Below are 57,671 nucleotides of genomic sequence, written 5' to 3' on the forward strand. Positions count from 1 at the left end.
GGTGGGGTTGGTCGTGCAGTCGACCGGCTTCAAGCGCTTGATCGCCTCATAGTCGCCGGTATCGGCAACCACCACGGACAGATCACGCAGCTGGGAGAGTTTGGACAGCGACGTCATGGAGAGCTCCTGGGCATCAGTCATCAGAGCACGCGTCGAGCAGCGCGCTGACCGCCGCCGTGTCCTGGTCGAACACCGGCGCGGCGAACGGCTCCGGGCCGGGTGTGCGGCCGAACACGATCGGCCGGGTGATGCCGCGGTAGCTGCCCAACAGCGGGTGCGGCAGCGACGTGACCATCTGCTCGGCCTGCACCTGTGGATGGTCGAACATGTCCTCGACCTGGCGCGCGGCCGCGCACGGCACCTCTTCGCCGAACAAGGCCTCCCACGCCAGCGCACTGCGCGTGGCCAGCGCGGCGTGCAACTGCGGCAACAGTATCTCGGCCTCCGCAGCCCGCTTGCGCACCGTGTCGTAGCGCGCGTCGGCTGCCAGTTCCGGCCGCCCGATCCGCTCGCACAATGCCTGCCAGAAGCGCGGGGTATTGGCCGAGATGTACAGGTATCCATCCGCGGTGGGATGGATGCCGGTGACACCGCCTGAGCGCATATCGCGGCCCACTGCCGCCGGCTCGCCCTCCGCCCAGACCATCCGCGCCGACTGCATCGTCAGCGCACTGCGCAGCAGCGACACGCCCACGAACTGGCCTTCGCCGCTGCGTTCGCGCTCGTAAAGGGCCGATGACACACCGGCCGCCACCAGCGCGGCAGCGTAGTAATCGACCACCGAGCCGTACAGGATCTCCGGGGCGCCGCCCGCCTTGCCCTGCATCGTGCACATGCCGGTCATGGTCTGCAGCACCTGGTCGTACCCTGCCTTCTCCTTCAACGGCCCCTGCTCGCCGTAGCCGGTGACCGAGCAATACACCAGGCGCGGGTTGAGCTTGTGCAGGCTCTCGAAATCGATGCCCAGGCGTACCGGCACGCTCGGCCGGAAGTTGTGCACCAGCACGTCCGCCTCGCGCACCAGGCGCATCAGCACCGCACGCTGGTCAGGCTGTTTCAGGTCCAGCACCACGCCGCGCTTGGAGCGGTTCACGCCGAGGAATGCGCGGCTCTCGGCCTCCAGCGTGGAGGGATAGCGCCGCAGGTTGTCGCCGACCGGCGGCTCCACCTTGATCACCTCCGCGCCCTGGTCGGCCAGCAGCGTGCAGCCGTAGGGGCCGGCAATGTAGGCGCTCAGATCCAGCACCCGAATGCCGCTCAACGGCCCGGTGGCACCTTCCCGCTGTGCGATGGCGAATGGAGAACTGGGGTTGCTTCCGGTCATGGTCAATACACTCGATACCTTGATGGAAGTTTCCTCCTGGCCAACGGGAAGAAACAGATCGTGTGGGTATGTTCTGGGTGGACAAAAAGCACGCTGCGGTGTCGGCGGCGCCACCGCCGCCGAACACCGCCGGGACGTCAGCCCGACGGCGCCAGCGACAGCCAGCTCAACCGCCAGCTGCCGTGATCGCGCCCGCCACAGCGGTAGTAGGGCTCGAACGTCAGCGGGCCGCGGCACTCCAGCTGCACGGTGATCGACGCGCCCTCGCCCGTGTCCTCGCCCACCTGCAGCCACTGCGAGGGTGGCCGGTCCGGCAAGCGCACCGTCTCATCGGTTTTGTACCCGTCGATCAGGCCGGTGGCATACACCAGCGGCCCGTAGCTCAACCCCACGTACTCCCAGCGCAGGACCTCCTGCGCCACCGGCGCGCCATCCGGCGCGCGCGATTCCTGCACGTTGATGTTGGCCGCCCGGTGCAGGCGTGGCTGCATCGGCAGTTGCACGCAGATCGTGTCGCCGGACTGCCAGGTACGCTGCACGTGCACGAACCCGTCCGCGCCCGCCTCGGCCGCCTCGGGCTGTCCATTGACCTCGATCCGTGCGCCCGTCGCCCAGCCCGGTATCCGCACGCCGATGCTGAACTCGGCGACGCACTCGGGCAGCACGGTGAGGGTCACCGTACCCTCGAAGGGGAATCGGGTCGCCTGCAGCAGGGTCACCGCACCGGCCTGCGCGTGCAGCAACGTGGCCTCGCCCGGCCCGTACAGATTGACCCGCAGCCCACCATCGGCCGCGATTCCGTAGGCCACCTGTGGCAACTCTTCCACGGCCATCGCGCCGCTGGATTTGCAGCAGCGCCAGTACGTGGTGTGCACGCGCCGGCCGTTGGGATAGGTGTAGTAGCACCAGTCCTCGCCATTGGCGGCCATCGCCGCCAGCAGGTCGTTGTAGGCGGTGCGCTCCAGTTCATCGGCGTAGCGTGCTTCGCCGGTGATGGCCAGCAGCTCACGGTTGAGCTGCATCCACGCCAGTACCGAGCAGGTTTCCACATAGGCCTGCGGGAAGAAGGTGCGCGGCGCGTTGAATACCTCGCGCGACCGGTGCGCCACCCCACCCCACGGCCCGCCGCCCAGCGTGAGGTGCTGCTCGCGGATGTTGTGCCAGAGATGATCCAGCGCCTGGCGATGGTCGTCATGCCCGGTGGCCTTGTACAGCTTGGCCAACCCGACCAGGTTCCAGCTGAGCTGATAGGCCTTGCCGGTTGCGATGAAGGCCGCGTCCTCACCAGCCAGCGCCTTGTCCAGCAGCGCCAGCCGCGGGTTGGCGTTGGCCTGCGCCAGGATGCATTCGGCCAGTGCCAGATAGCGCGGCTCGCCGGTGACCAGATAGAGATCGGCGGCAGGATCCAGCAGTACCGTGGCGGACATGCCGTGGTGGTTGCCCAGCGTGGTGATGTCGATGCCCGATTGCAGGGCCTGCCAGCACAGGTCGGCGATCCGGCACGCGGCCTGCAGGTAGGCTGCGTTGCCGAGCGCGCGCCACGTTTCCAGGAACCCGAGGATCAGGTAGCTGTGCGTCCAGATGTCCCAGGTGCGCAGCGCCGGCTCGCCGTTCCAGCTCTCCGGCTTGGGCGGCTGCGGCACGGTGAAGCGACGCTCAGGCGCATAGTTGCCCAGGTAGCCGTCATCGTCCTGCTGGCTGATCAACCAGTCGGCGACGCGGCGCAACGAGGCCTCCAGCTGCGGCTGCCCGCCCTGCGCCACCGCCCGCGCGGTGGCCGAGAGCCACTTGCCGGCGTGCTCGCCATACCAGTCGCCCTCGTGGTTCTGGTGCTTGTGCGCCTGGCTGAAGATGCTGATCGGCGCGCTGTGCTCATCCACGACGAACGTGCTCAGGCGCCCGCTGCGGTTGGCTGCCAGGGCATCGCCCAGCACGCCCTGCAAGGTGACCTGTTGCGGCGGGACCAGCGTCATGCCGCGGGCGGCGGGATGCAGACGGTTCATGCCGCATCCACCACGCAACGGAAGCCGACCGTACCGGCGCGATCCTTGGACGGACCCATCAGCAGGTACTTGCCGTGCTGATCCAGGCGGTAGGCCTGCGGGAAGTACCAGTGCGAGGTCTGCGGCTGATAGCTGCTGCCGCCACGCAGTACGGCCGCGCGGGTGTGCGCATCGCTGAATTCATCGGTCCATTGCCACACATTGCCGACCAGGTCCTCCACCCCGAACGGGCTGGCCCCCTGCGGATGTGCATCCACATCCGCCGGCGGGGTGAGGCGACGGCCACGATTGACCCGCGGCACGCGTGCGGCATCCCACGCGTTGCCCCACGGGTACAGGCGCTCGTCGGTGCCCTGCGCGGCGTACTGCCATTCCCACGCATGCGGCAGCCGCTTGCCGGCCCACGCCGCGTACGCACGCGCGTCCTCGATCGAGACCCAGGTGACCGGCTTGTTGTCCCAGCCCGCACGCGGCGCGCCGTCCTTCCAGTCCGCCAGGAAGTTGTGGTCATCGGCCGGCCGGTAGCCGCTGTCATCGAGGAAGCGCTTGAACGCGGCGTTGGTGACCGGGTGGCGATCGATGTGGAACGCAGGCAGCGCCATGCGCCGGCGATGGTGGCGGCGCGCGCAGTCTTCCCACGGGTACTGCACATCCAGGCCCGCCCAGGTGAACCCTTCGATCTCGATACCGCCCACCTGGAACAGGAACTCGCCGGCCGGGATCGTGACCATGCCTGTCGGCGCCTCGGCCTGCGGGGGCGTGCTCGCGATCGCCAGCAGTTCCTGCGGAGCGGCCTTCCACGCGGCGGAGTAACTGTTGAGGGGCTGCTGTGCGCGCTCGGCGGTCGCCGCCAGGAATTCGTCCAGACCCTCGATCGCGGTACCTGCAGCCACACTCAGGATCGCCCCGAAGCCGCGCGCTTCCATCGGCAGCTCGATGTACGCCGCGCCGTCGATGATCCGCGGCGTCAACGCGCGGCCATGCCACGCATCGAAGTAACGCGTGCCTTGCGCATGCGCCAGCGCGATCTGCTCACCGTCCACGGCGTATTCGTTGCGGTTGATCAACGTGTGCAGCGCTACCCCCTCGCCCGGGAACCGGCTGGCGAAGATGCCGCCCTGCAGGCAGACCTGGTACGGCTCCCAGTCCATCGAGACCACCAGCTGCGGGAACTGCCGGTACAGCGTGGCAATCCGGCGCAGCGCTTCACCGTCGCGCGGGGTGAACTGGTTCCAGACGCCCCAGATGTTTTCCCAGGCGTTGTAGCCGATGCCGTTGAAGAAGCAGTACTGCAGGTCGTGATTGCGGTTGCGGCCCCAGCGGTTCTCGTAGTTCACCATGTGGCGTGGCTCCAGCCACTTCCATTTGGAGACGGGCGGCACCGGGCCATCGGGCGCCTTCTTGCCCCAGCTCTGCACGTTCCAGATCAACTGCTCTTCGGAACTGATGGTGGATTCGGGCTGCACCACCACTGGATTGCCGCGTGCATCACAGGCATCGAAGAACGCCCGCGGCACACCGTTGAAGGTATCGCCGTTGATGCCGTCGGCACCGACCGCCTTGACGATCTCGGCCAGCCCATCCCAGTGCGTCACGCCCGGGTCGCGGGTGCCGTGGTCCCACGGCTTGGCCGGCAGGAACACTTTGACGCCGCGCTTCTGGAAGGCCTGCACCGCGGCCTTCAATCCCGCCAGGCCGCCGGGCATGTCATGCGCCAGATCGAACTGGTTGCGGTCATCGATACCGATATTGGGGTAGATGTACCAGATCAGCACCGAATCCAGCCCGCCGAACCGTGCGGTCAGATCGTCCAGGTACCGATCGACGGTGTACTGCCCGGTGGCCGCATCGAAGAAATAGCGATCCTCGACCATCATCTGTGCATGCACGAAGTTGCGCTGCGCCCACTGCAGCTCCGGACGACGGTAGTTCACATCGGTGTAGCCGATCCGGACCAGGTGCTCGCGGCGCCAGTCCTTCAGTTCTTCCAGCCAATCGCCCGCGCTGGCATTGGCATCGATCATCCAACTGCCGATATCGGCGAAGGGCCACGCCGGCGCCTTGCCGGGCGTCGGCAGGTAACGCCCGGTGGTCACGTGCGAGAACTTGTACTCGGTGCGGATCGGCTCACGCCCGTAGTCGGCTGCATCGGTGTCGTAATCGGGGCTCTGATACGGCGTGGTCATGGGCAAGGCATCCAGCAGGAAACGGAAAGGAGGGACATCAGCGCGCGCACGCTGCCGCCAGCGCGGCATGGGCGGCGGCATCGGGAACGCGCGTGGGATCGCCCAGCAGCGCCTGCACCTCGGCGCGGGTGGGAATGCTCGCCTGTGCGCCCAGGCGGGTGCAGGCCAGCGCGGAAGCTGCGGTGGCGGCCAGCAACGCCTCGGCCATCGGTTGATGGTCGGCCAGCGCAGCGATCAGGGCGCCACAGAAAGTATCGCCGGCCGCGGTGGTGTCCATCGGGTCGATGCGGAACCCCGGCTGCAGCAGCACCTCGCCGTTCACCCGGGCCAGGCAGCCACGCGCACCCAGGGTCACGATCACGCAGGGCACCGGCACGCGCGCCAGCCCCGTGGCCAGGTCCGGGGGATGGCCGGCCACCACATCCAGCTCACCTTCGTTGACGATCAGCACATCCAGCAGCGCGAGCAGCGCATCGGACAGGACCTGTGCCGGCGCCGCGTTGAGCGCGACCTTGAGCCCGGCCGCACGGGCGCGGCGGGCATAGGCGGTGATGGTGGGCACGGGGGTTTCCAGCTGCAGCAGCAGCCAGCCCACGCCCTCCAGTGCCGGCAGGTGCTCCTCGCGGAGCCCGAGGTTGGCACCCGGCGCGACCGTGATCGCGTTCTCGGCGGTGTCGGCCAGGCAGATGAAGGCGGTACCGGTGGGCAGCGCAGGATCGCGCACGGTCGACAGGGCCACACCCGCATCGCGCAGGGACGCCTCGATCGGCGCGGCGAAATCATCCTCGCCCACGGCCAGCAGCATCCGTGTCGGCGCACCGCCGGCCCGCGCGCAGGCCACGGCCTGGTTGGCGCCTTTGCCACCGGGGAACGTGCTGAAGCCACGGCCCAGCACCGTCTCACCGGGCGCCGGCACATGCGTGGCGCGCACCACGAAATCGAGATTGGCCGAGCCGGCGACAAGGACGGTGGAACGTGTCGCACTACTCATGGGTCTATCGCCTCATCAACGCGGTTGTAGAACGTCGTACTGATGCGCGGCAGATCGTCATTGCCGCCCGGAAGATGCTGCAGCATCAGAATCGCGACCAGGCGGCGTGCCGGGTCGATCGTGTAGTAGGTCGAGGCCGCGCCCGACCAGCCGAACGCGCCGACCGAAGCGGTGCGTCCTTTCAGGGCCGGATCCAGCAACACCGAACCGCCCAGGCCGAAGCCCTCGGCATCGCTGAACTCGGTCACCGGCCGGGGCAAGGCGGTGTGCACCAGCTGGTTCTGCATCATCAGGGCCACGGTGGAGGGTCGAAGCAACTGCACCTCGCCGTAGCGGCCGCCGTCCAGCAGCATCTGCGCGAACCGGCCATAGTCGCCGGCCGTGGAATACAGACCACCGGCACCGCTTGGATACGGCCGGAGCGCACTGCCGGGCACCCGCGCATGCACCTCATCGGCGAGCACCAGATCACCGTGCTCGCCCATGGTGGTCAGCGCCACCACCCGTGCGCGATCGCGCACCGGCACCACGAACCCGGTGTCGCGCATGTCCAGCGGGCCGAACACACGCTGTTGCAGGAACTGCTCGAACGGCAGCCCACCCACCACTTCCACCACGCGCGACAGAACCTCGATCGACGTGCTGTCGTAACGGAAGCGCGTGCCCGGCTCGGTCGCCAGTGGCACGCGGGCCAAGCGCGTGGTGTAGGCGGCCAGGCTGTCCGCGGCCTGCACCTGCTGGTGTTCCAGCAATGCGGTTACCGCCTCGAATCCCTCGCCACCCGCTGCGAAGCCGGCGGTATGGGTGAGCAGATGCCGTACGGTCAGCGTCTGTGTCGCCGGCCGCAGCTGTGGCGCCGCGGCGGTGCCCCCGGCGAAGACCTGCAGACGCGAGAACTCAGGGAGATGGCGCGCCACCGGATCATCCAGATCCAGCCGACCCTCTTCCACCAGCATCAAGGCGGCCACCGAGGCCACCGTCTTGGTCATCGAGTAGATGCGAAAAATGCTGTCACGCTGCATGGGCGTGGCATGCGCCAGGTCCTGCCAACCGTAGGCGGCGTCATGCACGATGCGGCCATCGTGGATCACCAGCGCGACCGCGCCGGTATAGCCCTGGCGGCCCGTCGATTCGTGCAGGAAGGCATCGACTGCTGGCAAGCGCGCCGACGCAGCCGTCGTTTCCGTCTGGCTCGGCGGGTCCGGCAACGACGCCGCGGCCTGTCCCACCGCCAGCATCAGCAACGCGAACACGGCCAGGCGTGCCCGGGGGCGGCAATGACGGGCGTGGGCCGGTCCGTGCGATGGCCAGTACATCCGCTCTCCTGCTGTCGGTGGCGGTAACGTCATGACAGGGTAAGGCAATAAAAACGGACCGGCGCTGCAGTGCCTCGCAGCGCCGGTCCGCGGTGACGGTCAGAACGTGAAGGTATGGGTCAGCGACACCATGCGGCCACGGCCGGAGAAGAAGTTCTGCCAGCCCGGCAGCTGCGACCAGGTCAGCACGTACTGCTTGTCCAGCAGGTTCTCGATGCCCAGCGACAGCTTGCCGTAGGTGCCGGTGTCGTAGTTCATGCTGAGATCCCACAGCGCGTAGCCGTAGGTATCCTCGTCATTGCGATACACCGCACCGTTGGACGGATTGACGAAGGTCTCGCGCAGGTCACGGCTGAAGGTACGACTCACGCCCAGCGTCGCGTCGAAGCGATCGTTCGGCGTCCAGGTCAGCGAGGCATTGACCTTGTCCGGCGAGATATCGAGGATGCCCATCTCCTTGTTCAGGCCCGAGCCGTCGTAGTACTGGGTCTGGCCGCGGATCCGCGAGTACAGCAGCGTCGCCTTCCACTGGTCGTTGAAGGTCCAGGCGCTGTTCAGTTCAACGCCTTCGATCCGGGTCGGGGCGCGGGTGAGGATGAAGTCCTCGGTCACCTTGTCCACGGTCAGCGATGAGCCGAACTCGGACGTCGAGCGGTAAGCCGACATCCCGACCTGGGCCTGCTCGCCGCGCCAGTTGAAGCCCACTTCCTTGTTCTTGGTGATCAGCGGCTGCAGATCGGCGATGCATGCCACTGCCTTGCACGGGCTGTTGGCCTGGATGTTGCGCAACGGGATGCCCACGTTGGCGATACCGAAGCCTTCCGAGTAAGAGGCGAACACCGACCACGCATCGGTGATGCGCCAGATCGCACCGAAGTTGGGCAGGTTGGCCTTGTAGTCGAGCTTGCCGCCCTGCACCGGGGTGAAGTCGCGGTAGGCGGTGGTGGTGTAACCGTCGATTTCCAGCTCACCGTCTTCGCGGCGGATGCCGGCATCCAGCGTCACCGGGCCGATGTCCCAGCTCAGCTGCGCGTACGGCGCCAGGCTGGTGTACTTCATCGGCGGCACCCATACCCGGTCGGTCAACGCCAGGCGCTGTTCCGCCGTGTCTTCCACCAGGTCCAGGCCGGTGCGCAGGCGCAGGCCTTCCACCGCGAACAGGCCACTGTAGGCATACGCCGCGCGCAGCCCCTTTTTCTCGGAGTTGATCTCCGACTGGTCCCAGATGCGCTGGTCTTCCGGCGGGGCCGGCTTGACCAGCTGGCGGTCCGTACCGTTCTCCGGCACATAACGCATCGCCTGCTTGGCCCAGTACAGGTCCACGCTCAGGTCACCGCCGAAGAAATCGGCATGGGTGTACTTGGCAGCGAACTGTTCGAAATCGTTGAACTCGGCCAGCGAATCCTTGATCGAGCCCTTCTCGGCGGTATTGGTGCTCGGCACCGGGCACTCCACGGCGTCGTAGCGGCAGCCTTCGACCGGAATGTAGTTGTGCTTCCCACCGATATGGAAGTTGCTGTAACTGGCCTGGATGCGCTGCATCTGGCCCTCGCCGAAGTTGTAGCCGCCCTTCAGGAACAGGTTCTTGCTGTAGGAATCGGACAGCGAGCCGGAGGTGTTCAAGCCAACCCGGCGGCCGTCGCCGTCGTAGGCGATGCCGCGATCGATGTAGGCGCCGCTGATCAGGAAGTCGGCCGCATCGCCCTTGAAGGTGTGGGTGATGCCGATCTTGGACTGGCCGCTGTCATCCTTGAACTGGGTGCCGTAGCGCGTGCTCACCGTGGTCTGGTGGCCCTCCACTTCCGGATTCTTGGAGAGATAGTTGATGACGCCACCGGCACCGCCGATGCCTTCGGCGGCCGACGGGCCGTTGATGACCTCGATGCGGCCGATCACGCCCATGTCGGTGAACGTGCCGTTGCGGCTGCCTTCGCGCAGCGGGGAGCCCTGCGGCACACCATCGAACAGGCGCAGCGCGACGCGGCCGCGCAGGGTCTCGCCACTGTTGCTCATCGCCTGGGAGGATTCGGAGTAACCGGGCACCATGCGTGCCAGCACGGCCGTGGCGTCTTCGGTCAGGTTGAGGGTGCGCTGCACCTGTTCCTGGTTCACGACGGTCACTGCACCGGGAACCTTCTCGATCGAAATCGGGGTCCGGCTGCCGGTCACGATCACCTGGTCCAGATCGGTGGGCGTCGTGCTCTGCGCCATGGCAGGGCTGATGACACAGGCGAACAGTGCAGTGCTGATGGCCGCGGAAAGTGGCTTGATCATTCGTTTCTCCCCCCCAAAAAAAGGAAATGCGGGACAGCCGGCCGGGGAGCCGTCGCCACCGATGACGCGCGTGGGCTTTCGCCCTTCCGCCGGTCGATGCGGTTCCCTTGCGGGTCTCCACGTCCTGTCCGGCAACGAGGCGAGAGCCTAGGCGCGGCGTCATGGCGATAGAACTGCGCTCAGGTATGTTCAAAGCCTAGGATTTGTTTCGCTTCGCACCGCGCACCGCGCGAAAACCCGTGGTGTCAGCGTTGCGGCTCGGTCAATGCGACGCGCGCTTCCTCCAGCAACACGTTCACCAGGCGGATGCGCACCGACGAACGCGACCAGACCACGCCAATCCGGCGCGGTTCGCTGCACTGCGGCAAGGGAATGCGCACGACATTCAAGCCTTCCGGCCAGGGCTTGGCCCAATCCGGCACCAGTGACACGCCCAGCCCGCGGTCGACCATGACCGCGATGGCGTTGAGTGCATTGAGCTCGAACCGCTCGCGCGGCACGATCCCGGCCTGTCGCAGGTAGTCATCGGCGAGGCGACCGCCCCATTCGTGGCGGTCGTAGCGGATCAACGGCTGCTCGCGCAGCAGCTCGTGCGGGTCACGGCTGCCCAGATGGGCCGGCGCCAGCACCACCAGTGGTTCTTCGCGCAGCTGCTGCCACTTGCAGGTCTTGGGCAGCGCGAAGGGGGCCTGCAGCACCATCGCCGCATCCAGATCGCCAGCCTCCACCGCCCGGTACAGATCGGCCGAGTAGCCCGGCTTGATGAAGACGTTGATCTGCGGGAACGTCGCGACCATCCGCGACAGGATGTCCGGCAGCAGGCCGGCCAGCGCGGTCGGGCACGCGCCCAGCCGCAGCTCGCCGGCCAGGTCGTTTTCGTTGGCCACGCTGCGCAGGTCGGCCACCTGGCGCAGCAGGTCGCGCGCCCGCTGCAGGATGCGCGCGCCGTCCTCGGTGACGCTGACGGTGCGCCCGGCGCGGGCGATCAGCGGCGCGCCGAGTTCACGTTCCAGCGTGCGGATCTGCTGGGCGACCGCGGCCGGGGTGATATGCAGCGAGCGGGCCGCGGCAGCCATCGAGCCGCGGTCCACCACTGTTACGAACGTACTCAGGAACTGGGTTTCCACGGATTACCTCTCAGCGCGTGAGCAACCTACACGAGCCACTGGCGCAATGCGATTGGACCAATGGCCCGTGCGCCGGCGCCTCAACGGTGCTGGTCATGGGGCTGCCGCTTCGGCCGGGGTATCGCGGTAGATGGTCAGCCCCTTCAGCGAGCGGGTGGGCGCCGGGAAGAACAGGCTGGCCACGTAGCCGATCACGATGCACAGCAGGATCGAGATCGCCAGATAGAAGTACGGGTGCACCAGGTCCATGGTCCAGCAGACCAGCGTGATCAGGATCGAGCCGGCCACACCGATCGCCACGCCCGGCGCGTTGGCGCGGCGGGTGAACATCCCCAACGTGTAGGCACCGGCAAAACCACCGCCGAGCAGACCGGCCAGTTCGATGGAAACATCGAACAGCGAATGGATGTCATAGCGGCTCATCACCAGCGCGATGCCGATGCCGATCAGGCCCACGCCCACGCCGGACCATTCGGCCACGCGCACGGCGGTTTTCTCGTTCGGGTCCTTGACCAGTTTCTGGTAGAAATCCACCGAGACCAGGGTCGAGATCGAGTTGATGATGCTCGACAGGGTCGACATCGCCGCGGCGAAGATGCCGGCGATGATCAGCCCGGTGACCCCGGCCGGCAGCTCGGCGGCGATGAACAGCGGGAAGGTCGCATCGATCGGCAGCAGCGGATTCAGGCGCTCGGGATTGTTGCGGTAGTACATCCACAGGGCCGTACCGATGCCGTAGAACACGAAGCCGCCGGGAATCATGATGGCGGCGAATGCCCAGATCGATCGCCCGGCTTCCTTGTCCGAACGCGTGGACAAGGTGCGCTGCATCAGCACCTGGTCCTTCGGGAAGGTCAGCACCACATCGAACACGACCAGGAAGATGAAGCCCCACACCGTGGCCTTGGTCAGGTCGAAGCTGAAATCGAACAGCTTGGTCTTGTCTTCCGCCGCAGCCGCACTGAGCAGCTGCGGCATGTCGCCACCGGTCTGCAGGAAGATGAAGCCGATCGCGAACAGCGCGCCGCCGAACATCACGATCACCTGCACCACGTCGGTCCAGATCACCGCCTTGGAACCGCCGACGGTGGAGTAGATGATGGTGAACACGCCCATCAGCATGATCGACCAGACCACGTCCACGCCGGTAATGGTGGAGATCGCCAGCGCCGGCAGGAACAGGATCACGCTCATACGGCTACCGATCTGCATCACGATGCACAGTGCGCTGGACAGCATGCGGATCGCCGGGTGGAAGCGGGTTTCCAGGTAGGAGAACACGCTCATCAGGTCCAGCCGGCGCAGCAGCGGCACGATCCAGACCGCCACGAACATAAGGCCGACGACCGCGATCAGGTTGTTGGTCAGGTACTGCCAGTTGGTATCGAAGGCTTTGGCCGGGATGGCGATGAAGCTGATCGAACTGGTGTTGGTGGCATACAGGCTGATGCCGGCCGCCCAGAACGGAATCGAGCGCCCGCCGACGAAGAAGTCCGCCGTGGAAGCGTTCTGATCCTTGAGGTAGAAGTAGAAGCCCATGCCGAGCATGGCCAGCAGGTAGATGCCGATCACCGTCCAGTCCAGCCAGCGCAGCAGGTGCTTGCCGCCCTGCATTTCGGCGTACTGGAGCTGGCTGCCGGTGGCGCCCGCGCTGGCCCAGGCCAGTCCGTTACCCCACGCGGTGACGGCCTGCGGTGCTGCGGGAATCGGCGTGTCCAGTGTCGTCCATGCGTCGGTGATGGTGTGGAAGGTGCGCGCGTGGGTCACGCCGCTGCCGTCCTTCACCAGCATCAGCAGATGCGCCTGGCCCAGCGCGCGCATCGAGCCGGCCACGATCGTGCCGTCCGGCGACGCGACCTGCTGCCAGCTGGCGTCGACGTTGCGGCGCCACAGCTGATCGCTGCCCGCGCTGGTGGCCAGGCCCAGGTACAGCGCGCCTTTCTGCGCCTGCAATGCGCTGGCAACCCCCTGCTGCGGCAAGTCCTCCAGATGCTGCCAAGTGGCGGTGCCTGCCGCCGCGGGACGGCGGTAGAGCTGGGCGCTGCCAGCCGCATCGGTGCCCACCAGATATAGCGCGTCACCAAAGGTGGCCGCCCGCGCGTTGCGCAGCGGCTCAGGCAGCGCAATGGCCGCGCCGAAAACCAGCGCGCCGTTGTTCAGGACCACCGGCTGCAGGCGGTCGCCGAGCGCATCCCCGCCCTGCAGCAGATAGGTGCGCCCGGCCGCGCTGACACTGCCCTCAAGCCCGTCCAGCTGCCCGGCGGCCGGCGCCGGCAACGCATCCCACGCTTTGTTGTCGGCGCGCAGTTCCCAGGCACCGTCATGGCCGAGCGCCACCAGGCGCCCGTCCACATGCACCAGCCCGCCCGGTGCGATCTGCGTCGGCAATGCCGGCAGGTTGCCGGCCGCCACCGTAGTCAGGCTCTCGGCGGCCACGGCGCCACTGCCGGCAAGCAGGACAGCGGCGGCAACCAGCCGCACGCTGCGCGCGCAGCGCCGGAGCACAGTGGAAAGAAACGCGGACGGTGCAGGCTTGTGCATGAAATTACCCGGAAAAAGTGCGGCAACGCCGAAGCCGGCAAGAGCGCAGGTAAGAGACAGTGGTCGATGCATCCCGATACCGCAATCAGGTAACCGGGGGAGAAGACGCGGCAAGCAGGGCTTGAGCACGGCGCAGGTACGGCAGGTCGATCATCCGGCCTTCAAACAGGAACGCGCCGTGTCCCTGCCCTTCGGCACCGGCGGCGGCGGCAACAATCCGCTGCGCCTCCGCGAGCATCGCCGGCGGCACGCTGAAGGTGGCGTTGGCCAGGGCAACCTGGCGCGGGTGGATGCAGCTTTTGCCGATGAAGCCCAACTGCCGGGCCATCTGCGCCTCGGCCAGGAAGCCGTCGCTGTCAGCCACGTCCGGAAATGCGCCGTCGCAGGCGAACACCTGGGCTTCGGCGGCCGCCAACCGCAGCGCGAACAGCGTGGCATGCACATTGCTCGGCTCACGGTCGATGCCGTTGGGCGAAAACAGGTCGCCCAGTCCCAACTGCAATCCGGCCACGCGCGGGTGCGCGCCGGCCAGTTCGGCGGCGATGCGCAGGGCCTTGGGGGTTTCGATGTTGATCAGCAGCCCGATCGGGCGCGTCACGCCGTTGCGCTGCTCAGCCTGTTCCAGCCGTACGATGGCCGCCAGCAGCTGCGCCACCGATTCAATCTTGGGCAGGTTGAGCAAGTCCACACCGGGGAGCGCCACGGCATCCAGGTCCGCGCCGAAATGGGCGCTGTCGGTACCGTTGCTGCGCACGATCAACTGCTTGTCACCGGCGCCGCCCCGCACGCGGCGCAGGAAGCCGGCGACCTGGTCGCGGGCCTGGGCCTTGCCGGCCTCGGGCACCGAATCCTCCAGGTCGAAAGAGAGCGCATCGGCCTCGCCGGCCATGGCCTTGTCGAACAGTTCCGGTCGGGCGCCGGGGACGAACAGCTTGCTACGCATGGTTTTCCCTCATCAACCCGCGCAGTCTGCAGAATTGGAAGCCCTTTAAAAGTGCGGTCCCGGACATTCATTGGATAGCATTTGTTTTGACCGCCCACTGCGCTGCAGTGCACCACGAGCAGAACAGCGTCGAACATCACCGTGTTGCCCGCACAATCCATTGCCGGAACCTGCCGTGGTGACCGCCCACGTCGCGTCTCGGGCGGTCACCCACCAAACGCGTCACGAGGACTGCTGCCGATGCATGAACCCACCCTGCCGTCGACAACCATGGTCCGGTGCATGCAGCACCTGCACGCGCCGAGCTCGGCATGACCGGCCCCACCCTGGTGCTGGATGGAAGCGCCATCCACGACATCGCCGGCTTCTACGCCGAGATCAACCGCGTGTTCATGGCCAGCGAGGACTGGCAACTGGCCCCAAGCCTGGATGCGCTGGATGACCTGCTCTACGGCGGCTACGGCGCACTGGCCGGGCACGCATCCGCCACCGTGCACTGGACACACATCGCACACAGCCGCGCCGCGCTCGGGGTGGCGGCCACCCGCGCCTGGCTGCAGGAAAAACAGGCGCGGCCCGGCGTGTTCAATGCCGCGAGAATCGCCACCCAGCTGGACGCGCTGGAACGCGGCGTCGGCCAGACCTATTTCGACATCATCCTGGAGGTATTCGCCGCCCATCCCACCTTGCAGCTGCGCACGGACTGAGCGGCTGCGGGGCGCGCCCATCGAGCCGACGGGTAGTTGTGGCCCTGCTCGCCACCTTCTGGAGCCGGCTTGTCAGTCAAGTTGCTCGTAGCTACGATCATTCAAACGCGGGAAAGCACTCACCTTGGGTTGGCAGCCCCGTAGTGGATGGTCGGGCTGTGTTCTCATTGATGAGCCGTCGAGCTCTCCAATGCGAAGCCGATAGCGCTGGAAAGCCAGAATCCGTTCGGCAGGTGAAGGAGTATCTGCAATGAGTAAAGGAAACACGAGTGGCGGTGGCGCGAAGTCCGGGGGCGGTGGAAGCAAGGTAAGCGCCCCTGGTCCTGGTGGGCGCGGTCCGGGGAACGCCGGCGGCTGGCCCAGCACAACGGGAAAGCCTTCAGGCGGAAGCCGTAGCAACGCACCTCCCCGCGGCAAGTAACGGTGCTGAAGGGCGTCGACGCTGACGTCGACGCCCTTTCATTCGATCCCGCCTCCGGTTGCCGGCTGACAGGCGCGCCGGCCTATCAGGCGCGCGGCGCAAAAGGTTGCCAACGGTCTCCCAGTCCGATGTGAGGGTCAGGGGTCCGGATACTGGGACCGAAATGCCTTGAGACGTTCCCGGCACACGCCAAGCCGTCGGCATCGGCAAATCAGTCTTTTTCGACGACCATGGTCCAGAGAACGGTGACCATTCCGGGCTTGGCTGGATCCATGGTGCTCTGCGGGAACACCGACACAACCTTCCACCCTTTCGAATACAGCTGCGGAACGGTCACTTGGCCAACCGACTTGCATTGGAAGACGGTGCTGTCACTGAAGGGGGTCATGACCCCGGCCGGTGTGATTTGTTCAGTGGCGAGGCAAACCTCTCCTTGCGCGGCAGAAGCGGAGCCGGCCACGGCGAGCAGGGAGGCAAAAGCAAACGAAGTCCAGCGCATGAGCATTCCTTGGCGAGCCGACGTCGTGGCGGCGCTCAGACGATAGCGTATTGACACGGATGGGAGAAATGATTGGGCGCGGGCCCCCTCTCCCTTGACCACTGCCCACCAGCCCGCCCTCACGGGGCGCCTTGGCTCCCGATCAGCACGCCATAAGCCTTGCCTCCCTTGTCCACCGCACGTTCGACGACCCTGGCGCGCTTGGCTGTGCCCCATGGACAGGGATACGACGTACCGAAAGCTCCATCACCTGCTGGCGGGTCAGACTAAACTTGGTGACCTCGCGCCGTGTGGCGCGGCCCGTCGCACCATTTTTTGGCATGATCGTCCGCGTCCCGATTGGCGTCGCAACACGATCTTTGGCTCCCGACGAGCCGTCGCAGCACCATCGCAACAAAAAATCCCGTTACTTGCCGCTTTCGGCGGCAACCCGCGTTCACCGACCGAGACGCACTCCATTGCAAGCCACTGATTCAAAACAAAAGAACAGCAGCACCAAGGCCTCGGCCGAGCACACCCCGCTGATGAAGCAGTTCTTCGCCGCCAAGTCCGACTACCCGGACCTGCTGCTCTTCTTCCGGATGGGCGATTTCTACGAGCTGTTCTACGACGACGCCCGCAAGGCGGCGCGGCTGCTGGACATCACCCTGACCCAGCGCGGCAGCTCCGGCGGCGCGCCGATCCCGATGGCCGGTGTGCCCGTGCATGCCTACGAAGGCTATCTGGCGCGTCTGGTCGCCCTGGGCGAGTCCGTGGCGATCTGCGAGCAGATCGGCGACCCGGCGCTGGCCAAAGGCCTGGTCGAGCGCAAGGTGGTGCGCATCGTCACCCCCGGCACCGTCACTGACGAAGCGTTGCTGGACGAGCGCCGCGACACCCTGCTGATGGCCCTCTCGCGGGGCAAGAATGGCTACGGCCTGGCCTGGGCCGATCTGGCCGGTGGCCGCTTCCTGGTCAACGAAGTCGATTCGGACGATGCGCTGGAAGCCGAGCTCGCGCGCCTGGAACCGGCCGAGCTGCTGGTGCCCGATGAAGAGAACTGGCCCGCCTTCCTGCAGTACCGCAATGGCATCCGCCGGCGCGCGCCCTGGCTGTTCGATGCCGACAGCGGCCGCCGCCAGCTGCTGAATTTCTTCAAGCTGCATGACCTGACCGGCTTCGGCATCGACGACAAGCCGCGCGCCACCGCGGCCGCCGGTGCCCTGCTGGGCTATGTCGAAGAAACCCAGAAGCAACGCCTGCCGCACCTCACCGCGATCGCCACCGAAACCGCGAGCGAAGCCATCGCCATGAACGCGGCCACGCGCCGCCATCTGGAGCTGGATACGCGCGTCGATGGCGATACCCGCAACACCCTGCTCGGCGTGCTCGACACCACGGTGACGCCGATGGGCGGTCGCCTGCTGCGCCGCTGGCTGCACCGCCCGCTGCGCCTGCGCGAAGTGCTGGTGCACCGCCACGATGCGGTCGCTACGCTGATCGATCGCGGCGCCGAGGGCGACGTGCGCGATGCCTTCCGTGCACTGGGTGACCTCGAACGCATCCTCACCCGCGTGGCGCTGCGCTCGGCGCGCCCCCGCGATTTCTCCACGCTGCGCGATGGCCTGGGCCTGCTCCCCGAGGTGCGCGCGGTGCTGGCCCCGCTGGATTCGCCGCGGCTGATCGCGCTGCACGATGCGCTGGGCTCGCATGACGAATGCGCGCATCTGCTGGCCAGCGCGATCGCCCCGACCCCGCCGCTGAAGCTCAGCGATGGCGGCGTCATCGCCGAAGGCTACGACGCCGAGCTCGACGAGCTGCGTCGCCTCTCCACGCATGCGGACCAGTTCCTGATCGATCTGGAACAGCGCGAGCGCATCAGCAGCGGCATCGCCACGCTGAAGGTCGGCTACAACCGCGTGCACGGCTACTACATCGAAATCAGCAAGGGGCAGTCGGAGAAGGCGCCGGTGCATTACACGCGCCGCCAGACGCTGACCAATGCCGAGCGCTACATCACCGAAGAACTGAAGTCCTTCGAAGACAAGGTGCTGTCCGCGCGGGAACGCTCGCTGACCCGCGAGAAGTTCCTGTACGAACAACTGCTGGACATCCTCGCCAGCGGGCTGGAGCCGCTCAAGCAGTGCGCCGCCGCGCTGAGCGAGCTGGATGTGCTGGCCGGCTTCGCCGAACGCGCGCAGGCCCTGGACTGGGCGCGACCGGAACTGGAGACCGGGCCGTGCCTGAAGATCGAGCGCGGGCGTCATCCCGTGGTCGAAGCGGTACGCGAGCAGCCGTTCGAACCGAACGATCTGGACCTGCATCCCGACCGCCGCATGCTGGTCATCACCGGCCCGAACATGGGCGGTAAATCCACCTACATGCGCCAGAACGCGCTGATCGTGCTGCTGGCCCACATCGGCAGTTTCGTGCCGGCCAGCCGCGCGGTGATCGGCCCGATCGACCGCATCCTGACCCGTATCGGCGCCGGCGACGATCTGGCCCGTGGGCAGTCGACCTTCATGGTCGAAATGGCCGAGACCAGCTACATCCTGCACCACGCCAGCGCACAGTCGCTGGTGCTGATGGACGAGATCGGCCGCGGCACGTCCACCTACGACGGCCTGGCACTGGCCGATGCGGTCGCACGGCATCTGGCTTACCAGAACCGCTGCTACACGCTGTTCGCCACGCACTATTTCGAACTGACCGCGCTGGCCGACGAACAGCACGAAGGCGGCGCCAGCGGCATCGCCAACGTGCACCTGGATGCGGTGGAACACGGCGACGCACTGGTCTTCATGCACGCCGTGAAAGATGGCCCGGCCAACCGCAGCTTCGGCCTGCAGGTGGCCGCACTGGCCGGCCTGCCGAAATCGACCGTCGCCCAGGCGCGGCGCCGTTTGGCCGAGCTGGAGCAGCGCAGCCATGAGACGCAGTCCGCCGTGGTGGCCGCGCAGGCGCTGGATGCACCGCAGCAGTTCGGGCTGTTCAACGCACCCAATACCGCCGCACAGGATGCGCTGGCCGCGATCGATCCGGACGAGCTCACCCCGAAGCAGGCACTGGAAGCGCTGTACCGGTTGAAGACGCTGCTCTGAGGGAGCGTCCGGGCTGGCCACGACCAACGGTCGTGGCCTACCGCCACAGTGCGGTAGTGCCGGCCGCTGGCCGGCTCCCCGCAGCGCCGGTAGCATCCGACCGTTGGTCGGGTGTCCGCGCGGGCCCGCGTGAATTCTTCGCATTCCCGTAGTGAACGCAGCGCTATGCTCGGGCGGTTCCCATCCCTGCCCTGGAGTCCGCCGTGAATACCGAATCACTTGCCGCGTCCCTCTTCCAGCAACTGCAGCAGGGCCAAGGCCTGCAGCAGGTATCCCAGCAGCTGGGCATCGACCCCAACCAGGCCAGCACCGCGGTCGGCGCCGCCCTGCCCCTGCTGCTCGGCGCGATGGGCCGCAATGCGCAGGAACCTCAAGGCGCACAGGCACTGCTGGGCGCGCTGCAGCGTGATCATGCGCCGGCCGGTGCCGGGAGCGGCGTCGATCTGGGCGGGCTGCTCGGCAGCGTGCTGGGCGGCGGTGGCGGCAATGCCACCAACGGTGCCGGGATACTCGGCCACATCTTCGGCGGCAACACTGACCGTGCCACCCAGGGCCTGAGCCAGGCCACCGGGCTGGACAGCAGCAAGACCAGCCAGCTGCTCGCGATCCTTGCGCCGATCGTGATGTCCTATTTGGCCCAGCGCTTCGCCAGCGGCGGCAACGCCAGCCCCGGCCAGCTCAGCCAGGCCCTCGGCCAGGAAGCCCAGAGCGCCAACAGCGGTGGCCTGCTGACCTCCGTGCTGGACCAGGACGGAGATGGGCAGCTGGGCGTCGGCGATCTGCTCAAGCTCGGCGGCGGTCTGTTCGGCAAGCGCTGAAGGCAATCGCTCGAAATAGCCTGCGCCTATCGCATTGGTTGATTCATTCGAATGTACCGAATGAACGGCAGTGATTACCGTGTGGGCACGCCTTCACATCGCGGTGCTTTACGGCCAGGTGTGCGGGCAACCTTCCCGACGTCGCCATCGCCTCCCCACGCCGATGGTGGCCACGTTCGCCAGTACACAGGTAGATACCCATGAAAAGCGAAGCCAAGTGCCCGTTCAACCACGCCCTCGTCGGCGACGCCACCACCAACCGCGACTGGTGGCCCAAGCAGCTTCGGGTGGACCTGCTCAACCAGCACTCGACCCGCTCGCATCCGCTGGATGAGGCATTCGATTACGCCGAGGCCTTCAAGGGCCTGGATTACGCCGCACTCAAGGCCGACCTCAAGGCCTTGATGACCGATTCGCAGGATTGGTGGCCGGCCGACTTCGGCCACTACGGCGGCCTGTTCGTGCGCATGGCCTGGCACAGCGCCGGCACCTACCGCATCGGCGATGGCCGTGGCGGCGCCGGCCGTGGTCAGCAGCGCTTCGCCCCGCTCAACAGCTGGCCGGACAACGTCAGCCTGGACAAGGCACGCCGCCTGCTGTGGCCGATCAAGCAGAAGTACGGCCAGGCGATCTCCTGGGCGGACCTGCTGGTGCTCACCGGCAACGTCGCGCTCGAATCGATGGGCTTCAAGACCCTCGGCTTCGCGGGCGGCCGTCCGGATACCTGGGAACCCGACCAGGATGTGTACTGGGGCCGCGAAACCACCTGGCTCGGCGGCGATGTTCGCTATGCGCATGGCTCCGAAGGCGTGCAGGAAGACCACGGCGTGCTGGTCTCCGATGATGACGCGGATGGCGACATCCACTCGCGTGATCTGGAGAACCCGCTGGCCGCCGTCCAGATGGGCCTGATCTACGTCAATCCGGAAGGCCCGGACGGCAATCCCGATCCGCTCAAGGCGGCCTTCGACATCCGCGATACGTTCGGCCGGATGGCCATGGACGATGAGGAAACCGTCGCGCTGATCGCTGGTGGCCACAGCTTCGGCAAGACCCACGGCGCCGGCCCGGCCGACAACGTCGATGTGGAACCCGAAGCGGCGGGCCTGGAAAGCCAGGGCCTGGGCTGGGCCAACCGATTCGGCACCGGCAAGGGTGGCGACACCATCACCAGTGGCCTGGAAGTGACCTGGACGCGCACGCCGGCGCAGTGGAGCCATGACTTCTTCGAGATCCTGTTCGGCCACGAGTGGGAGCTGACCAAGAGCCCGGCCGGTGCGCACCAGTGGGTGGCCAAGGACAGCGAGGCGATCATTCCCGACGCGCACGATCCGTCGAAAAAGCACCGCCCGACCATGCTCACCACCGATCTGTCGCTGCGTGTGGACCCGGCCTACGAGAAGATCTCGCGCCGCTTCCTGGCCGATCCGCAGGCCTTCGCCGATGCCTTTGCCCGTGCGTGGTTCAAGCTGACCCATCGCGACATGGGCCCGCGTGCACGCTACCTCGGCCCGGAAATTCCCGCCGAAGAATTCGTCTGGCAGGACCCGGTGCCGACGGCTCCGCAGACCCCGCTCAGCGCGCAGGACATCGCCGCGCTGAAGCAGCAGATCGCCGCGACCGGCCTGGGCGCGGGCGAGCTGGTCTCCACCGCGTGGGCATCAGCCTCGACCTTCCGCGGCTCGGACAAGCGTGGCGGCGCCAACGGCGCGCGTGTGCGCCTGGCCCCGCAGAAAGACTGGGCCGTCAACCAGCCGCAGCAGCTGGGCAAGGTGCTGGCCGCACTGGAAAAGATCCAGGCCGGCTTCAAGGGCGACGGCGGTACGCCGGTCTCGCTGGCCGACCTGATCGTGCTGGCCGGCAATGTCGGCGTCGAGCAGGCGGCCAGGGCCGGTGGCCATGAGGTCAGCGTGCCGTTCAACCCCGGCCGTACCGATGCCAGCCAGGACCAGACCGATGTGGACTCGTTCGCGGTGCTGGAGCCGTATGCCGATGGTTTCCGCAACTACGTCAAGGGCCGCTACAGCGTGCCTGCCGAAGCACTGCTGATCGACCGTGCGCAGCTGCTCACGCTGACCGCGCCGGAGATGACCGCGCTGGTCGGCGGCCTGCGGGTGATCGGCACCAACGTCGGCGGCGGCCAGGAAGGCGTGTTCACTGATCGCGTCGGCACGTTGAGCAACGACTTCTTCGTCAACCTGCTCGACATGCGCACGCAATGGGTGGCCAATGGCGACAACTACAGCGGCCGTGACCGCGCGACCGGCGCGCAGCGCTGGAGCGGTAGCCGTGTGGACCTGGTGTTCGGCTCGAACTCGGTGCTGCGTGCACTGGCCGAGGTCTACGCCAGCGCGGACGGCGAGAAGAAGTTCGTCCGCGACTTCGTCGCCGCCTGGGCGCGGGTGATGGAGCTGGATCGTTACGACCTGCGTTGATTCACCACCGTAGCCATACACAACGACCGGGCCGCATGGCCCGGTCTTTTCATGCGTGCGGTGCGCGGCTCACAGCGCGTCCAGATCACCCAGCGCACGGATCAGCCGGCGCGCGCGTTTGTCCGGCTTGTGCTCCGGCGGCTGGTAACCGTTCTTCGCCGCGGCACGCTGCAGGCGCAGCTCCGCGCGGCGTGCAAGCGAGGCCTCGCTCTCGGCGTACAACTGCTGGGCCACCGGGGCCGGGCCGCGCATCTCGCTGAGCCCAAGCACCTGGATATCGAACACTTCATCGCCACGGCTGATCTGCAGCGCTTCGCCCACGCGCACCGCGCGCGAGGATTTCGGGCGTTGCCCGGCCACATCCACCTTGCCGGTCTCCACCGCCTGTTTGGCCAGGCTGCGGGTTCGATAGAACCGTGCGGCCCAGAGCCACACATCCAGCCGCACGGCGGCCAATGGGGTTGCTTCGATCATGCGGGTGATTCAACTCCCCGGCTCAGCCGGTCGTCGGTTCAGCGGTTGCGGTGCCGATGGATCGCCACGGCAGCCAGTGCCACCGATCAGTGTGGGAACCCCCGCATCCAGATCGCGTCGCTGGCTGCCGACCTGGCATTCCGGTCGGTCCATGGGCCGTACCTGTGCGTCGCGCAGGCGGTCGTCCATACTCGAACATGCGGCCAGCGAGGCGCCAATCAAGAGGGCCAGCGCGGTGGGGATGAACCGGTCATCCAGAAGGATCTGCAGCCGGCCAGCGGCCGGCACTACCGGGGCAGCCGCTGACGTGCGTTGAGACGCGGAAGTGCGCATCGCGATATCCCCTTGATGGGCTTGGTGCTAGTGTGCCGCTCTCTGAGCTCGATCTCCAGCGCACATGGCCAAAGCGCCGCTTGACCTGACCACGGGCCCGATCGGGCGCAATCTGTTCCTGTTCGCCCTGCCGATCCTGGCCGGCAACATCGCCCAGTCGATGAACGGCTCGGTGAACGCGATCTGGGTCGGCCGCTTCCTCGGCGAGGCGGCGCTGACCGCCACCGCGAACGCCAACAACATCATGTTCTTCCTGATCGGCTCGGTGTTCGGGATCGGCATGGCCGCCTCGATCCTGATCGGCCAGTCGATGGGTGCCCGCGACCTGCCCCAGGCCCGGCGCGTGATGGGCACCAGCGCCACCTTCTTCATCGGCCTGTCGGTGGTGATCGCGATCGCCGGCTGGTGGCTGTCGCATCCATTGCTGGCGGCGATGGGCACACCGGCCGAATCACTGCCGCTGGCCGAGGCCTACCTGCGCATCATCTTCCTGGCGATGCCGACGCTGTATGCCTTCGCCTTCCTGAGCTCTGCGCTGCGCGGCGTGGGCGACTCCCGCACGCCGTTCCGCTTCCTGCTGCTGTCGGTGGTGCTGGATATCGGCTTCAACCCGCTGCTGATCTTCGGCATCGGCCCGTTCCCACAGCTGGGCATCGCCGGCGCGGCGTGGGCCACGTTGATCGCGCAGACCCTCTCACTGCTCGGCCTGCTCTGGTACATGCGCAACAAGCGGCATGTGCTGTGGTTGGGGCGCAAGGACATGGCGCTGTTCAAGATCGATGGCGAGATCCTGCGCGCCTTGGTGGTCAAGGGCGTGCCGATGGGCCTGCAGATGGTGCTGATCTCGCTGTCGATGATCCTGATGATGACCATGGTCAACAGCTACGGCACCGACACTGCCGCCGCGTATGGCGCCTCGCTGCAGCTGTGGACCTACGTGCAGATGCCGGCGATGGCGATCGGCGCGGCGTGCTCGACCATGGCCGCGCAGAACGTCGGCGCGCAGCGCTGGGACCGCGTGCGCGGCACCGCCCGCAGCGGCGTGCTCTACAACTTCCTGCTGACCGGCGTGCTGATCCTGCCGCTGATCCTGCTCGACCGATACACGCTCGCCCTGTTCCTGCCCGAAGGCAGCCAGGCGCTGGAGGTGGCGCGCCACCTCAACCACATCGCGGTGTGGTCGTTCCTGTTCTTCGGGGTGAACTTCGTGATCTCCGGCGTGGTGCGTTCGACCGGCGCGGTGATCCCCCCGCTGCTGATCCTGGCCGCCTCGCTGTGGGGCATCCGCGTGCCCTTCGCCGAGCTGCTGCAGGACCGCTGGGGCGCCGACGCGGTGTGGTGGAGTTTCCCGGTCAGCTCGTTCTGCGCGATGCTGATGTCGCTGGCGTATTACCGCTGGGGCGGCTGGCGCAAGGCACGCATGCTGCCCAGCCATCACGAGGAACTGGCCGCGCCGGCCGAGGTCCCCGCGTCGCCGCCGTCGCCGGTGGCGGACCCGAATCCGACCACGCCGCTCCAGCCCGCCCGCGTGGGCACCGCACGGCCGGATTAAGCCATGCGCCCCTGCAGCAGCGTCTTCCAGGCAGGCAGTTGGTAGCGTCGCCGCTGGTACCGCATCAGCAGCGCCATCATCACGCCGAACAACAGCCCGGCCATGACAGCACTGCCAACGGTGATGCCGAGCGTGAGCGAGCCAAGGTCCAGGACCAGCCCCATCAAGCCGCGCCACAACACGCCCCACAACACGCCAAACAGCCCGCCCATCACGAACAGATTGGCACCGAAGCTGGCGAGCAGCGGTGGCGGCACGCGCAGCCCCATGCGCCACAGCAGCCGATGCAGCGGCGGTGCGCGCATGCCGGCAGGCACGTTGGCGTCGGCCATGGCCTGCAGCGCGTGACGAACATCAGCGGGATAACGGTCCATGTGTTTCTCCATCACGAGGCCACAAATGCAAACGGCCACCCGAAGGTGGCCGTTTGAGGCGACAACCGAAGTTGTCGGCCGGGAATTACTGGGCAGCCTTGGCAGCCAGGCGCGCGGCCTTGGCCTGCGCAGCAGCAGCCAGATCTTCCTTGATGCGGGCAGCTTTGCCTTCCAGACCACGCAGGTAGTACAGCTTGCCGGCGCGGACCTTACCACGACGCTTCACTTCGACCGAGTCGATGATGGCGCTGTGGGTCTGGAAGACGCGCTCGACGCCGTAGCCGTGCGAGATCTTGCGGACGGTGAACGCGGAGTTCAGGCCGGCGTTCTTGGTGCCGATGACGACGCCTTCGTAAGCCTGCACGCGCTCACGGTTGCCTTCCTTCACCTTCACGTTGACGACGACGGTGTCACCCTGGCTGAACTTCGGCAGCTCGCGGGTGATCTGGGCGGATTCGAAGTCCGAGAGGATGGATTTGTTCAGCTTGCTCATGGGTGCACCGATAATGTTCGGGTGATCGTGTCGTTCGACAACGTGGGCTCATGCAGTCACCGGACTGTGCTGCACGTTTTTTGTAGGGATTCCTGCCAACGGGCCAAAAAGGCCGATGGCAATCCCGAATTGTAAACAAGATCCCGCCCCCGCGCTAGGGGGTTGGATCCTTGGCAACGGCCTGCCGTGCCTGCTCCAGCAGGAGGCGGTCGGCCTTGGACAACTGGCCTTCGTCAAGCAGGTCCGGCCGCCGCAGCGCGGTGCGCAGCAGCGACTGCTGCCGGCGCCAGCGGGCGATGGCGGCATGGTTGCCCGAGCGCAGTACGTCCGGGACAGTGCCCCATTCATGCTGGGCCGGATGGCTGTAATGCGGGCAGTCCAGCAGCCCCTGCGGGCCTTCGAAACTGTCCTGGGCGGCCGATTCGGCATCGCCGAGGGCCCCCTCCTGCAGGCGGGTCACCGCATCGACGATCACCGCCGCGCCCAGCTCACCGCCGGACAGCACGTAATCGCCGAGGGAGATTTCCTCGGTGACCTCGGCCTCGAGGAAGCGCTCGTCGATGCCCTCATAGCGGCCGCAGAGCAGGATCATGCGCGGCAGTGCCGCCAGTTCCCGCACCTTGGCCTGGGTCAGCGGCTTGCCCTGCGGGCTGAGGTAGATCACCGGCGCGGGCGCCGGATCAGCGGCTTTCGCGGCCGCCAGACAGGCCCGCAGCGGCTCGATCAGCATGACCATGCCCGGGCCACCCCCGAATGGACGGTCGTCCACCCGGCGGTAGTTGCCTTCGGCATAGTCACGCGGATTCCAGCCGTGCAGTTCCAGCAGACCGCGCTCGGCAGCACGGCCGACCACGCCCAGCGCGGCCGACTGCGCCATGAACTCGGGGAACAACGTGACGACGTCGATACGCATCCGGCTTAGAACTCCGGATCCCAGTCGACCACGATCAGGTTGGCCTCGAAATCCACCGAGACGACGAATTCGGGCTGCACGAACGGAATCATCCGCTCACGATCCCCCTGCACCACGAGCACGTCGTTGGAGCCGGTCGAGAACAGGTGTGACGCCCGCCCAAGTTCGACACCCTCGACGGTACGCACCTGCAAGCCCTCCAGATCGACCCAGTAATACTCATCGGGCTTCGGGGGCGGCAGCGCGCTGCGCGCGACATAGACTTCGGTCCCGTACATCGCCTCGACCACATCGCGGTCGGTGATATCGGGAAACACGGCGACCAGATGCTTGCCGGACTGACGTCCGCGTGCACCGGTGAGCGTGCTCTCCTGGCCGGCGGGGGTCCGCAGGATCCAGGGCTGGTAATGGAAAATGGCGGTACGCGGCTCGGTCCAGGACTCGAGCTTGATCTCGCCTCGCACACCAAAAGCGCCGACAATCCTGCCCAGCAGGATGCGGCGCTCGGTATCTTTCATCTGTATAGACCGATGGGCCGCGGCAGGCGCGGCCCTTCAGGATCAGGCCGCGGAGGCCTGGGCCTTGGTCGCTTCCTTGTACAGGTTGCGAACCTTGTCGGTCATCTGGGCGCCGTTGGCGACCCACTTGTCGACCAGCGGCAGGTCCAGCACGATGCGGGACTCGGCACCCTGGGCAACCGGGTTGTAGTAACCGACGCGCTCGATGTTGCGGCCATCACGGGCGCTGCGCGAATCGGTCACGATGATGTGGTAGAAGGGACGCTTCTTGGCGCCGCCGCGGGTCAGTCGAATCTTGACCATGGTGTTGTTTCCTCAATTGCCCAGTCGCCAGGATGGCGCGGTAAGCCGGCGATTATAGCGGCGGCCTCCGGTCATTCCAAGCCTGTGAAGACCGGGAAAGCTGAACAGGGCCTGCAGACCGGGCTGCTCAGGCCACCAACGGCTTCCAGGGCACCGCCGCCAGCACCTGCCGGGCCTTGGCGCACAGCGCCGCCGAGTTCGCCAGTACACCCCCATCGATCACCGCGATCGGCCAGAGGCCGGCAGCGTTGCAGGCAATGGCCGCGTCGAACCCGGCCAGGTCCGCCAGCGCGACCGGCCGCACCTGCTGATCGCTGCCCCACCCCGCCTGTAGCAGGCGCTCATGGGTACCGCGCAGCGCGGGCGCCTGCGGCCAGATCAACGTGTCACCCGAGGCGAAGGCGATGTTCCAGGTGGTACCTTCGCTGACCAGGCCGTCGTCGCCGACGAACAGCGCGTCATCCACGCCTGCCAGCAAGGCCTCGCGGCGATGCTGGAACAGCGCGAACGTACCGACATGCTTCACCTGCGGCAGTTCGCGCTGGTAGCGCACCGTCCGCAGCCGCCGCGCTATCGCCGGCAGATCGACCGGTGGCGCGACGGCGACCAGCACGTCGACGGCGACGGGTTGCAGCGGCCGCCGGAAATCGAACTGCCGCGAAAACACGGTCACCCGCAGCGAGGCATCGACCGCACCTTCGGCCTGCAGCGCATCGTGCATCCAGGCGCGCACCTGCAGCGGCTCCAGCGCGGTGCCGAACAACGCCACCGTGCCCTCCAGCAGACGCTGCAGATGCAGATCCAGCCCCTGCACCGCGCCATTGCGCACCTGCAGCGAGGTGAAATGACCGTAGTTGGTCAGTGCGCCGGCAAGGTCATCGGCGCTGGCAACGCGGCCATTGCAGTACAGCGTCATCCGAGCAACGCCTTCGCATCGGTCCACATCTGCTGCAGCACCTCGGCCGCCGGGCGCGCCGGCGCCATCCACGCGGACTGCCCCGCCCAGGCCTGCATTGCATCGAGGCTGTTGTCGCGCCCGGCCTGCGCGCGCATCGGCGCGGTCAGCCCACGCTGCACCGGATACGGCCGCGGCGGTGGTGCATCAGCAGACGCCGCGGCGCGCACATACGCGGTGGCCAAGCCACGGCCGAGGCGACCACTGAAGGCGCGCGTCGGCCACGTGTCTTCCGGTTCGGCGTTCGCCAATGCCTGTGACCATGCCGGATTCAACTGGCACTCCGGGGTGCGCAGGAACGCGGTGCCCACCTGCACCGCACTGGCACCAAGCGTCAGGGCTGCCGCGAGGCCGCGCCCATCAGCGATGCCACCGGCCGCGATGACCGGGATATCCAGATGATCGGCCAGCCGCGGCAGCAGCGCGAATAATCCGACCAGTTGGCGCTCGGCCGCCTCCGGATCGAAGGCGCCACGATGGCCGCCCGCTTCGAACCCCTGCGCGACCACCGCGTCAGCGCCGGCCGCCTGCGCGGCACGCGCTTCGGCCAAGGTCGTCGCACACGCGATCCAGGCAATGCCCACGTCTTTCAGGCGCTGCACCTGTGCCGGAGAAAACACACCCATGATGGTGGAGGCCACCGCCGGGCGCGCCTCGATCAAGGCATCGAACTGCGCATCGAGATCGGCCGGCCCCGCATCGGCGGCACTGGCCGGCACCTCCGGGCCCCACTTCGCCAGAAAGCGGCGTGTCGCGGCTTCAGCATCGGCATCGCGCGATGGCAGCGGATCGGGTATCCAGACGTTGACCTGCGCCGGCCCGGCGGACTGCGCACGGAAATCGGTCATCCACGCCACGATGTCCTGCGGCTGCGACAACACCGCGCCCATCGCGCCCATGCTGCCGGCATTGGCCAGCGCGGCCGACAGCGGCACGGGGCAGGCGCCGGCCATCGGTGCGAGCAGGATCGGGGCCTGCAATGCAAAACGCCGACAGAAGTTGTCGGCGCGTTCGAGAAGCGGGGAACCATTCACGCGCGGCGCACCTGTGGAAGGAGACGGTGCCAGCATACGCCGCACCGCCCCTACCCGGAATGCGCCTGCGCAGGACTCAGCGGAACGGCATGCCGCCGCGGCCGCCCATGGCACCCATCATCCCCTTCATGCTGCGCATCATGCCTTTCATGCCGCCACCGGCCATCTTGCTCATCATCTTTTCCATCTGCTGGAACTGCTTCATGAGCTTGTTGACGTCGGCCGGGGTCAGGCCGGACCCGCGCGCGATACGGGCACGGCGCGAGCCGTTGAGCAGGCCCGGGTTGCGGCGCTCCTTCTTGGTCATCGAGTTGATGATCGCGATCATGCGCGGCACGTCCTTGCCCTGGCTGACCTGCTGCTTGAGGTGATCGGGGATCTGGCCCAGGCCCGGCAGCTTGTCCATCAGGCCGCCGATGCCGCCCATGTTCTGCATCTGCTCCAGCTGGTCGCGCATGTCGTTCAGATCGAACTTCTTGCCCTTGGCGACCTTCTCGGCCAGCTTCTGGGCCTTGTCCTTGTCGACCTGCTGCTCGACCTGCTCCACCAGCGACAGCACGTCGCCCATGTCCAGGATGCGGCTGGCGATACGGTCCGGGTGGAACACATCCAGACCGTCCGGCTTTTCGCTCACACCGACGAACTTGATCGGCTTGCCGGTGATGTAGCGCACGCTCAGCGCGGCACCGCCGCGGGCGTCACCGTCGGTCTTGGTCAGCACCACGCCGGTCAGCGGCAGTGCATCGCCGAAGGCCTTGGCGGTATTGGCGGCATCCTGGCCGGTCATGGCATCGACCACGAACAGCGTTTCGGCGGGGTTGACCGCGGCGTGCAGCGCCTTGATCTCGGCCATCATCGCTTCGTCGATGGCCAGGCGACCGGCGGTATCGACGATCAGCACATCCACGAACGACTTGCGGGCGTCATCGATGGCGGCGCGGACGATGGCTTCCGGCTTCTGGTCGGCGGTGGACGGGAAGAACAGCACACCGACCTGGTCAGCCAGGGTCTTGAGCTGCTCGATCGCGGCCGGACGGTAGACGTCGGCCGAGACCACCATCACCTTCTTCTTGCGCTTTTCCTTGAGGTGCTTGGCCAGCTTGCCCACCGTGGTGGTCTTGCCCGCACCCTGCAGGCCGGCCATCAGGATGATCGCCGGCGCCGGCACGTTGAGGTTCAGGTCCGAGGCGGCCGAGCCCATGACCGCGGTCAGCTCGTCGCGCACGACCTTGATCAGCGCCTGACCCGGAGTCAGCGACTTGAGCACTTCCTGGCCGACCGCACGCACCTTGATGCGTTCGACCAGCGCCTGCACCACGGGCAGCGCGACGTCGGCTTCAAGCAGCGCGATGCGGACTTCGCGGGTGGCCTCGCGGATGTTTTCCTCGGTCAGGCGACCGCGGCCGCGCAGCCGCTCGATGGTGCCGGAGAGGCGCTGGGTCAGGGACTCGAACATGGAAGCGACCTGTTCAGAACAAAAGACAATGAGACCGCCAGTATAACGGTTCCGCCCCGGCTCCCGGACCGGCCCTGACGGCGGCGCTGCGGGCATCGCCAGCACCCCGGGGGTATGCGAAACTGACACGATGACAATCGTTCTCATCGCGACCCTGCTGTACCTGACCGCCACCGGCCTGCTGGTGCGTGCGGTCGTCCGCGATGACGCGGTGACCTCCCCGGCCTGGCTGTGGCCGGCGCTGCCGGCGATGCTGCTGCACGGCGGCTATCACGTGCTGGTGGCGCTGCGTACCAGCGGCGGGCCGGACATGCACTTCTTCGCCGCCCTGTCGCTGGTCGGGCTGGGCATGGCGTGGCTGACCTCGCTGGTCGCTGCGCGCGGGCGCATGGCGGCACTTGGCGTCCTGGTGTTCCCGATGGCCGCCGTGGTGCTGTGGATCTATCACGCCTACGGCCACGAGCCGAGCAAGCCGCTGGGCTGGCAATTGGCCACGCACGCGTGGATGGCGCTGCTCGCCTACGCCACCCTGAGCGTGGCCGCGTTGCTGGCGATCATGCTGTGGCTGCAGGAACGCGCCCTGCGCCGCCGTGATTTCCGCCCGTGGCTGCGCGCCCTGCCCCCGCTGGCCGACCTGGAAGCCCTGCTGTTCCGGGTGATCGCGGTCGGCTTTGCCCTGCTCACGCTGACCCTGGTCACCGGCGTGCTGTTCGTCGATGACCTGCTGGCGCAGAAGCTGGTGCACAAGACCGTGCTCAGCATCCTGTCCTGGATCGTGTTTGGCACGCTGCTGATCGGGCGCCGCCGTTACGGCTGGCGCGGCGCGAAGGCGGTGCATTGGACCCTGACCGCGATGGCGTTGCTGCTGCTGGCGTTCTTCGGCAGCCAGTTCGTGATCGAGCTGGTGTTCGGGCGCACGCGATAGAAGCGTGCCGACCAACGGTCGGCACCTACCCGTGCACCGCATGCCGATCGTTGGTCGGCACCCACCGGTGCACCGCGTACCGATCGCTGGTCGGCACGCGGCCCCGAACATCGCAGGTAGATGCCGACCGTTGGTCGGCATGCCGCGTTACAGCGCGTCGATCGCCTCGGACAACCGCTCCACCGCGATCACTTCCATGCCCTTCACGCTGCCGGTCTTCGGCGCGTTCGCCTTGGGCACGATCGCGCGCTTGAAGCCATGCGTCGCTGCTTCGCGCAGGCGGTCTTCACCGTTGGGCACGGGGCGGATCTCGCCGGACAGGCCCACCTCGCCGAAGGCGATCGTCTTCTCGGCCAGCGGCCGGTCCTGCAGCGAGGACAGCACCGCCAGCAGCACCGGCAGATCGGCGGCGGTCTCCTGCACGCGGATGCCACCCACTACGTTGACGAACACGTCCTGGTCGCCCACCAGCACGCCGCCATGACGGTGCAGCACCGCCAGCAGCATCGCCAGGCGGTTCTGCTCCAGACCCACCGCCACCCGGCGCGGGTTGGACAGCGGTGAGGCATCCACCAGTGCCTGTACTTCCACCAGCAGCGGGCGCGTGCCCTCGCGGGTCACCATCACGCAGCTGCCCGGCTGCTGGGTGCTGCCGCCGGAGAGGAAGATCGCCGAGGGGTTGGAGACCTCTTTGAGGCCCTTCTCGCCCATCGCGAACACGCCCAGCTCGTTGACCGCGCCGAAGCGGTTCTTGAACGCCCGCAGCAGGCGGAATCGGCTGCCGCTCTCGCCTTCGAAGTACAGCACCGCGTCGACCATGTGTTCGAGCACGCGCGGGCCGGCGATGCCGCCCTCCTTGGTCACGTGACCGACCAGGAACACGGCGGTGCCGGTTTCCTTGGCAAAGCGCACCAGGCGTGCGGCGCTCTCACGCACCTGGCTGACCGAGCCGGGCGCGGCGGTCAGCGATTCGGTCCACAGCGTCTGCACCGAATCGGCCACGATCAGCCGCGGCTTGGCCACGCTGGCATGCTGCAGGATCGCCTCGACCTGGGTTTCGGCCAGCGCGTTGACGTTGTCCAGCGGCAGATCCAGGCGGACCGCACGGCCCGCGACCTGCGAGAGCGATTCCTCACCGGTGATGTACAGCACCGGCAAGCTGGCAGCCATCTTCGCCACCGCCTGCAGCAGCAGTGTGGATTTGCCGATGCCCGGATCGCCACCGACCAGCACCACCGCGCCTTCGACCAGGCCACCGCCGAGCACGCGGTCGAACTCGCCGATGCCGGTGCTCACCCGCAGGTGTTCGGTCTGCTGTACGTCCTTGAGCGCCATGATCTTCGGCGCATCGACCTTGCCGGCCCAGCCGGAACGTCGCGAGGCCGGCGAGGACTTGGTGGGCGTCGCGCTTTCCAGCGTGATTTCGCTGAGCGTGTTCCAGACCCCGCACTCGGTGCACTGGCCTTGCCACTTGCTGTATTCGGCGCCGCATTCACTGCAGACGTAAGCGGTGAGTCGCTTGGCCATGTCCACTTCCGCTTCAGAATCGATGGGGCAGGATAGCCGAGCCGCGTCGCAGCAACCGAGACGCCGAGCGCCCCCGCTCAAGATTCCGGCCCCGATGCCGATACTCCGGCGGGCCACTGCCCTCCTTCAACCTTTTCCAGGCTTCTCCATGACCGGCACCTACAGCCAGAGTCTTGTCGTGTTCTCGCTGCTGGTTGCCATCCTCGCCTCGTACACCGCGCTGGACATGGCCGGTCGCCTGGCCAGTACCCGCGGCCGGGTCGCCCGCTGGTGGCTCGCCGGTGGCGCCGGTGCGATGGGCCTGGGCATCTGGTCGATGCACTTCATCGGCATGCTCGCCTTCCACCTGCCGATCCCGGTCGGCTATGACCTGGCCATTACCCTGTACTCGCTGGCCGTGTCGGTGGGCGCCTCGGCGTATGCGTTGTGGCTGGTCTCGCGTGCAGAGCTGCCGTGGTCGCGACTGTGCGCAGGCGCGGTGCTGATGGGGCTGGGCATCGCCGCCATGCACTACCTGGGTATGGCCGCGCTGGAGATGCAGCCGGGCATCGACTACGACCCGTTGTGGTTTGCCGCCTCGATCCTGATCGCGATCGGTGCGGCCGGTGCGGCGCTGTGGATCGCCTTCCGGCTGCGCCTGGAGCAGCGCCGGCCGTTCCTGCTGCGCGGGCTGGCCTCGCTGGTGATGGGCCTGGCCATCGTCGGCATGCACTACACCGGGATGGCCGCCGCCCACTTCCCCGAGGGCGCGCTGTGCGGCGCGGCGTACGGCCAGGGCATCGATACCAAATGGCTGGCCGTGCTGGTGATCGTGACGACACTGGCCACGCTGGGGATCGCGTTGATCGCCTCGGTGTTCGATCGCCAGATGCGTACCCGCACCGGCCTGCTCGCCGATTCGCTGGCGCAGGCCAACGAGAAGCTGATGCAGGCCGCCCTGCACGACCCGCTGACCCAGCTGCCCAACCGCATGCTGCTGCAGGACCGGATCGAGCAGGCCATCGAGAAGGCACAACGCCGGCAGTTCAGCTTCGCGGTGATGTTCTGCGACCTCGATGGTTTCAAGGCGATCAACGATGCCTATGGCCACCAGCTTGGCGACAAACTGCTGATCCAGGTCAGCGAGCGGATCACCGCGCTGCTGCGTGCGCAGGACACGTTCGCGCGGCTGGGCGGGGACGAGTTCGTCATCGTGTTCCAGGTGGAAGATCCGGAAGACGCAGCGGTGGTCGCCGAACGGATCATCGCCAGCGTGGCCGAACCGTTCGAGATCGATGCGCTGGAACTGCAGGTCAGCGCCAGCCTGGGCATCGCGCTGTACCCGGCCGATGCCACCACCGAGCGCGACCTGATGGCCCACGCCGATGCGGCGATGTACCACACCAAGGATTCGGGCCGGAACGGCTATACCTTCTTTACCCAGTCACTCAACGTCAGCGCCAACCGCCAGCTGAAACTGCTGCAGGAGCTGCGCAAGGCGGTCAGCCGCAGCGAGCTGGTGCTGCACTATCAGCCCAAGTTCCAGGCCAACGGCAACGCGCTGATCGGGGCCGAGGCGCTGGTGCGCTGGCAGCACCCGGAACTGGGCCTGCTGTCGCCGGATGCGTTCATCCCGATCGCGGAGCGCAGTGGGCTGATCCTGTCCATCGGCGACTGGGTGCTCGACCGGGCCTGCGCGCAGCTGCGCCACTGGCACGATGCCGGGCATCCGGACTGGACGATGGCGGTGAATCTGTCGCCGCTGCAGTTCGGCTCCAGCACGCTGCTCGAGACCGTGCAGCGCACGCTGGACAAGCATGGGCTGGACCCGAAGCGGCTGACCCTGGAGATCACCGAGACCACCGCGATGCGCGATGTGGAAGCCAGCCTGCTGATCCTGCACGGACTGACCGCGATGGGCGTGAACATCTCCATCGATGATTTCGGCACCGGCTACTCCAGCCTGCTCTACCTCAAGCGCATGCCGGCCACGGAGCTGAAGATCGACCGCGCCTTCGTGCACGATCTGGAAGACAACGCCGAGGATGCGGCGATCGTCTCCTCGATCATCGCGCTGGGTCGCTCGCTGCAGCTGCAGATCGTCGCCGAGGGCGTGGAGACCGCCGGCCAACGCCAGTACCTGAGCGACATGGGGTGCGATCAACTGCAGGGGTACCACCTCGGGCGGCCGGTGGATGCCGTGGAGTTCATGCGACTGGCGAAGGCGGCGTAACGCGCGGCACCACCGCCATCACATCACCCAACAAAAAGGCCGCCCGAGGGCGGCCTTTCTGCGTGTGGCAACGTCGCGAAGACGTCAGTGCATCATGTGCACGTTCATGTTGTGCATGACCCACAGCGAACCGGCGACGATGATGCCGATCACCACGACGGTGAAGGCCGCCGCGCTGACGTTCCAGCGCTGTTCCGAGGAGCGGTCCAGGTGCAGGAAGAACACCAGGTGCACCAGGATCTGCAGCACCGCGGCAACGACGATGATGACGCCGGTGGTGAAGCGCGGCAGGTCGCCATGCATGACCGCCCAGAACGGGATGATGGTCAGCACGGCGGCCAGGACGAAGCCGATCAGGTAGGACTTGACGCTGCCATGGCTTTCGCCGGCAGCGCTGTGGCCATGATCGTGTGCGTGATTGTCATGTGCGGCCATTACAGCGCTCCATTCAGATAGACGACGGAGAATACGCCGATCCAGATCAGATCCAGGAAGTGCCAGAACAGGCTCAGGCACGCCATGCGGGTCTTGTTGGTCTGGGTCAGGCCGTTCTGCTTGATCTGGATGAACATGATCAGCAGCCACAGCAGACCCGCGCTCACGTGCAGACCGTGGGTACCGACCAGCGCGAAGAACGCCGACAGGAACGCACTATGGTCCGGACCGTAGCCCTGATGGATCAGGTGGTTGAACTCCCACACTTCCATGCACATGAAGCCGAAGCCCAGCAGCCAGGTCAGGGCCAGCCATGCGTACATCTGGCCCACCTTCTGCTTGTGCATGGCGATCATGCCCAGGCCGAAGGTCAGCGAGGAGACCAGCAGCAGCGTGGTTTCCCAGGCGACGAAGGACAGTTCGAACAGGTCCTTCGGGCCGGGGCCGCCGTCGGTGCCGCCAGACAGCACGATGTAGGTCGCAAACAGCGTGGCGAAGATGAGGCAATCGCTCATCAGGTACACCCAGAAACCGAAGACGGTATTGCCGCCGGTGTCGTGGTGCTCGTGGTCGTCATGGCCGTGGGCCGCCGCGTGCGCGGCGTGCCCAGGGTTCATGGTGTTGGGGATAGTGGTGCTCATGCCTTCAGCTCCGATTTCACCAGGCCCTGCGCCACGAGGTGGCGACGGTGCTCATTTTCGATCCGCTCCACTTCCGCGGCCGGCACGTAGTAATCCACGTCCTTGTCGAAGGTGCGCCAGATGAAGGTGCCGATCATGCCGACCAGACCCACGATGGCCAGCCACCAGATGTGCCAGATCATCGCAAAGCCGAACAGCAGGCTGAAGGCGCCGATCACCACACCGGTGCCGGTGTTGCGCGGCATGTGGATGTCGGTGTACTTGGCCGGGCGTTCCCACGCCTCACCGCGCTGCTTGCGCTCCCAGAACTCGTCCAGTTCGTTGACGCGCGGCAGCGAGCCGAAGTTGTAGAACGACGGCGGCGAAGAGGTTTCCCACTCCAGCGTACGGGCGTCCCACGGATCGCCGGTCAGGTCGGCGGTCTTCTTGCGGTCACGGATCGACACGGCGATCTGGATGATCTGGCACAGGATGCCGGCACCGATGATGAAGGCACCACACATGGCGATGATCAGCAGCGGCTGATATTCCATGTTCGGGTAGCTCTGCATGCGGCGGGTCATGCCCATGAAGCCCAGGATGTACAGCGGCATGAAGGCCACATAGAAGCCGATGAACCAGCACCAGAACGCGCGCTTGCCCCAGGTTTCATTGAGGCGGAAGCCGAACATCTTCGGCCACCAGTAGGTGATGCCGGCGAACATGCCGAACACCACGCCGCCGATGATGACGTTGTGGAAGTGGGCAATCAGGAACAGGCTGTTGTGCAGCACGAAATCGATGGCCGGGATCGCCAGCATCACGCCGGTCATGCCGCCGATGGTGAAGGTGACCATGAAGCCGATCGTCCACAGCACCGGGGTCGTGAACTGCACGCGACCGCGGAACATGGTGAACAGCCAGTTGAAGATTTTCACGCCGGTCGGGATCGAGATGATCATCGTCGTGATGCCGAAGAAGGCATTGACGTTGGCACCCGAGCCCATGGTGAAGAAGTGGTGCAGCCAGACCAGGAACGACAGCACGCCGATGCAGGCGGTGGCGTAGACCATGCCCTTGTAGCCGAACAGCGCCTTGCGCGAGAACGTGGCGATGACCTCGGAGAACACGCCGAAGGCCGGCAGGACCAGGATATAGACTTCCGGGTGACCCCAGATCCAGATCAGGTTGATGTACAGCATGGCGTTGCCGCCACCGTCATTGGTGAAGAAATGCGTGCCCAGGTAACGATCCAGGGTCAGCAGCACCAGGGTGATGGTCAGCACCGGGAAGGCGGCGATGATCAGCACGTTGGTGACCAGCGCGGTCCAGGTGAAGATCGGCATCTGCATCAGCTTCATGCCGGGGGTGCGCATCTTCAAGATGGTGATGAAGAAGTTGATGCCGCTCAGCGTGGTACCCAGGCCGGCGACCTGCAGGCCCCAGATGTAGTAATCGACACCTACCCCTGGACTGTATTCCTTGCCTGACAACGGCGGGAAGGCCAGCCAGCCGGTCTGCGCGAACTCACCGACACCCAGCGAGATCATCACCAGGCCCGCGCCCGCCACGAACAGCCAGAAGCTGAGCGAGTTGACGAACGGGAAGGCCACGTCGCGTGCGCCGATCTGCAGCGGCACGACAACGTTCATCAGGCCGGTGATCAGCGGCATCGCCACGAAGAAGATCATGATCACGCCGTGGGCGGTGAAGATCTGGTCGTAGTGATGCGGAGGCAGGATGCCCTCGTTGCCGCCAGCGGCCATGGCCTGCTGGACACGCATCATGATCGCGTCGGCGAAGCCGCGCAGCAGCATGACGAAGGCGACGATGAGGTACATCACGCCGATCTTCTTGTGGTCGACCGAGGTGAACCACTCTTTCCAGAGATAGCCCCACAGCTTGAACTTGGTGATCAGGGCCAACACCAGCAGGCCGCCGATACCAGCACCGATCAACGTGGTGATGATGATCGGGTCATGCGGGATGTCGGCAAACGTCAATTTACCCAACAGATTCATGGTCATTCTCCCGAGCCGCCGTGACCGGTGTGACCGGCTGCGGCGTGCTCGTCTGCAGTGTGTTCGGCGTGTGCAGCAGCATCGCCTTCAGCCATCGCGTGGCCGTCGTGCGATTCACCGGCGGCCGGCATGGTGTGGCCTTCGTGGCTTTCGCCCTCGGCGCCGTCATGCTTCATGGCCTTGTGGTCGTGCTTCATGCCGTAGTGCTGGTTGTCGCCCATGTGCTTGGCGATGACCCAGTCGAACAGGCCGGCCTCGGTGGTACCGAAGTAGGTCACCGGGTGCCAGTCATGGTTCTTCTCGGCGGTCAGCGCAGCAAAGGCGGTCTTGTCCAGGGTCGCGCTTTCGGCACGCACCTTGGTCAGCCACTGCTGGTACTCCGCCTCGGTCACCGAGTGCGCGGAGAAATGCATCTTGCTGAAGCCCGCGCCGCTGTAGTGCGAGGACATGCCCGGGAACTCACCGGTCTCGTTGGCGATCAGGTGGAGTTTGGTCTCCATGGCCGTCATCGAGTAGATCATGCTGCCCAGGTGCGGAATGAAGAACGCATTCATCACCGTATCGGACGTGATCTTGAAGTTCAGCGGGGTATCGACCGGGAAGGTGATCTCGTTGACGGTGGCGATGTTCTCTTCGGGATAGATGAAGAGCCACTTCCAGTCCAGCGAGATGGCTTCGATCACCACCGGCTTCTTGTCCGAGTCCAGCGGACGGTACGGATCCAGCGCGTGCGAGGAACGCCAGGTCAGCACGGCCAGCACCAGCACGATCATGCACGGGATCGACCAGACCACCACTTCGATGGCCGTGGAATGCGACCACTTCGGCTCATAACGGGCCTTGGTGTTGGTCGCACGGTACTTCCACGCGAAGGTGAGGGTCATGATGATGACCGGCACGACAACCAGCAGCATCAGCACGGTCGCCGTGATGAGCAGGGTCTTCTCGTCGTGGCCGATCTGGCCCTTGGGGTTGAGGATGGCCGAGTTGCAGCCCGTCAGGAACACGGACAACGCAAACAGCAGGCCCGGACGCAGGAAGCGTCCAAGGGGTTTCAACGGAATCATCGGTCGATCCAATTGCGTAGGGAATGCCAGTTCAAGCCCGCCTCCGTCCCAGCCAAAGCCGGTGGTGCCGGTCCAAGGGGACAGGCACGAAGGACGATCATGTCAGCCTTCTAATTTTAGGCCGTCACGCATCATTTAAGAAAGGCATTGACAATGATCCAGCGCAGGAAAGGCCTGTTTTGGGCTGCGACACGTTGTCGCAGTGCCGGGCAATGACCCGATTCGGCAACATTTCGGCCCTTGTATAGACATGAACGGGTCAGCTCCGGGGCTGCGGCTGCCAGCCTCGCCGGCGGCGGCGCTCAGGGGGGCAGTACCTGATTGGCGCAGCTTGCGCCACTGACGAAGTCCGCCAGGTTGCGCAGCGTGATGGCCGAGATCTCCTGCAGCGCCTCCACCGTGAAGAAGCCCTGGTGCCCGGTCACCAGCACATTGGGGAAGGTCATCAGGCGCTGGAACGCGTCATCGTCGATGATTTCGCCGGACCGGTCCTGGAAGAACAGCCCGCTCTCCTGCTCGTACACATCGATGGCCAGATGCCCCAGGCGCCGTGACTTCAGCGCGCGGATCACCGCATGGGTATCCACCAGCCCACCGCGCGAGGTATTGACCAGCATCGCCCCGGGCTTCATCCCGGCAAGTGACGCATCGTCGATCAGGTGATGGGTGTCCGGCGTCAGCGGGCAGTGCAGCGAGACGATATCCGCGCGGGCGAGCAGCTCCTCCAGCGCGACCGACGTGCCGATCGCGGCAAACGCCGCCGACGGATACGGATCGTGGCCCAGCACGGTGCAGCCCATGCCCTTGAAGATGCGGGCCGTGGCCAGGCCGATCTGCCCGGTGCCGACGATGCCCACTGTTTTGCCATGCAATGTACGGCCCAGCAGGCCATCAAGCATGAAGTTGCCCTCGCGCACCCGGTTGTAGGCGCGGTGGGTCCGGCGGTTGAGCGTCATCACCAGCGCCAGCGCGTGTTCGGCCACGGCCTCCGGCGAATACGCGGGCACACGGGCCACGAACAGGCCCAGCTGCTCCGCCGCTGCGAGGTCGACATTATTGAAGCCGGCGCAGCGCAGCAGGACCGCGCGCACGCCCATTGCCTGCAGCGCCTGCAGTACCGGGGCATCCAGCCGGTCATTCACGAACACGCAGACCGCCTCGCAATCCTGCGCCAGCGCCGCGGTATGCAGATCCAGCGCGGCATCGAAGTACAGAAACTCGAACGGCTGCCCTGCCCCGCGGCGCTGGCTGGCCTCATCGAGAAACTGCTGGTCGTACGGGCGGGCGCTGAATACTGCGATCTTCATGAGGGTGATCCCCGGGAGTTCGAGCATGACCATACCGCAGTACACTCCGGCCAACTGCCTGGAGCCTGCCGTGTCCCTGACTGCCCGCCTTCTCCGCTGGACCGCCACGCCGGTGGGCCGACGCGCCCTGTTCGCAATCACTGCCGCGATCGTGACCCTGATGGCCTGCAATCCATTGCTTGCACCACTGCTGCCGGTGGTGGATGCGCTGGGGCTGGATGTGCTGATCCTGCTGATCGGTGCCCAGGCCATGACCTTGTTGCCGTGGGTGCGGCTGCATGCCAGCCGTATCGCCCGCGCCGCGGCCCGTTTACTGCTGGATACGCTCGCAGGGGCCATCGCAGGTTTCATCGGCGGTTATCTGCGGCAACTGGTATTCAGCACGGGGGCGCGTTGGACCCACGCGCGCCCGTGACCTAGTATTCGGCCCTTGCAAGACGCCATGGGTGGATGTGCGTGAAAAGTTTCGAGCGGTTCAACGGGCGCCGAAGCGGTGCGGGTAAAGCGGTCGCGATCCTGTCACACGGCTTTGGTACCGATCAGACCGCATGGAACGCCCTGCGCCCCTGGTTTGAAGCACGCTTTGATGTGATCTCCTTCGATCTTGCCGGCTGCGGTCCGCAAGGTGCGCAGACCTACGATTTCGAACGGCACGGTTCGCTGTTCGGCTATGCCGACGATCTGATCGACATTCTGGACGAGCTGGACGTGCATGACTGCACCTACATCGGCCACTCGATGAGCGGCATGATCGGCGCGGCCGCCGCCGTTGCACGCCCAGAGCTGTTCGAGCGCCTGGTCATCATCGGTGCGTCGCCGCGTTATCTCGACGACGACGGCTACACCGGCGGCTTCCAGCCGCAGGACCTGGAGCAGCTGTTCGAGAGCATGCGCGCCAACTACCAGGCCTGGATCGCCGGCTTCGCCCCGATGGTCGTCGGCGTGGAGGACAGCGCGGTTGTCGCCGATTTCTCCAATACGCTGTTCCAGATGCGCCCGGATATCGCCCTCAATACGTCGCGCACGATCTTCACCTCCGATCTGCGCAGCCTGGCTGCGCGGGTTTCCACGCCGGTCCACCTCATCCAGACCGCGCACGACGTGGCGGTACCGGTCGCCGTCGGCCACTGGCTGGCCAACGCGATCGATGGCGCCACCCTGGATGTGATCGATGCCTCGGGTCATCTTCCGCACATGACCGCGCCGGATGACGTCATGCGCATCCTTGAACAGCGACTGGCGGGCACCGCGTTGTGACGACGTCCGACAGTGACGCGCTGGCGGCCCTGTGCCAGTTCGCCCGCCTCGCCTCCCACGCTGACCTGGTGATGGCGGTGGAAGTGGACGCCGGCGGCAGGGCGACCTGGGCGGTGTCAGCCCCGGCACTGCCCTCGCCGAGCTTCAACCTGGCGCGCAGCGGCATCCTCGAGGCGCGCTGGACCGGCGAGGCCATGGACGCAGCGGACTTCCGGCTGCCGACGGCGATCATCCATGCCCTGGAAGGCCGCCCCGCCCGCCTGCTGTACGTTCCGGCCCCCTCCCACGGCGCGCCGCTGAGTGGCCTGCTGCTGCTTTGGCGAAGCCCCCCTGCCCCGGCAGCCTTGACGGCACAGGTGCCACTGCTGGCCACGAGCGTGGCCCGGCTGCTGTCCGCACGGCGCGAAGCCGCACGCGGCACGATCGTCCGCAATCAGTTCCTGGATCTGTTTGAAAGCGTGCCGGCGGGCATCGTGCTGATCGACGGCGATGGCGTCGGGGCGGCTGTCAACGAGCACGCCGCGGAGCTGCTGGGCTGCACGGCAGGCAATCACCGCGCGGCGGATCTGGCCGGCCCGATGCGCGCCCTGCGTCAACGCTGCGACAACCACGCCGAGCTGGAAGTGGCCTACAGCGCCCAGATGAACAACGACCAGTTCGCCGCCAAGCAGAACTGGACCCTGGGCGAGCGCACCTTCGAAGTGGACACCCATCCGGTGCGCGGCAACGGCGCACACGGGCGCATCTGGCTGTTCACCGATGTCACCGCCGATCTGCTGATGGCCGCCGAGCTGCGCCGCCTCGCCTCCTCCGATCCCTTGACCGGCGTCCCCAACCGCCGTCATTTCGAAGAATGCTCGGTCCAGATCATCGCCGCCCGCGAAGCCAATGGCCGCGCCGTCGCGGTGCTGATGGTGGACGTGGATCACTTCAAGAAGATCAACGATACCTACGGCCATCCGGTCGGCGATGAAGTCCTCAAGGTGGTCGCCAAGCGCTGCCGCGACGCCCTGCGGGAGCGCGATCTGTTTGCCCGCTTCGGCGGCGAAGAGTTCATCGCCCTGCTGGCCGCGTCCGCCGTGGATGAGATTCCCGCCGCCGCCGAGCGGCTGCGCAGTGCGGTGGCGGCCGACCCCATCCTGGTGGGCGGCGACCGGATCTCCGTCTCCGTCAGCGTCGGTGGGGCGATCGGCGAGGCGCTGCCGGGTGGCGACCAGAAACTGCTGGAAGACCTGATCGCCCGGGCGGATGAGGCGCTGTATGAGGCCAAGACCAGCGGCCGGAACCAGGTCCGGATGGCGGCGCTGCAGGCCAACCTGATCGACCTCTGACGCACGCGGGCGGCACTTGTCCGCGCCAGCCTAACACTGTTAGATTCGCCCCCTAACAACGTTAGGCCAGATCACAGTGCGCCAACCGATCGCGCGGGAAAACATCGTCGAAGCGGCCTTCCGGATCCTCGACGAAGCCGGGCTGGAGGGTATTACCCTGCGCAAGGTGGCCTGCTCGCTGGGCATCCGGGCGCCGTCGTTGTACTGGCACTTCAAGAGCAAACAGGCGCTGATCGACGCCATGGCCGACGCCATGATCAGCGACGTCGCCCGTGCGATCCCCGCCGGGCAGCCATGGCGGCAGACCCTGCTGCAGATCGGGCGCGAGTTCCGCCTGGCCTTCAAGGCCCGCCGCGATGGTGCACGGGTGTATGCCGGCACCTTCCTGGCGACCGAGAACGTGCTGCGGGTGGGTGAGGCCAGCATCGCCGCGCTGATGGGCGCCGGCGCGCCCGCACGCTTTGCCGCGACCGCGGCGATGGACCTGGTGTACTACACGATGGGCTTCGTCATCGAGGAGCAGTCCTGGCCCGGCGACGGCAGCATGGAAGCGCTGGGTGAGGCGTTCATGGCGCTGGCCGAGGCCCGCTTTCCCCATTGCTGGCAGGCCCGTGACGTGTGGAGCGAGGTCGATTTCGACGCCCGCTTCGAGCAGGGGCTGGGCCTGATGCTGGATGGCATCGCACTGCGCCTGCCCCGCGCATCCTGATTGCCCCATTCCTTTCTTTTCCCGCTGTTCCGACCCGGAAAGCCACTCCATGCGTGCACTCTCCTTCCGCAGTTTCTCCCTGATCCTGGTCGCTGCGCTGCTGTCCGCGTGTGGCGGCAAGGACGACAAGGCCTCCGCCGAGGCCGCGGCCGCCAGTTCGGCGCTGCCGGTCTCACTGGCGCCCGCGCAGCAGCAGACCATGGCGCGCACGGTACTGGTCTCCGGGCCGGTAACCGCCTATGAAGAAATGCAGCTGGGGGTGGAGATCAGCGGCCAGCGCGTCACCGCGTTGCTGGTGGACGTGGGGCAATGGGTCAAGCAGGGCCAGGTGTTGCTGCAGGTGGACCATCGCACGTTGGACAGCGAGCTGGCGCAGGCCGACGCCTCGTTGCGGCAGGCGCAGGCCTCGCAGGAGCTGGCCCGCATGAACTACGAACGCAGCGCCAAGCTGGCCGCCCAGCAGCTGATCAGCGAAAGCAGCCTGGATGAACTGCGTGCCTCGCGCATCAATGCCGAAGCGCAGACCGCCACCGCCCGTGCCGCGCGTGACGCGGCCAAGCTGCGTCGCGACTTCGCCGACCTGCGTGCACCGGCGGACGGCCTGATTTCCAAGCGTCTGGTGCAGCCGGGCCAGGTGGTCTCCGCCGGTACCGAACTGCTGCGCCTGATCCGCGACGGCCGCCTGGAGTGGCGCGCAGAACTGCCGGAGAACCAGCTGGCGGATGTCGCCGTGGGCAACACCGTGGAGCTGCCGTACGGCGGCCAGGTGGTCAGCGGCCGCATCCGCGCGGTCACCCCGGGTGTCGATGGGCAGACCCGCACCGGCACGATCTATGCCGACCTGCCAACCCCCGGCCCGCTGAAGCAGGGCATCTACGTAGATGGCCGCATCGTCACCGGCGACGGCCCGGTGCTGACCATCCCGACCGCGGCAATCGTGCAGCGCGACGGCCACAACTACGTGTTCACCGTGAACGACAAACAGCAGGCGACCCGCCACCGTGTCAGCACCGGCCAGGCCGTCAAGGGCCGTACCGCGATCCTTGAAGGATTGAAGGCGGGCGATCAGGTGGTGGTGGATGGCGCCGGCTTCCTCGGTGAGGGCGACCGCGTGCGCGTGGTGGCCGATACCAAGGCCGCCGCACGATGAACATCTCCGCCTGGGCGATCAAACGCCCGTTGCCTGCGCTGCTGATCTTCTTCGTGCTGTGCGTGGCCGGCCTGTGGGGTTTCCATCAGCTGCCGGTGGCGCGCTTCCCGGACATCGCCTTCCCGATGACCACCGTCACCGTCACCCAGCCCGGCGCCTCGCCGAGCCAGCTGGAAGCCGAGGTGACCCGCAAGGTCGAGGACTCGGTGGCGACGGTCAACAACGTCAAGCGCGTGATGTCTTCGGTCAGCGAAGGCGTCAGCACCACCACCATCGAGTTCCAGCTGGAAGCCGATCTGGCCACCGCGCTGGACGACACCCGCGACGCGGTCACCCGCATCCGCACCGACCTGCCGCAGGACATCCAGGAACCGGTGATCTCCAAGGTCGATATCGGCGGTTCGCTGATGACCTATGCGCTGGTCGCCCCGCACATGACCACCGATGAGGCCAGCTGGTTCGTCGACCGCGATATCTCGCGTGCGATGTACGGCGTACCCGGTGTCGCGCGCGTCACCCGCGTGGGCGGCGTGCAGCGCCAGGTACGCGTGGATCTGGATCCCAATGCGCTGATCGCGATGGGCATCACCGCCGGCGATGTATCGCAGCAGCTGGCCCGCATCCAGGTCGAGCGTGCCGGCGGCAAGACCGAGGTCGAAGGCGCGCAGCAGACCATCCGCACGCTGGGTACCGTCGGTGACGCACAGGCACTGCGCGACTACTCCATCGCCCTGCCGGACGGGCGCGCGGTGCGGCTCTCCACGCTGGCCACGGTGACCGATGGCGCCGCTGACCCCACCGAGGCCGCCCTGCTGGATGGCAAGGGCGTGGTGGCCTTCTCGATGTCGCGCACCCGCGGCTCCAGCGAGGTCAAGGTGGAAGCCGGCGTGCATGAGGCGCTGGACAAGATCAAGGCCGAGCATCCGGGCATCGACTTCCGCCTGGTCACCACGGCGATCGACGAGACTCACCGCTCCTACGATTCCTCGATGACCATGCTCTGGGAAGGCGCGCTGTTGGCCCTGCTGGTGGTGTGGCTGTTCCTGCGCGACTGGCGCGCGACCTGGGTGTCGGCGCTGGCGCTGCCGCTGTCGATCATCCCGACGTTCGCGGTGATGTATTTCTTCGGTTTCACCCTCAACATCATCACGCTGCTGGCGCTCTCCGTAGTGGTCGGCATCCTGGTGGACGATGCGATCGTGGAGATCGAGAACATCGTGCGCCACCTGCGCATGGGCAAGCCGCCGCTGGAAGCTGCACGCGAAGCGGCCGGCGAGATCGGCAACGCGGTGATCGCCACCTCGCTGACCTTGGCGGCGGTGTTCGTGCCGGTCGCCTTCATGCCCGGCATTGCCGGCAAGTTCTTCCGCGAATTCGGCTGGACCGCCGCCACCGCCGTGCTGTTCTCGCTGCTGGTGGCCCGCCTGCTCACCCCGATGATGGCCGCCTACCTGCTCAAGCCACATGGCGAGGAGAAGCCGGAATCCAGGCTGATGACGTGGTACCTGGGCTGGGTGGACGCCGCACTGCGCTATCGCGGCCGCACCCTGTGGCTGGCCACCGGGTTGTTCGTCGCGTCGCTGGCGCTGGTGCCGTTCATCCCGGCCACCTTCATCCCTCAGTCCGATCTGGGCCGCAGCAACCTCAATCTAGAGCTGCCGCCGGGCACGCGCCTGCAGGAGACCGTGACCGTCGCCGAACGCGCGCGCGCACTGCTCAAGGACATGCCCGAACTCAAGCAGGTCTATACCGCGGTCGGCAGCGTGCTCGACCTGGGCGATCCGGGTGCGACCGGCGTCGGTGAGCCGCGCAAGGCCACCCTGGTGCTCGACTGGGGCAGCGCCGACGGGCGCGACCGCGACCAGCGCGTGCTGGAACGTGAGGCGCGAGAGCGCTTGGCTGATCTGCCCGGCGTGCGCGTCAGCTATGTCAGCTCCGAGCCCGGCAACCTGCTGCAGCTGGTGCTCTCCGGCGACGACCCGCAGCGCCTGCAGGACGCCGCCACCGCACTGGAACGCGACCTGCGCGGCATCCAGGGATTGGGCAGCGTCACCTCTACCGCCTCGCTGCTGCGCCCGGAACTCCAGATCGTGCCGAACCCCGCCCGCGCCGCGGACCTGGGTGTGGCGACTGCCGATATCGCCGAGGCCGCCCGCATCGCCACGGCTGGCGATTACGAGCAGCGCCTGGCCAAGCTCAACCTGCCCGACCGGCAGGTGCCGATCCGGGTCGGCTTCGCCGAAGCCACGCTGGCCAATCCGGGCCTGATCAGCCAGCTGCGCGTGCCCGGCCGCAATGGCCCGGTACCGCTGGCGGCCGTGGCTGACATCCAGCAAGGCAGTGGCCCTTCGCAGATCTCACGCTACCAGCGCCAGCGCAACGTGACCCTCACCGCCGAACTCAACGGCCGCCCACTGGGCGATGTGATGACCGAAGTGCAGGCCCTGCCGAGCGTCAAGCAGTTGCCGCCGGGCGTCACCTTCCTCAACACCGGCGATGCGGAAGTGTTCGTCGAGCTGTTCATCGGTTTCATGCTGGCAATGGCGGCGGGGTTGATCTGCATCTACATGGTGCTGTTGCTGCTGTTCAACCACGCCCTGATGCCGATCACCATCCTTGCCGCGGTGCCGCTGTGTGCCGGTGGCGCGTTCGGCGCGCTGCTGATCACCCAGAACATGCTCTCGCTGCCGGCGCTGATCGGGCTGCTGATGCTGATCGGCATCGCCACCAAGAACTCCATCCTGCTGGTGGATTACGCGGTGATGGCCGAAGACGAACACGGCATGAGCCAGCACGACGCACTGATCGATGCCTGCCGCAAACGTGCACAGCCGATCATCATGACCACGCTGGCGATGGGCGCAGGCATGATGCCGATCGCGCTGGGCTTTGCCGGCGATTCCAGCTTCCGTGCGCCGATGGCGATCGCCGTGATCGGTGGCTTGATCACCTCCACGCTGCTGAGCCTGATCGTGATTCCGGCGGCCTTCACCGTGGTGGATGATGCGGGGGATTGGCTGTCGCGGAAGTTCCGGCGGCGGTCGTCGCATCCGGCGGGGAGTGGTGCGGAGTGAGGTGACTGGCAGCTTCGCCACAAACAAGTAAGCCCCGGCCTTGGCCGGGGCTTTTTGCTGCATCTGGTGTCCGGGGCAGAAAATTGAGCCTGCTGCCAAGCTGAAGCTGGCTGCATCACCTGCTGCATAGATACGGTTGCACTTCAAAATACAGCATGTACAGATGCGCCATTCGCCATCAAAGTCTCATCGACAAACTTATGGCAAGGCACTTACGAGCATGTCAACGGCGCAGCTCATCTGTGATGTCAGACAGAAATCTTTGCAACCCAACCGGATCGTCTTCTCCAGGGTCAAAATCCTCGATCATTCGATCCATGACACTGTTCAAACCATGAAGACGGTCGATTACCTCGCGCATGAAATCTCGCTCTGCCGCAAACAGTGTCACGTCCTGATCGAGGCGAACCACCCAGTTGAACGAGGACGAAAAAAGGTAGTGATCGCGCAGAAACCGCTCACCTTCCATCCAATACCGGCGCAGCGAGTCAAGATCGGGCTCCACGCTGCATTCTTCTTTGCCGGCAGCCAGGTCTTCAAAGACGCAATCCCTATTGCGCTAGATGAGCGGGACTGCCGTATATGCACATCCAACCAGGCATTCCAAACGTCTGTCGGGGCAAGATCCGCATAGCAATTTCTGTCAAATGCAATCCCCGCCCAGCCATTAGCAATAATCGGATTGTCTGGCGGTTGCGCATCCGACAGAACCGAGAGCAACTTCAGCTTCCGCAAACAACCAGTCATCATATCTAGTCCCACCCCACCCCCCGTGATGAGTCTTCGTTTTGCTGGATGTTCCCGCCACGATTATCTAAAGGCAACGTGATAATGCAAGGGATAGGCATCTTAAATGCCTGCCGCCCATCCGGATCAGTGAACCTGTAAGGATTGCCATTCGCATACCGATAGCGATTGAACTGATCAACCGGCTTCTGATAAGCCGTCACCGCGCCCACGCACGGGCAAGTTCACTGAAACCGCATGCAGCTAAGATGCGTTCGTCCTTGCCCTTCATTATCTTCAGAAATGCGCTATTCATCATTATCTGAAGAAGCAGGCTCAGCCCCAGATAACGATGCTACCGTCGGGCCCGTTAAGCTGCATGGCCTCCGGCCCGGAGTATCCGTCGTCCGTCAAGTCGACGGTGAGAAATTTATCGCCCGAAAACATCATGGTCATTTTGACGTCATCGACCAGGCAATCGACCAATTTCAATCGGAGCGACGCATGTGTCAGTGCGCCCATCCGCACGCCGCAGGAGAGCGTGTATCCGTTATAAATATGAAGCGACCATCCATCATCAGTTCCAACCCGAAGCTGCTCATCCTCGACGGTCAACGTTACATACTTGCCTTTTAGATGTTGAAAAGTGTCTGATCGATGCTCGTTCATGTGACGTTTCTCACGCTACTTGATTGGAAAATGCGACTTGGAATTGGGCAGGGTCTTTCCTGAATATGGATCAACACCTTGCTTACCTGCGTTCTCATATTTGATGTAGCCCGCCGGCGACAATACCCGCCCCCACGTTGCCTTGGCTAAAGCGCTGATCGTACTCGTCGCGATGTTGGCAATGTCCCATACGATCTCGACAATGCGACCGTCAGGGTCTTTGAACTTTTACAGATTGCCATTCGCATACCGATAGCGATTGAACTGATCAACCGGCTTCTGATAAGCCGTCATCGGATCAACCGACAGGAACATCCCTAGCTGCGGATCCATGTACCGCTGCTGCATGTAAACCAGACCTGTTGCCGAATCGCTCACATGCCCGGTGTAGCCAGGCCCATCCTTGACCTGCCCACCCAACTCGGCACCATACGGCTCAATCCGGCCGCGCTCGACAACGCTGCCTGTGCGATCCGTGACAGCGACCGGGCTGCCCAACGCATCCACATGCGTCCAGCTAACACCTGTCGAGCTGCGGGTCGCCAGCAGTCGACCACCTGCATAGATGTACTCCGAGGCGCCCTTTCCTCGTCGCTCTTCGTGCACCACCTTTCCGGCCAACGAATACATCGCGCGCAGGCGTTGCCCCTGGGCATCGTGCGCCACCGCACTCCGCCTATAGGAATTGTAGGCCTAGCGCTCCGCCTCCTCCTTCACTTCACGCAGCCTATTGCCAAAGTTGAAGTCGGACTTCCGCCCATTGCGTAGCTGGAGATGGCCTTGAACATCCCAGGCCAGTCCAGTCACTAGACTTGCCTGGAACACCTGCCCTACGTGCTTGGACCGGAATACAGGACAACGCCATGCACACGCAAGTTCGGATGCACCTCGCATTCCTTGCTTTCATCGTGGAAACACGCTTGTGGAAGCCCAGCCATGTCCATCTCGAAGACCACTCTGGAGCGGTTGACGAGGTTCGCATAGCGCCTGCCGTCTTCATTTCCCGTGACAAGACGACCGTCCGGATAGGCAGCCTTCAGCGCCACCAACGTGGAGCCAACACCAACTCCCTTCTCATCTAACAATCCCTCGGAGATGGTCCGCAGCTTCTCTATCCTGCCTTGGTCGAACCAGCATTCGACAACCAGACCGTCGGGTAACGAGACATCCATGACTATGTACTCGTCTCCTTCCTGCATAACCGAACGTTTAATGATGGGATTGCCGGCTGCGAAAAGCTGGTCCTTGGTCATCCCAATACGCAGGCCCGCAAGGGAGCCACTGCTGGCATCAATGCCTGCCACCAAGGGGACAGCTTCAGTAGGCGTCTGCTTGGCCAGATCCCTTACGTCGGAGGGAGCAGGGCTGCATGCCACTAGCATCATGAGCCAAGCTCCGCCGGAGATGATCTTCATTTTTTGGGTTTCCAGTCAGTGAAACGTCCCTGCGTTCCATCCTGCTTAAGATCCACATGAACGCCGCGGCCATCAGTATATTGATTGACCCGGTTGAATTCGCCGGAACCATGGGCCGCATCAGCGGTCCGCTTAGCTGTGCTCCCATTGATCCGTGCGTCTGCCGCGTTGTCCTGTAAGTGCTGGCTCCGACTAGCGCCACCCACCGTTCGGTTTTGCTCCACCGTTCTTCGGCCACTAGTCGCTTCGACATTCTTGCCGGATTTATCACTGAAGTTGAGCAGTTTGGTCGTCACTTCAGATCCGGCAAAGGCCGGGTCCACAACTGATAGCCCATTGCTGCTTTCTCCAATCGCCTGGCGACTAAAGGCGAGTCTAGGGGATTGATGCCGCACTTTGCTGCATTCGCTCTTGCAAACTAAAGCTCCAAGCTTCATGTCTTCGAGCTATTTGGTCAGGGTCCGACCCTGCTCAGTCATAAGTGCTCTGGAAGCCAGGCTTCCGAATGCGCCCCTCAACACCCATACGGATGCAAACCTTCCGCAACGAGCAGCATTGATGCTTGCGACGATCGGCTCGCAACGAATCCCTCACCAATCAATGAGTTCCACGCCGCCCCAAACAAAAAGCCCCGACCAAGGCCGGGGCTTTCTGCTGTATCTGGTGCCGGAAATAGGAATCGAACCTACGACCTACCACATGCGCACCAGGTACAAAGCGTACCTAGGCTCGTTCAAGGTTGATCTCGAATATTTCGCCATCTTCAATGTACAGCACGACATTTCTGTCGGAAGCCAAGCGAATGTCAAGGATCCAGACCTGGGGAGCACCTTCCAAAGCCTCGCATAACCCTGCGGTAGAAATGCGAGAACCTTGTTCAGAGAGCTTTTCTCTTAGTACATCGAGCGACGGAGCTTTCAATTCTCCAGATGGAACATCCAAGGAGGACAGCTCCCAGATATCCTCCGGGCTGAAGTGCCCTCTGAGCACCTGGCTGACTTTTGATCCGGTTATCGGAAAACCCCATTCGTCAGTATTCATCGCGATCAGCCTCCATTGAGTGGCCGGGCCTTCGCCCGGGATGGTGTCCCACCAGTACCGTTAGACTCGTAAGGATGCTCATGGGGACTTGTATGGCTTCCAGGTCTCCCATGGTCAGTAAAGCCGATTGTCTTGACCGGCCTGCCCTGCCCATCGAACTCACGGGCCTGGTCATACTTTCCGTTTCTGCCTTCTTTCTGTCCCAATTGAGTATGGGGCCCGCCCGCATCAGGATCAGGCGCTGGCTCGCCACTAGGCTTGGTTGGCAGCGCTCGATCAGGAAATCGATTCCCCGAGGCGCCCTCAGACGCTATCGATCCATCGCCCTGAAGAGCTGGTTGCTGCGGGGTCGACTCGGACTTCTGGAACACCCCCCCTTACAGCGCTTTCCAATTTATTGCCGAGATCTGCACGCTGTTCTGAACTTGTCGTAGCGTAATAGGTGGTTGCGACTACGATCGGGATAACCACGATAGGGATGAGAAGCGTGGCACTCTGCCCGTCCGGATCCGTGAACTTGTACGGATTCCCGTTCGCATAGCGGTATCGATTGAACTGCCCCACCGGCTGCTCATACGCAGCCACCGGATCAACAGACAGGAACACACCCAACTGCGGATCCATGTACCGCTGCTGCATGTAACTCAGCCCAGTAGCTGCATCGCTCACATGCCCTGTGTACTCCGGTCCATCCGTGACCTGACCGCCTACCACGGCACCATAGGGCTCGTAGTCATAGCGCTTGATCACGTTGCCGTTGGCATCGCTCTCGGCCACTACCGAGCCCAAGGCGTCGGTGTGAATGTAGGTGACCGTCTGTGCGCTTGCGGTCGGCACAGCAGCCAGACCCAGCAACAGCACGCAGCTCAGCCAGGCGCCTACCGCACCCAGCTTCCGAACTCGATCTTCAACTCCCCTAAAGCGGGTCGACACACCGCCTGCAGCTCCTCCGTACCTGCGCATCCTTCCGATCCCTGAAAGTGCCTTGAAGCAAGGCTTGGTATTGATAGCACAGCAACGATCGGCCAGGAAACCGACGGTGCGATTGAGGCCAATCACGTCATCCTGACGGGAGCAGCGCCCTTGGCGCTAAGCGCCGGCGAGGCCGAACCGGATCGAGGTGCCGATGTCAGTCCGGGGTGCGTCGAACGGACCTGAGGTTGCCGGCCGCTGGCCGGCACTACCACCAAGCGAGCCACAAACAAAAAGCCCCGGCCAAGGCCGGGGCTTTTTGATGTATCTGGTGCCGGAAATAGGAATCAAACCTACGACATACGCATTACGAATTACTGAAAAAGAACAACTCATACGGATGAAATGCGTCGCTATCCACGTACTTACCGATACGCCCGTTATCGGAAATGACAAAGAATGCCCTGATGGGTCGCATGAACACATCATCGGCAATCGGACAGGAACTCGTCATCTCGCTCCAGGACACATCTAGCGGATACGCAAATCGGAAAAACGATCGAGATGAAAAATCCACCCACTCGCTTTGCCCAATATACTCAATCACTGCGAAACTCTTGGCACCTAGATCAATAGACAGCCGCTTGAAGTCGAGGAACTCCTGCTCAGTAAATAGGACGCCCCCGGGCCGGTACTCCATATTTGATTGGCATCGGATTTCAGGACCGTCGCGATTCACAATGAAAGCCTGATCAAGCAACCCCGCCCAATAACTTACCAAGCTTTCTAGATTCAACCAGTATTTCTCTAGGTAATAAATATCCAGCTCATCGAGAGAAACCTCGCCGTATCCCACAATGCCGCTTGACTGAAAGTCGATCATCACTCCACCCCCGAACCTACTTAAGCGCATCGATTCTTATCTGTAAATTTGGCCAGACTTGTTGATGTCAATAGTCGCCACGCCAGTAGTTTTTGACGTGTGGCTTCCTATGACTATTCCGTCCGGGATTCTCACCCGACCGCCAGAGGTCTTAGTGCCGCCATCGGTGATTGCATCAAATAGCTTGCCTGCGTCTCCTTCCACCCGCCCTTGGCACGGGCCGCCCTTGGCACGCGCCCCCCTTTACCCGCTCCAGCTTTCCAGCTGCATCGATCAGATGGTCCGCGTTCCACCTTGCGGCTTGCTGCTGATCGGTGATGAATGCCCATCAAAGGATTTTTGTCGATCAGCTTCCACTCAACTGCACGAGACAAGGCAGACCGCAGGCAAGCAAAGTCGCGCGCTGCGGTAGCCTTTGTGACGGCATCGGGGCCAGTTATACGCCCGCGCCACCAGCGCTCCATCGTGGGCACATCAATCTCGATAATTTGACGGCGTAACAGCCACGGAAACACGGATCGGATGCGATCCGGGTACTGGCGACCACCCTTGAGTTCGGCAACCGCCCAAGGCTCGAAATGCTCGTTGAGGAGCGTTTCGAGCGTGCAACTAGTGGGCTTGGATTTTGCGAGCGTCGGCAATCCGGACTGAACGTATTCAGCGACTGCTTGCCGGGCTTGATCGCGGGCTTGATCAAGTGACAGATGCTCGACCGACCCCAAGGTACGACGCTTACCGTGCGCCCAAGTCACGATCCAAGCCTTGTGCCCAGAGGGCTGCACGCGCAGGATCAGGCCGCGAACCTGGGCATCCCTAAGCTCATAGGGGCGATCCCGGGGCTCCGACGTAAGGACGATGCGCTTGGTGAGGACGGATGACATCGGGCGGAGGGTCCGTAAGTGGCGATAAGGCCAACTTAGGACAGGATGCGAGGCGATGTTTGGATGCGGAGCGTCCGCAGCGCTCTACTCCTCCAAATAACGAGTTTAAGCTCACTCATTCATCAGACCTGTGCCTGAGTCCGGCCCGATAAAATCAATCAACGCTTCGATTTCCAGCCCACGCTCATTAGGTTCATCGTCCAATTTCAGGCCAGTATCGGAGAGCTCTCGAACAAGCGCATCAACCAACCACTCCCGATCATTGCCATCGAATAAACACTCGTCGCCCTCCAGCTTCTCAAATGACAGATCACGGCCATTTTTGGCGCAAATCTCCACAAGCAGCATGCGCAAATGCAACGGCACCTTTCCACTCATTTCACTTCACCTTTGGGTCTCTCACACCATTACTATTTCGTGGAATTGTAGTTATCACTTTTCCATCACCGTTCAGAACAACCTTGGCATCCCTCCCCGTGTATACCGTCTTGCCTCCGGCCTGCTCCGCTACCTTTAAGGGCTCTCTAACTGCCGACAAAATTGCTTTTGGAGATACACCCCTGCCGCCATCACGTGAAATCGCCTGATTCAGACCGTGCTTGGTGTATCCCGTTATCCTCCCAGCAACTGCGCCGGTCCCTGTCACTCCCGCAGCGCCAGCCCCGATTTCGGTCGCGGTAGCTACAGCAGCAGGATTGGCTAGCGCTGCCATGCCCACCTCAACTACCACGGGGGCAAGCATTACACCTGTTACGGCAATCGCAAAGGGCTGTAACGGCTTGTACACATCGCCATTGCCAGCCTCCATGTCCTTACGATGCTGTTCGACAAAACGCTCTGCTGCTTGTCGCCCATCCGGATCAGTAAAGCGATACGGATTGCCGTTCGCATACCGATACCGATTGAACTGCCCCACCGGCTGCTCATACGCAGCCACCGGATCAACAGACAGGAACACACCCAACTGCGGATCCATGTACCGCTGCTGCATGTAACTCAGCCCAGTAGCTGCATCGCTCACATGCCCTGTGTACCCCGGTCCATCCGTGACCTGACCGCCTACCACGGCACCGTAGGGCTCGTAGTCATAGCGCTTGATCACGTTGCCGTTGGCATCGCTCTCGGCCACTACCGAGCCCAAGGCGTCGGTATGGATGTAGGTGACCGTCGTCTGGGCGATTGCGGATGGTGGCATGCCAAGGCCAATCAGCAACACACAGAACATCCAGGCGCCTACCGCACCCAGCTTCCGAATTCGATCCTCAAATCCCCTGAAGCGGGTCGACACACCGCCTGCAATTTCCCCGAACCTGTGCATCCTTCCAATCCCTGAAAGAGCCTTGAAGCAAGGCTGGGTATTGATAGCACAGGAATGATCCGCCATGAATCCAACGGGGCGATTGAGGCCAACCACTCCATCCTGACGTGAGCAACGCCCTTGCCGCTAAGCGCCAGCGAAGCCGGATCGGATCGAGGTGCCGATGTCAGTCCGGGGTGCGTTGAATGGACCTGAGGTTGCCGGCCAGCGGCCGGCACTACCACCAAGCGAGCCACAAACAAAAAGCCCCGACCGAGGCCGGGGCTTTTTGCTGTATCTGGTGCCGGAAATAGGAATCGAACCTACGACCTACGCATTACGAATGCGCCGCTCTACCAACTGAGCTATTCCGGCGAGGTCGTGAATTCTAGGGGGTGCGGACCACTTTGGTCAATCAGGGAAGCGGCCGCATCGGCAAACGGCCGCGCCCCAATGACCTCGAGCGACCTGCCCCGGAAGTACCAGCCCTTGACGCACCAGCCTCTACAGTGAATCCCCCACCTCCGGAGGCATCCCATGCGCCCCTGTCCCCGCTTGGCCGGTCTGCTGCTGTCATCCCTGTTGTTCAGTGTCCCCGCGCTGGCACAAGGCACGGGGCCGATGCCGCAGACGCCGGACCAGCAGTGGCAGCCGCTCTTCCAGCAGGTCCAGGGCGCACACCTGTTCAAGGATCAGAAGACCTTCGCGGATGCAGTGCCCCACCAGCCCAGCGCTGCCCTCCTCACCCAGTGGCAGCGCGCGAGGACTGGGCCCGGATTCGACCTGGCAGCCTTCGTGGCCGAGCACTTCGCGGTGCCCGGTGACACCCAGCCCTACGTGCCACCAGCGGGGGAGACGCTGCGCGCGCACATCGAGGGGCTGTGGCCCGTGCTGACCCGCAACACCGACACGGTGGATCCGAACGGCTCGCTGCTGCCGCTGCCCAAGCCCTACGTCGTGCCCGGCGGGCGCTTCCGGGAGGTGTACTACTGGGACAGCTATTTCACTCTGCTCGGGCTGGCCTCCAGTGGCCGCTGGCAGCAGGTACGCGACATGGTGGACAACTTCGCGTTCCAGCTCGACAGCTACGGCCATATTCCCAACGGCAATCGCAGCTACTACTTGAGCCGCTCACAGCCGCC

At 65.1% G+C, this 57,671-nt stretch carries 51 protein-coding genes, 1 tRNA gene and 1 pseudogene (1 of these 53 running past the window's edge); 14 read left to right on the forward strand and 39 right to left on the reverse strand.

All coding sequences use genetic code 11. The annotated features are described in order from the left end of the window. The 10 genes and pseudogenes from ABE483_RS14340 to ABE483_RS14385 all read right to left on the reverse strand — a co-directional run. Positions 1–117, reverse strand: a pseudogene (locus ABE483_RS14340) (transaldolase); the annotation flags it as partial. Between the two features lie 16 nt (positions 118–133). Continuing rightward, entirely contained in the window at positions 134–1,324 is a 1,191-nt protein-coding gene (locus ABE483_RS14345; protein WP_102789147.1) for a CoA transferase, read from the reverse strand. 137 nt (positions 1,325–1,461) lie between these two features. Continuing rightward, complete coding sequence (locus ABE483_RS14350; protein WP_346481911.1) at positions 1,462–3,327, reverse strand: beta-L-arabinofuranosidase domain-containing protein; 1,866 nt, start codon at positions 3,325–3,327, stop codon at positions 1,462–1,464. Beyond that, a complete protein-coding gene (locus tag ABE483_RS14355; protein WP_102789226.1) occupies positions 3,324–5,513 on the reverse strand; it encodes a formylglycine-generating enzyme family protein in 2,190 nt (729 codons plus the stop codon). Before ABE483_RS14355 ends, ABE483_RS14350 begins: the two co-directional genes overlap by 4 nt. A gap of 37 nt (positions 5,514–5,550) precedes the next feature. Beyond that, positions 5,551–6,504 (reverse strand): ribokinase, encoded by a 954-nt coding sequence (locus ABE483_RS14360; protein WP_346481912.1) that lies wholly within the window; start codon positions 6,502–6,504, stop codon positions 5,551–5,553. Beyond that, a complete protein-coding gene (locus tag ABE483_RS14365; RefSeq protein WP_346464319.1) occupies positions 6,501–7,820 on the reverse strand; it encodes a serine hydrolase domain-containing protein in 1,320 nt (439 codons plus the stop codon). Before ABE483_RS14365 ends, ABE483_RS14360 begins: the two co-directional genes overlap by 4 nt. A 99-nt stretch (positions 7,821–7,919) precedes the next feature. Further along, a complete protein-coding gene (locus ABE483_RS14370) occupies positions 7,920–10,094 on the reverse strand; it encodes a TonB-dependent receptor (RefSeq protein ID WP_313211116.1) in 2,175 nt (724 codons plus the stop codon). Between the two features lie 245 nt (positions 10,095–10,339). Beyond that, positions 10,340–11,221, reverse strand: coding sequence for a LysR family transcriptional regulator (locus ABE483_RS14375; RefSeq protein WP_102789143.1), 882 nt, complete (start codon positions 11,219–11,221; stop codon positions 10,340–10,342). Between the two features lie 93 nt (positions 11,222–11,314). Beyond that, positions 11,315–13,762, reverse strand: coding sequence for a sodium:solute symporter (locus tag ABE483_RS14380; protein ID WP_346481913.1), 2,448 nt, complete (start codon positions 13,760–13,762; stop codon positions 11,315–11,317). Positions 13,763–13,847: 85 nt separating this feature from the next. After that, entirely contained in the window at positions 13,848–14,705 is an 858-nt protein-coding gene (locus ABE483_RS14385) for a CoA ester lyase (protein ID WP_346464323.1), read from the reverse strand. Between the two features lie 311 nt (positions 14,706–15,016). Here ABE483_RS14385 and ABE483_RS14390 point away from each other — a divergent pair, with 311 nt between their 5' ends. Continuing rightward, positions 15,017–15,412 carry a ribonuclease inhibitor gene (locus ABE483_RS14390; RefSeq protein WP_313211113.1) on the forward strand — a complete coding sequence of 132 codons (396 nt, stop codon included), beginning with the start codon at positions 15,017–15,019 and terminating at the stop codon, positions 15,410–15,412. Between the two features lie 632 nt (positions 15,413–16,044). Here ABE483_RS14390 and ABE483_RS14395 read toward each other — a convergent pair. Next, positions 16,045–16,332 carry a hypothetical protein gene (locus ABE483_RS14395; protein WP_313217637.1) on the reverse strand — a complete coding sequence of 96 codons (288 nt, stop codon included), beginning with the start codon at positions 16,330–16,332 and terminating at the stop codon, positions 16,045–16,047. A gap of 458 nt (positions 16,333–16,790) precedes the next feature. Here ABE483_RS14395 and mutS point away from each other — a divergent pair, with 458 nt between their 5' ends. The 3 genes from mutS to katG all read left to right on the forward strand — a co-directional run bounded on the left by mutS (position 16,791) and on the right by katG (position 22,665). Then, a complete protein-coding gene (mutS, locus tag ABE483_RS14400; RefSeq protein ID WP_313211111.1) occupies positions 16,791–19,412 on the forward strand; it encodes a DNA mismatch repair protein MutS in 2,622 nt (873 codons plus the stop codon). A gap of 203 nt (positions 19,413–19,615) precedes the next feature. Next, on the forward strand, positions 19,616–20,230 hold the full coding sequence (locus tag ABE483_RS14405) for a DUF937 domain-containing protein (RefSeq protein ID WP_313211110.1): 615 nt from the start codon (positions 19,616–19,618) through the stop codon (positions 20,228–20,230). Positions 20,231–20,430: 200 nt separating this feature from the next. Continuing rightward, positions 20,431–22,665 carry a catalase/peroxidase HPI gene (gene katG, locus ABE483_RS14410; RefSeq protein ID WP_346481914.1) on the forward strand — a complete coding sequence of 745 codons (2,235 nt, stop codon included), beginning with the start codon at positions 20,431–20,433 and terminating at the stop codon, positions 22,663–22,665. Positions 22,666–22,734: 69 nt separating this feature from the next. Here the strand turns inward: katG and ABE483_RS14415 are convergent, their stop codons facing one another. Then, positions 22,735–23,139: a S4 domain-containing protein gene (locus ABE483_RS14415; protein WP_313211108.1), complete on the reverse strand. Its 405-nt coding sequence runs from the start codon at positions 23,137–23,139 to the stop codon at positions 22,735–22,737. Positions 23,140–23,148: 9 nt separating this feature from the next. Next, a complete protein-coding gene (locus ABE483_RS14420; protein ID WP_346481933.1) occupies positions 23,149–23,328 on the reverse strand; it encodes a hypothetical protein in 180 nt (59 codons plus the stop codon). Positions 23,329–23,536: 208 nt separating this feature from the next. Here ABE483_RS14420 and ABE483_RS14425 point away from each other — a divergent pair, with 208 nt between their 5' ends. Then, the gene (locus tag ABE483_RS14425) at positions 23,537–25,024 is read left to right on the forward strand and encodes an MATE family efflux transporter (RefSeq protein WP_346464327.1); all 1,488 of its coding nucleotides are present in this window, start codon (positions 23,537–23,539) and stop codon (positions 25,022–25,024) included. Here the strand turns inward: ABE483_RS14425 and ABE483_RS14430 are convergent. The 8 genes from ABE483_RS14430 to ffh all read right to left on the reverse strand — a co-directional run bounded on the left by ABE483_RS14430 (position 25,021) and on the right by ffh (position 31,070). Then, positions 25,021–25,398, reverse strand: a complete 378-nt coding sequence (locus ABE483_RS14430) for a DUF6404 family protein (RefSeq protein ID WP_346466365.1) — start codon at positions 25,396–25,398, stop codon at positions 25,021–25,023. The genes ABE483_RS14425 and ABE483_RS14430 overlap by 4 nt on opposite strands. Positions 25,399–25,483: 85 nt before the next feature. Continuing rightward, complete coding sequence (gene rplS / locus ABE483_RS14435; RefSeq protein WP_019184486.1) at positions 25,484–25,891, reverse strand: 50S ribosomal protein L19; 408 nt, start codon at positions 25,889–25,891, stop codon at positions 25,484–25,486. Between the two features lie 154 nt (positions 25,892–26,045). After that, the gene (trmD, locus tag ABE483_RS14440) at positions 26,046–26,804 is read right to left on the reverse strand and encodes a tRNA (guanosine(37)-N1)-methyltransferase TrmD (RefSeq protein WP_176990033.1); all 759 of its coding nucleotides are present in this window, start codon (positions 26,802–26,804) and stop codon (positions 26,046–26,048) included. Positions 26,805–26,809: 5 nt separating this feature from the next. Next, complete coding sequence (gene rimM, locus ABE483_RS14445) at positions 26,810–27,322, reverse strand: ribosome maturation factor RimM (RefSeq protein ID WP_121043481.1); 513 nt, start codon at positions 27,320–27,322, stop codon at positions 26,810–26,812. 42 nt (positions 27,323–27,364) lie between these two features. Next, entirely contained in the window at positions 27,365–27,625 is a 261-nt protein-coding gene (gene rpsP / locus ABE483_RS14450) for a 30S ribosomal protein S16 (RefSeq protein WP_017356068.1), read from the reverse strand. 127 nt (positions 27,626–27,752) lie between these two features. Continuing rightward, positions 27,753–28,541, reverse strand: a complete 789-nt coding sequence (locus tag ABE483_RS14455; protein ID WP_346481915.1) for an aminotransferase class IV — start codon at positions 28,539–28,541, stop codon at positions 27,753–27,755. Further along, positions 28,538–29,614, reverse strand: coding sequence for a nitronate monooxygenase (locus tag ABE483_RS14460; protein WP_346481916.1), 1,077 nt, complete (start codon positions 29,612–29,614; stop codon positions 28,538–28,540). The genes ABE483_RS14455 and ABE483_RS14460 overlap by 4 nt, the downstream gene beginning before the upstream one ends. 76 nt (positions 29,615–29,690) lie before the next feature. Continuing rightward, entirely contained in the window at positions 29,691–31,070 is a 1,380-nt protein-coding gene (gene ffh / locus ABE483_RS14465) for a signal recognition particle protein (protein WP_265309386.1), read from the reverse strand. 130 nt (positions 31,071–31,200) lie between these two features. On the opposite strand from ffh, the gene ccsA reads away from it, so the two are divergent. Next, a complete protein-coding gene (gene ccsA, locus ABE483_RS14470) occupies positions 31,201–31,995 on the forward strand; it encodes a cytochrome c biogenesis protein CcsA (protein ID WP_346481917.1) in 795 nt (264 codons plus the stop codon). A 147-nt stretch (positions 31,996–32,142) separates the two neighbouring features. Here ccsA and radA read toward each other — a convergent pair whose 3' ends face one another. Beyond that, a complete protein-coding gene (radA, locus tag ABE483_RS14475; RefSeq protein ID WP_121043463.1) occupies positions 32,143–33,522 on the reverse strand; it encodes a DNA repair protein RadA in 1,380 nt (459 codons plus the stop codon). A gap of 148 nt (positions 33,523–33,670) precedes the next feature. Here radA and ABE483_RS14480 point away from each other — a divergent pair, with 148 nt between their 5' ends. Continuing rightward, positions 33,671–35,734: a bifunctional diguanylate cyclase/phosphodiesterase gene (locus ABE483_RS14480; RefSeq protein WP_346466361.1), complete on the forward strand. Its 2,064-nt coding sequence runs from the start codon at positions 33,671–33,673 to the stop codon at positions 35,732–35,734. An 84-nt stretch (positions 35,735–35,818) separates the two neighbouring features. Here ABE483_RS14480 and cyoD read toward each other — a convergent pair whose 3' ends face one another. The 5 genes from cyoD to ABE483_RS14505 form a co-directional block, all read right to left on the reverse strand. Beyond that, positions 35,819–36,169, reverse strand: coding sequence for a cytochrome o ubiquinol oxidase subunit IV (gene cyoD, locus ABE483_RS14485; RefSeq protein ID WP_121043457.1), 351 nt, complete (start codon positions 36,167–36,169; stop codon positions 35,819–35,821). Next, on the reverse strand, positions 36,169–36,810 hold the full coding sequence (cyoC, locus tag ABE483_RS14490; RefSeq protein WP_183073819.1) for a cytochrome o ubiquinol oxidase subunit III: 642 nt from the start codon (positions 36,808–36,810) through the stop codon (positions 36,169–36,171). The genes cyoD and cyoC overlap by 1 nt, the downstream gene beginning before the upstream one ends. Further along, complete coding sequence (gene cyoB / locus ABE483_RS14495) at positions 36,807–38,804, reverse strand: cytochrome o ubiquinol oxidase subunit I (RefSeq protein ID WP_346481934.1); 1,998 nt, start codon at positions 38,802–38,804, stop codon at positions 36,807–36,809. The genes cyoC and cyoB overlap by 4 nt, the downstream gene beginning before the upstream one ends. An 8-nt stretch (positions 38,805–38,812) precedes the next feature. Beyond that, positions 38,813–39,877, reverse strand: a complete 1,065-nt coding sequence (gene cyoA / locus ABE483_RS14500) for a ubiquinol oxidase subunit II (RefSeq protein ID WP_313211101.1) — start codon at positions 39,875–39,877, stop codon at positions 38,813–38,815. A 302-nt stretch (positions 39,878–40,179) separates the two neighbouring features. Then, positions 40,180–41,184 (reverse strand): 2-hydroxyacid dehydrogenase, encoded by a 1,005-nt coding sequence (locus ABE483_RS14505; protein WP_346481918.1) that lies wholly within the window; start codon positions 41,182–41,184, stop codon positions 40,180–40,182. 70 nt (positions 41,185–41,254) lie between these two features. On the opposite strand from ABE483_RS14505, the gene ABE483_RS14510 reads away from it, so the two are divergent. From ABE483_RS14510 to ABE483_RS14535, 6 genes are all read left to right on the forward strand, one after another. Then, positions 41,255–41,599, forward strand: a complete 345-nt coding sequence (locus tag ABE483_RS14510) for a hypothetical protein (RefSeq protein ID WP_313211099.1) — start codon at positions 41,255–41,257, stop codon at positions 41,597–41,599. 35 nt (positions 41,600–41,634) lie between these two features. Continuing rightward, positions 41,635–42,441, forward strand: a complete 807-nt coding sequence (locus ABE483_RS14515; protein WP_313211098.1) for an alpha/beta hydrolase — start codon at positions 41,635–41,637, stop codon at positions 42,439–42,441. Then, positions 42,438–43,772, forward strand: a complete 1,335-nt coding sequence (locus tag ABE483_RS14520; protein WP_346481919.1) for a sensor domain-containing diguanylate cyclase — start codon at positions 42,438–42,440, stop codon at positions 43,770–43,772. The genes ABE483_RS14515 and ABE483_RS14520 overlap by 4 nt, the downstream gene beginning before the upstream one ends. Before the next feature lie 76 nt (positions 43,773–43,848). Continuing rightward, complete coding sequence (locus tag ABE483_RS14525) at positions 43,849–44,481, forward strand: TetR/AcrR family transcriptional regulator C-terminal domain-containing protein (protein WP_346481920.1); 633 nt, start codon at positions 43,849–43,851, stop codon at positions 44,479–44,481. 49 nt (positions 44,482–44,530) lie between these two features. Then, the gene (locus ABE483_RS14530; protein ID WP_346481921.1) at positions 44,531–45,631 is read left to right on the forward strand and encodes an efflux RND transporter periplasmic adaptor subunit; all 1,101 of its coding nucleotides are present in this window, start codon (positions 44,531–44,533) and stop codon (positions 45,629–45,631) included. Then, positions 45,628–48,705 carry an efflux RND transporter permease subunit gene (locus ABE483_RS14535; protein WP_346481922.1) on the forward strand — a complete coding sequence of 1,026 codons (3,078 nt, stop codon included), beginning with the start codon at positions 45,628–45,630 and terminating at the stop codon, positions 48,703–48,705. Before ABE483_RS14530 ends, ABE483_RS14535 begins: the two co-directional genes overlap by 4 nt. Before the next feature lie 223 nt (positions 48,706–48,928). Here the strand turns inward: ABE483_RS14535 and ABE483_RS14540 are convergent, their stop codons facing one another. From ABE483_RS14540 to ABE483_RS14595, 12 genes are all read right to left on the reverse strand, one after another. Then, the gene (locus tag ABE483_RS14540; RefSeq protein ID WP_313211093.1) at positions 48,929–49,210 is read right to left on the reverse strand and encodes a hypothetical protein; all 282 of its coding nucleotides are present in this window, start codon (positions 49,208–49,210) and stop codon (positions 48,929–48,931) included. 557 nt (positions 49,211–49,767) lie between these two features. Beyond that, entirely contained in the window at positions 49,768–50,100 is a 333-nt protein-coding gene (locus ABE483_RS14545; RefSeq protein ID WP_313211092.1) for a hypothetical protein, read from the reverse strand. A gap of 228 nt (positions 50,101–50,328) precedes the next feature. After that, positions 50,329–50,766, reverse strand: coding sequence for an RHS repeat-associated core domain-containing protein (locus ABE483_RS14550; RefSeq protein WP_346481923.1), 438 nt, complete (start codon positions 50,764–50,766; stop codon positions 50,329–50,331). Between the two features lie 164 nt (positions 50,767–50,930). Continuing rightward, the gene (locus ABE483_RS14555; RefSeq protein ID WP_346481924.1) at positions 50,931–51,515 is read right to left on the reverse strand and encodes a hypothetical protein; all 585 of its coding nucleotides are present in this window, start codon (positions 51,513–51,515) and stop codon (positions 50,931–50,933) included. Then, positions 51,512–51,952 (reverse strand): D-Ala-D-Ala carboxypeptidase family metallohydrolase, encoded by a 441-nt coding sequence (locus ABE483_RS14560; RefSeq protein WP_346481925.1) that lies wholly within the window; start codon positions 51,950–51,952, stop codon positions 51,512–51,514. Before ABE483_RS14560 ends, ABE483_RS14555 begins: the two co-directional genes overlap by 4 nt. A 286-nt stretch (positions 51,953–52,238) precedes the next feature. Then, positions 52,239–52,556 (reverse strand): hypothetical protein, encoded by a 318-nt coding sequence (locus ABE483_RS14565; RefSeq protein WP_137188916.1) that lies wholly within the window; start codon positions 52,554–52,556, stop codon positions 52,239–52,241. Between the two features lie 303 nt (positions 52,557–52,859). After that, on the reverse strand, positions 52,860–53,615 hold the full coding sequence (locus tag ABE483_RS14570; protein ID WP_346481926.1) for an RHS repeat-associated core domain-containing protein: 756 nt from the start codon (positions 53,613–53,615) through the stop codon (positions 52,860–52,862). Between the two features lie 220 nt (positions 53,616–53,835). Continuing rightward, on the reverse strand, positions 53,836–54,351 hold the full coding sequence (locus ABE483_RS14575) for a hypothetical protein (RefSeq protein WP_346481927.1): 516 nt from the start codon (positions 54,349–54,351) through the stop codon (positions 53,836–53,838). A gap of 131 nt (positions 54,352–54,482) precedes the next feature. Beyond that, positions 54,483–55,232 carry an Arm DNA-binding domain-containing protein gene (locus tag ABE483_RS14580; RefSeq protein ID WP_346481928.1) on the reverse strand — a complete coding sequence of 250 codons (750 nt, stop codon included), beginning with the start codon at positions 55,230–55,232 and terminating at the stop codon, positions 54,483–54,485. A gap of 111 nt (positions 55,233–55,343) precedes the next feature. Next, positions 55,344–55,610 (reverse strand): hypothetical protein, encoded by a 267-nt coding sequence (locus ABE483_RS14585; RefSeq protein ID WP_346466349.1) that lies wholly within the window; start codon positions 55,608–55,610, stop codon positions 55,344–55,346. A 1-nt stretch (position 55,611) separates the two neighbouring features. Continuing rightward, complete coding sequence (locus ABE483_RS14590) at positions 55,612–56,616, reverse strand: RHS repeat-associated core domain-containing protein (RefSeq protein ID WP_346466348.1); 1,005 nt, start codon at positions 56,614–56,616, stop codon at positions 55,612–55,614. Between the two features lie 212 nt (positions 56,617–56,828). Further along, positions 56,829–56,904, reverse strand: a tRNA-Thr gene (locus ABE483_RS14595). A 162-nt stretch (positions 56,905–57,066) separates the two neighbouring features. Between ABE483_RS14595 and treA the strand changes: the two genes are divergently transcribed. Then, positions 57,067–57,671 carry the 5' end (the start) of an alpha,alpha-trehalase TreA gene (treA, locus tag ABE483_RS14600; protein ID WP_346481929.1) on the forward strand. It continues 1,024 nt past the right edge of the window, so only the first 605 of its 1,629 coding nucleotides appear in the window; the start codon lies at positions 57,067–57,069; its stop codon lies off the right edge, out of view.

It is taken from the genome of Stenotrophomonas sp. TWI602 (genome assembly GCF_039674045.1).
In the GTDB taxonomy this organism is placed as follows: domain Bacteria; phylum Pseudomonadota; class Gammaproteobacteria; order Xanthomonadales; family Xanthomonadaceae; genus Stenotrophomonas.

Excerpts from the sequence above, each read along its gene's own strand:
- ABE483_RS14420 (WP_346481933.1), bottom strand. The coding sequence starts at position 23,328 with ATGGACGACCGCCTGCGCGACGCACAGGTACGGCCCATGGACCGACCG.
- cyoC (WP_183073819.1), bottom strand. The coding sequence starts at position 36,810 with ATGAGCACCACTATCCCCAACACCATGAACCCTGGGCACGCCGCGCAC.
- ABE483_RS14505 (WP_346481918.1), bottom strand. The coding sequence starts at position 41,184 with ATGAAGATCGCAGTATTCAGCGCCCGCCCGTACGACCAGCAGTTTCTC.
- ABE483_RS14580 (WP_346481928.1), bottom strand. The coding sequence starts at position 55,232 with ATGTCATCCGTCCTCACCAAGCGCATCGTCCTTACGTCGGAGCCCCGG.
- ABE483_RS14590 (WP_346466348.1), bottom strand. The coding sequence starts at position 56,616 with ATGGCGGATCATTCCTGTGCTATCAATACCCAGCCTTGCTTCAAGGCT.
- ABE483_RS14555 (WP_346481924.1), bottom strand. The coding sequence starts at position 51,515 with ATGAAGATCATCTCCGGCGGAGCTTGGCTCATGATGCTAGTGGCATGC.
- ABE483_RS14455 (WP_346481915.1), bottom strand. The coding sequence starts at position 28,541 with ATGACGCTGTACTGCAATGGCCGCGTTGCCAGCGCCGATGACCTTGCC.
- rimM (WP_121043481.1), bottom strand. The coding sequence starts at position 27,322 with ATGAAAGATACCGAGCGCCGCATCCTGCTGGGCAGGATTGTCGGCGCT.
- rplS (WP_019184486.1), bottom strand. The coding sequence starts at position 25,891 with ATGAGCAAGCTGAACAAATCCATCCTCTCGGACTTCGAATCCGCCCAG.
- ABE483_RS14365 (WP_346464319.1), bottom strand. The coding sequence starts at position 7,820 with ATGTACTGGCCATCGCACGGACCGGCCCACGCCCGTCATTGCCGCCCC.
- ABE483_RS14415 (WP_313211108.1), bottom strand. The coding sequence starts at position 23,139 with ATGATCGAAGCAACCCCATTGGCCGCCGTGCGGCTGGATGTGTGGCTC.
- ABE483_RS14480 (WP_346466361.1), top strand. The coding sequence starts at position 33,671 with ATGACCGGCACCTACAGCCAGAGTCTTGTCGTGTTCTCGCTGCTGGTT.
- ABE483_RS14535 (WP_346481922.1), top strand. The coding sequence starts at position 45,628 with ATGAACATCTCCGCCTGGGCGATCAAACGCCCGTTGCCTGCGCTGCTG.
- trmD (WP_176990033.1), bottom strand. The coding sequence starts at position 26,804 with ATGCGTATCGACGTCGTCACGTTGTTCCCCGAGTTCATGGCGCAGTCG.
- ABE483_RS14530 (WP_346481921.1), top strand. The coding sequence starts at position 44,531 with ATGCGTGCACTCTCCTTCCGCAGTTTCTCCCTGATCCTGGTCGCTGCG.
- cyoA (WP_313211101.1), bottom strand. The coding sequence starts at position 39,877 with ATGATTCCGTTGAAACCCCTTGGACGCTTCCTGCGTCCGGGCCTGCTG.
- ABE483_RS14515 (WP_313211098.1), top strand. The coding sequence starts at position 41,635 with ATGTGCGTGAAAAGTTTCGAGCGGTTCAACGGGCGCCGAAGCGGTGCG.
- ABE483_RS14575 (WP_346481927.1), bottom strand. The coding sequence starts at position 54,351 with ATGATCGACTTTCAGTCAAGCGGCATTGTGGGATACGGCGAGGTTTCT.
- ABE483_RS14390 (WP_313211113.1), top strand. The coding sequence starts at position 15,017 with ATGACCGGCCCCACCCTGGTGCTGGATGGAAGCGCCATCCACGACATC.
- ABE483_RS14585 (WP_346466349.1), bottom strand. The coding sequence starts at position 55,610 with ATGAGTGGAAAGGTGCCGTTGCATTTGCGCATGCTGCTTGTGGAGATT.
- katG (WP_346481914.1), top strand. The coding sequence starts at position 20,431 with ATGAAAAGCGAAGCCAAGTGCCCGTTCAACCACGCCCTCGTCGGCGAC.
- ABE483_RS14430 (WP_346466365.1), bottom strand. The coding sequence starts at position 25,398 with ATGGACCGTTATCCCGCTGATGTTCGTCACGCGCTGCAGGCCATGGCC.
- ABE483_RS14385 (WP_346464323.1), bottom strand. The coding sequence starts at position 14,705 with ATGCGTAGCAAGCTGTTCGTCCCCGGCGCCCGACCGGAACTGTTCGAC.
- ABE483_RS14360 (WP_346481912.1), bottom strand. The coding sequence starts at position 6,504 with ATGAGTAGTGCGACACGTTCCACCGTCCTTGTCGCCGGCTCGGCCAAT.
- ccsA (WP_346481917.1), top strand. The coding sequence starts at position 31,201 with ATGACAATCGTTCTCATCGCGACCCTGCTGTACCTGACCGCCACCGGC.
- ABE483_RS14355 (WP_102789226.1), bottom strand. The coding sequence starts at position 5,513 with ATGACCACGCCGTATCAGAGCCCCGATTACGACACCGATGCAGCCGAC.
- ABE483_RS14345 (WP_102789147.1), bottom strand. The coding sequence starts at position 1,324 with ATGACCGGAAGCAACCCCAGTTCTCCATTCGCCATCGCACAGCGGGAA.
- ABE483_RS14560 (WP_346481925.1), bottom strand. The coding sequence starts at position 51,952 with ATGAAGCTTGGAGCTTTAGTTTGCAAGAGCGAATGCAGCAAAGTGCGG.
- ABE483_RS14565 (WP_137188916.1), bottom strand. The coding sequence starts at position 52,556 with ATGAATACTGACGAATGGGGTTTTCCGATAACCGGATCAAAAGTCAGC.
- ABE483_RS14380 (WP_346481913.1), bottom strand. The coding sequence starts at position 13,762 with ATGCACAAGCCTGCACCGTCCGCGTTTCTTTCCACTGTGCTCCGGCGC.
- ABE483_RS14350 (WP_346481911.1), bottom strand. The coding sequence starts at position 3,327 with ATGAACCGTCTGCATCCCGCCGCCCGCGGCATGACGCTGGTCCCGCCG.
- radA (WP_121043463.1), bottom strand. The coding sequence starts at position 33,522 with ATGGCCAAGCGACTCACCGCTTACGTCTGCAGTGAATGCGGCGCCGAA.
- ffh (WP_265309386.1), bottom strand. The coding sequence starts at position 31,070 with ATGTTCGAGTCCCTGACCCAGCGCCTCTCCGGCACCATCGAGCGGCTG.
- ABE483_RS14425 (WP_346464327.1), top strand. The coding sequence starts at position 23,537 with ATGGCCAAAGCGCCGCTTGACCTGACCACGGGCCCGATCGGGCGCAAT.
- ABE483_RS14545 (WP_313211092.1), bottom strand. The coding sequence starts at position 50,100 with ATGAACGAGCATCGATCAGACACTTTTCAACATCTAAAAGGCAAGTAT.
- rpsP (WP_017356068.1), bottom strand. The coding sequence starts at position 27,625 with ATGGTCAAGATTCGACTGACCCGCGGCGGCGCCAAGAAGCGTCCCTTC.
- ABE483_RS14395 (WP_313217637.1), bottom strand. The coding sequence starts at position 16,332 with ATGCGCTGGACTTCGTTTGCTTTTGCCTCCCTGCTCGCCGTGGCCGGC.
- cyoD (WP_121043457.1), bottom strand. The coding sequence starts at position 36,169 with ATGGCCGCACATGACAATCACGCACACGATCATGGCCACAGCGCTGCC.
- ABE483_RS14370 (WP_313211116.1), bottom strand. The coding sequence starts at position 10,094 with ATGATCAAGCCACTTTCCGCGGCCATCAGCACTGCACTGTTCGCCTGT.